This is a genomic window from Streptomyces sp. NPDC086519 (genome assembly GCF_040686075.1).
In the GTDB taxonomy this organism is placed as follows: domain Bacteria; phylum Actinomycetota; class Actinomycetes; order Streptomycetales; family Streptomycetaceae; genus Streptomyces; species Streptomyces shenzhenensis.
Genome location: NZ_JBFBJL010000064.1, coordinates 1 through 51,630, shown reverse-complemented (window position 1 = coordinate 51,630; position 51,630 = coordinate 1). Strand labels below are relative to the sequence as shown.

50 protein-coding genes and 7 pseudogenes are annotated in these 51,630 nt (G+C 69.9%); 27 read left to right on the top strand and 30 right to left on the bottom strand.

The genetic code is table 11. The annotated features are described in order from the left end of the window. Nucleotides 1-178 precede the first annotated feature (178 nt). From AB0P24_RS38915 to AB0P24_RS38880, 8 genes and pseudogenes are all read left to right on the top strand, one after another. Nucleotides 179-904, top strand: a complete 726-nt coding sequence (locus AB0P24_RS38915) for a GNAT family N-acetyltransferase (protein ID WP_365802543.1) — start codon at nucleotides 179-181, stop codon at nucleotides 902-904. A gap of 2 nt (nucleotides 905-906) precedes the next feature. After that, complete coding sequence (locus tag AB0P24_RS38910) at nucleotides 907-1,050, top strand: putative leader peptide (protein ID WP_365802541.1); 144 nt, start codon at nucleotides 907-909, stop codon at nucleotides 1,048-1,050. Between the two features lie 189 nt (nucleotides 1,051-1,239). Continuing rightward, nucleotides 1,240-1,494: pseudogene (locus AB0P24_RS38905) on the top strand (F420-dependent methylene-tetrahydromethanopterin reductase); the annotation flags it as partial. Beyond that, nucleotides 1,491-2,582 (top strand): LLM class flavin-dependent oxidoreductase, encoded by a 1,092-nt coding sequence (locus tag AB0P24_RS38900; RefSeq protein ID WP_365802539.1) that lies wholly within the window; start codon nucleotides 1,491-1,493, stop codon nucleotides 2,580-2,582. The pseudogene AB0P24_RS38905 and the gene AB0P24_RS38900, both read left to right, overlap by 4 nt. Continuing rightward, entirely contained in the window at nucleotides 2,575-3,720 is a 1,146-nt protein-coding gene (locus AB0P24_RS38895; protein WP_365802537.1) for an LLM class flavin-dependent oxidoreductase, read from the top strand. Before AB0P24_RS38900 ends, AB0P24_RS38895 begins: the two co-directional genes overlap by 8 nt. A 153-nt stretch (nucleotides 3,721-3,873) precedes the next feature. Beyond that, a complete protein-coding gene (ssuE, locus tag AB0P24_RS38890) occupies nucleotides 3,874-4,428 on the top strand; it encodes an NADPH-dependent FMN reductase (protein ID WP_365802535.1) in 555 nt (184 codons plus the stop codon). Continuing rightward, nucleotides 4,379-4,573: pseudogene (locus AB0P24_RS38885) on the top strand (hypothetical protein); the annotation flags it as partial. The gene ssuE and the pseudogene AB0P24_RS38885, both read left to right, overlap by 50 nt. A 45-nt stretch (nucleotides 4,574-4,618) precedes the next feature. Continuing rightward, a complete protein-coding gene (locus AB0P24_RS38880) occupies nucleotides 4,619-5,803 on the top strand; it encodes an LLM class flavin-dependent oxidoreductase (RefSeq protein ID WP_365802533.1) in 1,185 nt (394 codons plus the stop codon). Here AB0P24_RS38880 and AB0P24_RS38875 read toward each other — a convergent pair. The 8 genes and pseudogenes from AB0P24_RS38875 to AB0P24_RS38840 all read right to left on the bottom strand — a co-directional run. Then, a pseudogene (locus AB0P24_RS38875) lies at nucleotides 5,778-5,888 on the bottom strand (IS5/IS1182 family transposase); the annotation flags it as partial. The gene AB0P24_RS38880 and the pseudogene AB0P24_RS38875 sit on opposite strands and share 26 nt — an antisense overlap. A gap of 182 nt (nucleotides 5,889-6,070) precedes the next feature. Next, nucleotides 6,071-6,544: an aminoglycoside 6'-N-acetyltransferase gene (aac(6'), locus tag AB0P24_RS38870; RefSeq protein WP_365802531.1), complete on the bottom strand. Its 474-nt coding sequence runs from the start codon at nucleotides 6,542-6,544 to the stop codon at nucleotides 6,071-6,073. Beyond that, the gene (locus tag AB0P24_RS38865; RefSeq protein WP_365802549.1) at nucleotides 6,480-6,944 is read right to left on the bottom strand and encodes a transposase; all 465 of its coding nucleotides are present in this window, start codon (nucleotides 6,942-6,944) and stop codon (nucleotides 6,480-6,482) included. The genes aac(6') and AB0P24_RS38865 overlap by 65 nt, the downstream gene beginning before the upstream one ends. A gap of 487 nt (nucleotides 6,945-7,431) precedes the next feature. After that, nucleotides 7,432-7,662 (bottom strand): transposase, encoded by a 231-nt coding sequence (locus AB0P24_RS38860; RefSeq protein WP_365802529.1) that lies wholly within the window; start codon nucleotides 7,660-7,662, stop codon nucleotides 7,432-7,434. Between the two features lie 454 nt (nucleotides 7,663-8,116). Beyond that, the gene (locus tag AB0P24_RS38855) at nucleotides 8,117-9,172 is read right to left on the bottom strand and encodes a hypothetical protein (protein ID WP_365802527.1); all 1,056 of its coding nucleotides are present in this window, start codon (nucleotides 9,170-9,172) and stop codon (nucleotides 8,117-8,119) included. Next, nucleotides 9,169-12,693 carry a hypothetical protein gene (locus tag AB0P24_RS38850; protein ID WP_365802525.1) on the bottom strand — a complete coding sequence of 1,175 codons (3,525 nt, stop codon included), beginning with the start codon at nucleotides 12,691-12,693 and terminating at the stop codon, nucleotides 9,169-9,171. Before AB0P24_RS38850 ends, AB0P24_RS38855 begins: the two co-directional genes overlap by 4 nt. Beyond that, nucleotides 12,690-13,472 (bottom strand): hypothetical protein, encoded by a 783-nt coding sequence (locus tag AB0P24_RS38845; RefSeq protein WP_365802523.1) that lies wholly within the window; start codon nucleotides 13,470-13,472, stop codon nucleotides 12,690-12,692. Before AB0P24_RS38845 ends, AB0P24_RS38850 begins: the two co-directional genes overlap by 4 nt. After that, nucleotides 13,472-13,876 (bottom strand): hypothetical protein, encoded by a 405-nt coding sequence (locus tag AB0P24_RS38840; RefSeq protein WP_365802521.1) that lies wholly within the window; start codon nucleotides 13,874-13,876, stop codon nucleotides 13,472-13,474. Before AB0P24_RS38840 ends, AB0P24_RS38845 begins: the two co-directional genes overlap by 1 nt. A 502-nt stretch (nucleotides 13,877-14,378) precedes the next feature. Between AB0P24_RS38840 and AB0P24_RS38835 the strand changes: the two are divergent. Together AB0P24_RS38835 and AB0P24_RS38830 are read left to right on the top strand one after the other, a co-directional pair. Further along, nucleotides 14,379-15,055 (top strand): annotated as a pseudogene (locus AB0P24_RS38835) (IS5 family transposase); the annotation flags it as partial. A 59-nt stretch (nucleotides 15,056-15,114) separates the two neighbouring features. Next, entirely contained in the window at nucleotides 15,115-15,441 is a 327-nt protein-coding gene (locus AB0P24_RS38830) for a hypothetical protein (RefSeq protein WP_365802519.1), read from the top strand. A gap of 50 nt (nucleotides 15,442-15,491) precedes the next feature. Here AB0P24_RS38830 and AB0P24_RS38825 read toward each other — a convergent pair whose 3' ends face one another. Further along, nucleotides 15,492-15,665 carry a hypothetical protein gene (locus tag AB0P24_RS38825; RefSeq protein WP_365802517.1) on the bottom strand — a complete coding sequence of 58 codons (174 nt, stop codon included), beginning with the start codon at nucleotides 15,663-15,665 and terminating at the stop codon, nucleotides 15,492-15,494. A 609-nt stretch (nucleotides 15,666-16,274) separates the two neighbouring features. Next, nucleotides 16,275-16,403, bottom strand: a complete 129-nt coding sequence (locus AB0P24_RS38820; RefSeq protein ID WP_365802515.1) for a hypothetical protein — start codon at nucleotides 16,401-16,403, stop codon at nucleotides 16,275-16,277. Nucleotides 16,404-16,487: 84 nt separating this feature from the next. On the opposite strand from AB0P24_RS38820, the gene AB0P24_RS38815 reads away from it, so the two are divergent. Then, entirely contained in the window at nucleotides 16,488-17,012 is a 525-nt protein-coding gene (locus AB0P24_RS38815; protein WP_365802513.1) for a hypothetical protein, read from the top strand. Between the two features lie 264 nt (nucleotides 17,013-17,276). Beyond that, complete coding sequence (locus AB0P24_RS38810; protein WP_365802511.1) at nucleotides 17,277-17,837, top strand: hypothetical protein; 561 nt, start codon at nucleotides 17,277-17,279, stop codon at nucleotides 17,835-17,837. Nucleotides 17,838-18,006: 169 nt separating this feature from the next. Here the strand turns inward: AB0P24_RS38810 and AB0P24_RS38805 are convergent, their stop codons facing one another. Further along, complete coding sequence (locus tag AB0P24_RS38805; RefSeq protein WP_365802509.1) at nucleotides 18,007-18,264, bottom strand: hypothetical protein; 258 nt, start codon at nucleotides 18,262-18,264, stop codon at nucleotides 18,007-18,009. Between the two features lie 237 nt (nucleotides 18,265-18,501). Then, nucleotides 18,502-19,296 carry a transposase gene (locus tag AB0P24_RS38800; protein ID WP_365802507.1) on the bottom strand — a complete coding sequence of 265 codons (795 nt, stop codon included), beginning with the start codon at nucleotides 19,294-19,296 and terminating at the stop codon, nucleotides 18,502-18,504. Nucleotides 19,297-19,441: 145 nt separating this feature from the next. Here AB0P24_RS38800 and AB0P24_RS38795 point away from each other — a divergent pair, with 145 nt between their 5' ends. Continuing rightward, complete coding sequence (locus AB0P24_RS38795) at nucleotides 19,442-20,464, top strand: GNAT family N-acetyltransferase (RefSeq protein WP_365802547.1); 1,023 nt, start codon at nucleotides 19,442-19,444, stop codon at nucleotides 20,462-20,464. Between the two features lie 15 nt (nucleotides 20,465-20,479). On the opposite strand, the gene AB0P24_RS38790 is transcribed toward AB0P24_RS38795, so the two are convergent. The 4 genes from AB0P24_RS38790 to AB0P24_RS38775 all read right to left on the bottom strand — a co-directional run bounded on the left by AB0P24_RS38790 (nucleotide 20,480) and on the right by AB0P24_RS38775 (nucleotide 24,594). Beyond that, entirely contained in the window at nucleotides 20,480-21,463 is a 984-nt protein-coding gene (locus AB0P24_RS38790) for an IS630 family transposase (RefSeq protein ID WP_365802505.1), read from the bottom strand. Between the two features lie 390 nt (nucleotides 21,464-21,853). Continuing rightward, nucleotides 21,854-23,386 (bottom strand): hypothetical protein, encoded by a 1,533-nt coding sequence (locus AB0P24_RS38785; RefSeq protein ID WP_365802503.1) that lies wholly within the window; start codon nucleotides 23,384-23,386, stop codon nucleotides 21,854-21,856. Nucleotides 23,387-23,700: 314 nt separating this feature from the next. Beyond that, nucleotides 23,701-24,024, bottom strand: coding sequence for a hypothetical protein (locus tag AB0P24_RS38780; RefSeq protein WP_365802501.1), 324 nt, complete (start codon nucleotides 24,022-24,024; stop codon nucleotides 23,701-23,703). A 132-nt stretch (nucleotides 24,025-24,156) separates the two neighbouring features. Further along, complete coding sequence (locus AB0P24_RS38775; RefSeq protein WP_365802499.1) at nucleotides 24,157-24,594, bottom strand: hypothetical protein; 438 nt, start codon at nucleotides 24,592-24,594, stop codon at nucleotides 24,157-24,159. A gap of 59 nt (nucleotides 24,595-24,653) precedes the next feature. Here AB0P24_RS38775 and AB0P24_RS38770 point away from each other — a divergent pair. The 4 genes and pseudogenes from AB0P24_RS38770 to AB0P24_RS38755 all read left to right on the top strand — a co-directional run bounded on the left by AB0P24_RS38770 (nucleotide 24,654) and on the right by AB0P24_RS38755 (nucleotide 28,973). Next, nucleotides 24,654-25,220 (top strand): annotated as a pseudogene (locus AB0P24_RS38770) (class I SAM-dependent methyltransferase). A 687-nt stretch (nucleotides 25,221-25,907) separates the two neighbouring features. Beyond that, nucleotides 25,908-26,276, top strand: coding sequence for a hypothetical protein (locus AB0P24_RS38765; protein ID WP_351898477.1), 369 nt, complete (start codon nucleotides 25,908-25,910; stop codon nucleotides 26,274-26,276). Between the two features lie 387 nt (nucleotides 26,277-26,663). Beyond that, nucleotides 26,664-28,007, top strand: coding sequence for an FG-GAP-like repeat-containing protein (locus tag AB0P24_RS38760; protein WP_365802497.1), 1,344 nt, complete (start codon nucleotides 26,664-26,666; stop codon nucleotides 28,005-28,007). 147 nt (nucleotides 28,008-28,154) lie between these two features. Further along, on the top strand, nucleotides 28,155-28,973 hold the full coding sequence (locus AB0P24_RS38755) for a hypothetical protein (protein WP_365802545.1): 819 nt from the start codon (nucleotides 28,155-28,157) through the stop codon (nucleotides 28,971-28,973). A 209-nt stretch (nucleotides 28,974-29,182) separates the two neighbouring features. Here AB0P24_RS38755 and AB0P24_RS38750 read toward each other — a convergent pair whose 3' ends face one another. Then, nucleotides 29,183-29,635, bottom strand: coding sequence for a DUF6069 family protein (locus tag AB0P24_RS38750; protein ID WP_365802495.1), 453 nt, complete (start codon nucleotides 29,633-29,635; stop codon nucleotides 29,183-29,185). A gap of 1,045 nt (nucleotides 29,636-30,680) precedes the next feature. Between AB0P24_RS38750 and AB0P24_RS38745 the strand changes: the two genes are divergently transcribed. From AB0P24_RS38745 to AB0P24_RS38735, 3 genes are read left to right on the top strand one after another with little or no spacing between them, the layout of a single operon-like run. Further along, nucleotides 30,681-30,899, top strand: a complete 219-nt coding sequence (locus tag AB0P24_RS38745) for a hypothetical protein (RefSeq protein ID WP_365802493.1) — start codon at nucleotides 30,681-30,683, stop codon at nucleotides 30,897-30,899. Continuing rightward, on the top strand, nucleotides 30,896-31,810 hold the full coding sequence (locus tag AB0P24_RS38740; RefSeq protein WP_365802491.1) for an XRE family transcriptional regulator: 915 nt from the start codon (nucleotides 30,896-30,898) through the stop codon (nucleotides 31,808-31,810). Before AB0P24_RS38745 ends, AB0P24_RS38740 begins: the two co-directional genes overlap by 4 nt. A 7-nt stretch (nucleotides 31,811-31,817) precedes the next feature. Beyond that, nucleotides 31,818-32,954 carry a hypothetical protein gene (locus tag AB0P24_RS38735; RefSeq protein WP_365802489.1) on the top strand — a complete coding sequence of 379 codons (1,137 nt, stop codon included), beginning with the start codon at nucleotides 31,818-31,820 and terminating at the stop codon, nucleotides 32,952-32,954. A 259-nt stretch (nucleotides 32,955-33,213) separates the two neighbouring features. On the opposite strand, the gene AB0P24_RS38730 is transcribed toward AB0P24_RS38735, so the two are convergent. The 3 genes from AB0P24_RS38730 to AB0P24_RS38720 form a co-directional block, all read right to left on the bottom strand. Further along, nucleotides 33,214-33,360 carry a hypothetical protein gene (locus AB0P24_RS38730; RefSeq protein ID WP_365802487.1) on the bottom strand — a complete coding sequence of 49 codons (147 nt, stop codon included), beginning with the start codon at nucleotides 33,358-33,360 and terminating at the stop codon, nucleotides 33,214-33,216. A gap of 409 nt (nucleotides 33,361-33,769) precedes the next feature. Beyond that, a complete protein-coding gene (locus AB0P24_RS38725) occupies nucleotides 33,770-34,228 on the bottom strand; it encodes a hypothetical protein (protein WP_365802485.1) in 459 nt (152 codons plus the stop codon). Nucleotides 34,229-34,544: 316 nt separating this feature from the next. Then, on the bottom strand, nucleotides 34,545-35,429 hold the full coding sequence (locus AB0P24_RS38720) for a LysR family transcriptional regulator (RefSeq protein ID WP_365802483.1): 885 nt from the start codon (nucleotides 35,427-35,429) through the stop codon (nucleotides 34,545-34,547). Between the two features lie 195 nt (nucleotides 35,430-35,624). Between AB0P24_RS38720 and AB0P24_RS38715 the strand changes: the two genes are divergently transcribed. From AB0P24_RS38715 to AB0P24_RS38690, 6 genes and pseudogenes are all read left to right on the top strand, one after another. Beyond that, nucleotides 35,625-36,449: a maleylpyruvate isomerase N-terminal domain-containing protein gene (locus AB0P24_RS38715; protein ID WP_365802481.1), complete on the top strand. Its 825-nt coding sequence runs from the start codon at nucleotides 35,625-35,627 to the stop codon at nucleotides 36,447-36,449. Nucleotides 36,450-36,603: 154 nt separating this feature from the next. Further along, complete coding sequence (locus AB0P24_RS38710) at nucleotides 36,604-37,368, top strand: enoyl-CoA hydratase/isomerase family protein (RefSeq protein WP_365802479.1); 765 nt, start codon at nucleotides 36,604-36,606, stop codon at nucleotides 37,366-37,368. A gap of 111 nt (nucleotides 37,369-37,479) precedes the next feature. Next, complete coding sequence (locus AB0P24_RS38705; RefSeq protein WP_365802477.1) at nucleotides 37,480-38,202, top strand: SDR family oxidoreductase; 723 nt, start codon at nucleotides 37,480-37,482, stop codon at nucleotides 38,200-38,202. 189 nt (nucleotides 38,203-38,391) lie between these two features. Then, entirely contained in the window at nucleotides 38,392-39,318 is a 927-nt protein-coding gene (locus AB0P24_RS38700; protein ID WP_365802475.1) for a sigma-70 family RNA polymerase sigma factor, read from the top strand. A 123-nt stretch (nucleotides 39,319-39,441) separates the two neighbouring features. Continuing rightward, nucleotides 39,442-40,341 (top strand): alpha/beta hydrolase, encoded by a 900-nt coding sequence (locus AB0P24_RS38695; RefSeq protein ID WP_365802473.1) that lies wholly within the window; start codon nucleotides 39,442-39,444, stop codon nucleotides 40,339-40,341. Nucleotides 40,342-40,830: 489 nt separating this feature from the next. Next, nucleotides 40,831-41,087 (top strand): annotated as a pseudogene (locus tag AB0P24_RS38690) (hypothetical protein). 149 nt (nucleotides 41,088-41,236) lie between these two features. Here the strand turns inward: AB0P24_RS38690 and AB0P24_RS38685 are convergent. Further along, nucleotides 41,237-42,669, bottom strand: a pseudogene (locus tag AB0P24_RS38685) (IS1182 family transposase); the annotation flags it as partial. Between the two features lie 508 nt (nucleotides 42,670-43,177). Between AB0P24_RS38685 and AB0P24_RS38680 the strand changes: the two are divergent. Beyond that, on the top strand, nucleotides 43,178-43,573 hold the full coding sequence (locus tag AB0P24_RS38680; protein WP_365802471.1) for a group 1 truncated hemoglobin: 396 nt from the start codon (nucleotides 43,178-43,180) through the stop codon (nucleotides 43,571-43,573). Between the two features lie 235 nt (nucleotides 43,574-43,808). Here the strand turns inward: AB0P24_RS38680 and AB0P24_RS38675 are convergent, their stop codons facing one another. The 9 genes from AB0P24_RS38675 to AB0P24_RS38635 form a co-directional block, all read right to left on the bottom strand. Continuing rightward, nucleotides 43,809-44,957, bottom strand: a complete 1,149-nt coding sequence (locus AB0P24_RS38675; protein WP_365802469.1) for a hypothetical protein — start codon at nucleotides 44,955-44,957, stop codon at nucleotides 43,809-43,811. Nucleotides 44,958-44,994: 37 nt separating this feature from the next. Further along, complete coding sequence (locus AB0P24_RS38670; protein ID WP_365802467.1) at nucleotides 44,995-45,216, bottom strand: hypothetical protein; 222 nt, start codon at nucleotides 45,214-45,216, stop codon at nucleotides 44,995-44,997. 21 nt (nucleotides 45,217-45,237) lie between these two features. Further along, a complete protein-coding gene (locus AB0P24_RS38665) occupies nucleotides 45,238-45,510 on the bottom strand; it encodes a hypothetical protein (RefSeq protein ID WP_365802465.1) in 273 nt (90 codons plus the stop codon). Nucleotides 45,511-45,551: 41 nt separating this feature from the next. After that, on the bottom strand, nucleotides 45,552-46,550 hold the full coding sequence (locus AB0P24_RS38660) for a hypothetical protein (protein WP_365802463.1): 999 nt from the start codon (nucleotides 46,548-46,550) through the stop codon (nucleotides 45,552-45,554). A 59-nt stretch (nucleotides 46,551-46,609) separates the two neighbouring features. Next, nucleotides 46,610-47,167, bottom strand: a complete 558-nt coding sequence (locus AB0P24_RS38655) for an XRE family transcriptional regulator (protein WP_365802461.1) — start codon at nucleotides 47,165-47,167, stop codon at nucleotides 46,610-46,612. 12 nt (nucleotides 47,168-47,179) lie between these two features. After that, on the bottom strand, nucleotides 47,180-49,408 hold the full coding sequence (locus tag AB0P24_RS38650; protein ID WP_365802459.1) for a helix-turn-helix transcriptional regulator: 2,229 nt from the start codon (nucleotides 49,406-49,408) through the stop codon (nucleotides 47,180-47,182). A 228-nt stretch (nucleotides 49,409-49,636) separates the two neighbouring features. Then, on the bottom strand, nucleotides 49,637-50,185 hold the full coding sequence (locus tag AB0P24_RS38645) for a hypothetical protein (protein ID WP_365802457.1): 549 nt from the start codon (nucleotides 50,183-50,185) through the stop codon (nucleotides 49,637-49,639). 125 nt (nucleotides 50,186-50,310) lie between these two features. Further along, on the bottom strand, nucleotides 50,311-50,595 hold the full coding sequence (locus tag AB0P24_RS38640) for a hypothetical protein (RefSeq protein ID WP_365802455.1): 285 nt from the start codon (nucleotides 50,593-50,595) through the stop codon (nucleotides 50,311-50,313). Between the two features lie 159 nt (nucleotides 50,596-50,754). Beyond that, the coding region (locus AB0P24_RS38635) for a hypothetical protein (RefSeq protein WP_365802453.1) at nucleotides 50,755-51,630 on the bottom strand (876 nt) is incomplete at its 5' end.

Below are 51,630 nucleotides of genomic sequence, written 5' to 3'. Positions count from 1 at the left end.
GCCGAGTGGCTCAAGGCCTACGACCTCTCCGACGAAGCCGTCGCCAAGTCCGAGGTCAACCCGCCCGGACTGCCCCTCGACAACTCCTGACCACCGCGTGCCGAGGACCCGCCGCCGCCCCGCGGCGCAGTCCCCGCGCGCCGGACATCCCGAGCCGCACACCGGAGACCGCCACACCATGTCCGTCATCGCCCTCGACGCCAGCTCCCCGCACATCCTGGACAACCCCGCCTGGGCCGCGCTCACCGGCCCGCACGCCTCCTTCGCCGAACGCGTCGGCCACGCCGTCCGATACCAGCAGGACGTGGCCCCCTTCCATGCCGTCTCCGACGAGGAGGACCCGCGCGCCTGGGCCGACCTCGCCGCACTCGTCGGCCCCGGCGGCACCGCCTCCGTACGGGGCGTGACCGAGGCACCGGTCGGCTGGGAGGTCGTGCGTACCGGACACGGAGTCCAGCTCGTGGACACCGCCCTGCGCGCGGAGCCCGACCCCGAGGCCGTACGGCTCGGCCCCGACGACGTGCCCGAGATCCTGGACCTGGTCGCCCGCACCGAGCCGGGTCCCTATCTGCCCCGCACCGTCGAGCTGGGCACCTACCTCGGCATCCGCCACCAGGGCCGGCTGATCGCCCTGGCAGGGGAGCGGCTGCACCCGCCCGGCTGGACGGAGATCAGCGCCGTGTGCACCGACCCCGCCCACCGCGGACGGGGCCTGGCCACCCGCCTGGTCCGCGCTGTCGCCGCCGGCATCAAGGAGCGCGGCGAACGCCCCTTCCTGCACGCCGCGGCCACCAACACGAACGCGATACGGCTGTACGAGTCGATCGGGTTCACCCTGCGCCGCCGTACCGTCTTCTCGCTCGTCCGGCACACCGGGGCCGCCGCGCTGGAAGAAACGGCATAGCCGTGCCGTTGTCCTTGTCGAAGGCGCCTGCTTGGACCACTCGGACGGAGGTGCGACACGTGACACGTGTATTCCGCGCCGCCCGCCTCCACTTCCGGCCGCACATCGACCTCCAGCGCGTGGCCGGCGCGCTCTGTTGTTCCTGATCTGCTGTCCCCGCCGCGCCCTTCTCTCCGGCGCGCCCTCGTACGGACCTTCAGGAAGGCACCCTCGTGTCCTCATCTCCCGCTTCCCCCCTGCACCTCGCCGCCGCCCTGGACGGGACCGGCCGGCAACCGGCCTCCTGGCGCGAGCCGGTCGCCCGCCCCCGGGACCTGTTCACCGCCGGGTACTGGAACCGGCACACCTTCGTAGGCGCCCCGGCGACCATCGCCAGGACCATCGACGACTACGTCCAGGCCGACGCCGGCGACGGCTTCATCCTCGTCCCGCACATCACCCCCACCGGCCTCGACGACTTCGCCCACAAGGTCGTCCCGCTTCTTCAGGAACAGGGCGTCTTCCGCACGGAGTACGAGGGCACGACCCTGCGCGACCACCTCGGCCTCGCCCACCCAGACGAGGCGTCCGACGAGCGGGCGGCCTCATGAAGTTCCTCGCCATCACGCTCATTGTGCACCGCCCGGACCCCATCACCGGGGTGCAGAAGTCCACCCAGGACCGGTTCCGCGAGGTCCTCGACAACGCCCTGCTGGCGGAGGAGTTGGGCTTCGACGGCTTCGGCGTGGGGGAGCGCCACGAGCGGCCGTTCATCTCCTCGTCCCCGACCGTCGTACTCAGTCACGTGGCCGCCCTGACCAAGCGGATCCGCCTGTTCACAGCCGTGACCACGCTCAGCCTGCTGGACCCGGTCCGCGCGTACGAGGACTACGCCACCCTCGACCACCTCTCGGGCGGCCGCCTCGACCTGATCATCGGCAAGGGCAACGGCGCCGCCCAGCGCGACCTGTTCCACGTCACGCCCGAGGACCAGTGGGACCGCAACGCCGAGAGCTACGAGGTCTTCCGGAAGGTCTGGCGCCAGGACAAGGTCACCGCCGACACCCGCTTCCGCCCACCGCTGACCGACGCCGAGGTGTGGCCGCGGCCGTACCAGCAGCCGGTCCGGGTCTGGCACGGCAGCGCCACCAGCAAGGAGTCGGTCGACCTCGCCGCCCGCTACGGCGACCCGCTGTTCTCCGCGAACGTCACCAACCCCGTTGAGCCGTATGCCGAGTTGATCCGCTACTACCGTGAGCGCTGGGAGTTCTACGGCCACGACCCGGCCGACATCGCGGTCGGCGCCGGGACGGCTGGCATCTTCGTGGCCCCCACTTCCCAGGAGGCGCTGGCCGCGTACCGGCCGATCTTCGAGTCCAACCTGGCGTTCTTCAAGAAGGCCGGCCTGCCGGTCGTGTTCGAGACCCTGGAGGACTTCGTCGAACGCAGCTCCGCCCTGATCGGCAGCCCGCAACAGGTCATCGACAAGGTGCACCGCTACCACGAACAGTTCGGCCACACGGTGGTGCACCTGCATGCCGACGCGAGCGGGCTGACGGAGTCCCAGCACCGTGACTCCCTCGAACTGTTCCAGTCCGAGGCCGCCCCCGCGCTGCGTCGGGAGATCCCGGATCCGCCTTTCGCCTGGGGCCCTGTGCTTCCGGCAGCATTGATCAACGAGGAGTCCGCCCGTGTCTGACATCGCCCTCGGCGTCCTCGACCTGGCCCCGATCCCGTCCGGCTCGACGGCAGCTGATGCCCTGCGCAATTCCATCGACCTCGCCCAGCAGGCAGAGCGCTTCGGGTATGCCCGCTACTGGTTCGCCGAGCACCATCTCAATCCCGGTGTGGCCGGCACGTCACCGGCCGTCGTCCTGGCGCTGACCGCATCCGCCACCTCCACCATCCGGCTCGGCTCCGGGGCCGTGCAACTCGGGCACCGCACGGCGCTGTCCACCGTGGAGGAGTTCGGCCTGCTCGACGCGCTGCACCCGGGCCGCTTCGATCTGGGCCTGGGCCGCTCGGGCGGCCGCCCGCCGGGACAGCCGGCTGCACCCTTGCCGACGGCGACCCCCGTCGTCGACGGCCGCACCCCGAACGGCCTGCTGATCCCACCCCGCTTCTCCTTCGAGCATCTGCTCGGCTCACCCCGCATCGCGCTGCAACGCAGGCTGCTCTTGCTACCGGGGGCCGAGTCGCAGGACTACGCCGAGCAGATCGACGACATCCTCGCCCTGCTGGCCGGCACCTACCGTTCACCGGAGGGTGTCGAGGCGCACGTCGTGCCGGGGGAGGGCGCCGACGTGGAGGTGTGGATCCTGGGCAGCAGCGGTGGTCAGAGCGCCGAGGTGGCAGGCGGCAACGGTCTGCGGTTCGCGGCCAACTACCACGTCAGCCCGGCCACGGTCCTGGAGGCGGTGGAGGGCTACCGGTCCTTCTTCCAGCCCTCCGAGTTCCTCGACAAGCCGTACGTCAGCGTCTCGGCGGACGTCGTCGTCGCAGAGGACGACGTAACGGCCCGTGAACTCGCCACCGGCTACGGGCCGTGGGTGCGCAGCATCCGTACCGCCGAGGGCGCCATCGAGTTCCCGACGCCGGAGGAAGCGCGCGCCCACACATGGACCGACGAGGACCGGGCCCTCGTCCAGGACCGCCTCGACACCCAGTTCGTCGGCTCGCCGGGCCGGGTCGCCGACCAGTTGGAACAACTGCAGGAGGCCACGGGCGCGGACGAGTTGCTCATCACGACGATCGCTCACGACCACACGGACCGGGTCCGGTCGTACGAACTGCTCGCGGAGGAATGGCGCCGACGGGGGCACTCCTTCCAGCAGTGAAGGCTCGCGCCACCGACGTCGCCCTGGAGATCGGCAACCAGATCTTCGAAGTGACCGGCGCCCGGGCGAACTGCCCGAACCCACCTGGTACTCCTGACCGCCTTCAGAGCGTCTCCCCGGCGGAGGCGCCCTCTTCTCCCCGAAAGAGGACCCATGGCCACTGTCCTGTCCGTCTCCGGCAGCCCTTCCGCCTCCTCCCGCACCAACCGCCTGCTGCGCCAGCTGGACCAGCGACTGACCGCTCAGGGGCACGACGTCGTCCCGCTCGACGTTCGCACCATCGCCGCCGAGGCCCTGCTCGGCGCGGACTTGCGGCATCCGGCGATCGTCGAGGCCACCGAACTGTTCGAGAGGGCCGACGGCGTCGTCGTAGGAACACCCGTCTACAAAGCGGCGTACTCCGGAGTCCTCAAGGCGCTCCTCGACCTGCTCCCGCAGTTCGCACTCACCGGAAAGACGGTCCTCCCTCTCGCCACCGGCGGCTCCACCGCGCATGTCCTCGCCATCGACTACGCCCTGCGTCCAGTCCTCAACTCGATGGGCGCCGCGCACATCGTGCAGGGCTGGTTCACCCTCGACAAGGACATCACCGCCCACGACGACGGCTCGATCACTGTCGCACCGGCCGCCGCCGAGGCCCTCAACCAGGTCGTCGACCATTTCTCGCTGGCGCTGGGCCGTAGTCCGCTCCTGGCCGCGGCGAGCTGAGGCCAGGACCGCACACGTCATCACCGGCGACGCCGAGGCCGTCGCTGTCGCGTCCGCCCTGGCCGACGAGTTCCGGGCGGGTGCCTCGGCCCGCGACGCCGAACGCCGGCTTCCCGGCGAGGAGCTGGACCGGCTCTCCGCCTCGGCGCCGACGAATGTCCCCTGATCACACCCCTGATCGGAGCCCCGCGTGTCCCTCACCTTCCACTGGTTCCTGCCGACCAACGGAGACAGCCGCCACGTCGTCGGCGGCGGCCACGGCACCCCCGCCACCGAGTCCGGGCGCGACCGGCCGCCGACGGTCGCCTACCTCAGCCAGATCGCCCGCGCCGCCGAGGACCTGGGCTTCGTCGGCGCACTCACGCCGACGGGAGCCTGGTGCGAGGACGCGTGGCTGACCACCGCGATGGTCAGCCAGAACACCGAGCGCCTGAAGTTCCTCGTCGCCTTCAGGCCCGGCTTCGTCTCACCGACGCTCGCCGCGCAGATGGCCTCCACCTTCCAGCGGCAGACCGGCGGACGGCTTCTGCTCAACGTCGTCACCGGCGGCGAAAGCCGCGAGCAGCGGGCCTACGGAGACTTCCTCGACAAGGACGCGCGTTACCGCCGTACCGGCGAATTCCTCCAGATCGTACGAGGGTTGTGGGAGGGCAAGACCGTCGATGTGCGCGGCGAGCACCTCCACGTTGAGGACGCGAAGCTCGCACGGGTGCCCGACCCGGTCCCCGAGGTGTACTTCGGGGGCTCCTCGCCGATCGCGGGAGAAGTCGCCGCCAAGCATGTCGACGTCTATCTCACCTGGGGCGAGCCGCCCGCCGCCGTCGCGGAGAAGATCGCCTGGATCCGGGCGCTGGCCGACAAGGAGGGCCGTAGCGTCCGCTTCGGCATCCGCCTGCATGTCATCACCCGCGACACCTCCGAGCAGGCCTGGGCCGAGGCGAACCGGCTCCTGGACGGCTTCGACCCGGAGGCGGTCAAGACCATCCAGGCGGGCCTGGCCCGCAGCGAGTCCGAGGGCCAGCAGCGCATGCTCGCCCTGCACGACGGCGGCAGCCGTGACCGCCTGGAGATCCACCCCAACCTGTGGGCGGGCATCGGCCTGGTGCGCGGTGGCGCGGGCACCGCCCTGGTCGGCAGCCACGATGAGGTCGCCGAGCGGATCAAGGAATACCACGCTCTCGGCATCGAGGAGTTCGTGCTCTCCGGCTATCCCCACCTGGAGGAGGCCTACTGGTTCGGCGAGGGTGTCCTGCCGAAACTTCAGGCGCGGGGCCTGTGGCAGCACCCGTACGGACAGCCGAGTTGGAACGGCCTACGTCGTACAGCTCGGCGAGCGCGGCGTGCGGGAGCTGGGTGCGCAGGTGGACCAGTGTGACCAGCATCCGGTCGGTGAAGACCAGCTCGTGCTTGCGTCCAGCCCCGGCGGCACGCCGACGGTCTCCGCCGCGTCGCTCCCGCATCGCAGACTCCCGTCGCGTCTGCCATGCCGGGGCCAACTCCTCGATCAAACCGTCGAGATGGGCACGTGAGATGCCGGTGAAGGCAGTATGGGACAAGGCCGCACGGGCCCACTTCGTCTGCACGCCCGAAGAACGTGTGCTGCCCGCATCACGTCACGCCCGGTGTACTTGGCGCCGACCGGTCAGATCAACTCCTCGGCAAGCAGATCCATAAGCACTCCGTCCTGCCAGGTGCCAGTCCGGTGGTCGCGCCAGTAGGCCCGCATGATCCCCACAGGCTTGAACCCGACCTTGCCGTAGCTGCGTATCGCCGCGGTGTTGGCCGCGGCGGGATCAATGGTCAGCCGATGATGGCCGCGTTCGTGCACCAGCCACCGGGCCAGAGTGCGTACGGCGTCGGTGCCGAGTCCCTTCCCGTGGTGCCGCGCCGTCAGGAAGATATCGATGCCGGCGTGCCGGAACTCGGGGTCGGCTTCCTCCTCGAACTGGATCGCCCCGATGACCTCGCCCTCGAAGACAACGGCGAGCATGCCCTCGAAGTCGTCCGGGGGCGACCACCACGCCGCGACTTCCGGCTCCCGCAGGATCCTGTCAAGGACCTCCCCATCGCCGACGGCCATCGGCCGCAGTACGACCTTGTCCCCACGTAGCTCCATGCCCCTGAGTATCCCCGGGTGATGGAAGCACGCTCAATAGCCGCCCACGTCGTAAGCTTGACTCTGCCGGGGATCTTGGAGGTGTCGGGGTCAGCTGCCCAGGGCCCGCCAGGACCGCGGCCCGGGGTATCTCGCGCTGGTCGAGGTAGTTCTGGAAGGCAGTCGGCCGACGTGGCGTGGGTGCTTCCTCGGTCGGTGGCAGTCCGCTGAGGCGCTCGATGTTGACGGCGATAGCCGTCAGGACGTGCTGGATATGGGCCTTTCCCTGTCCTCGATGGCGGCAGCGCCGCATGCCGTGCCGGTGGGCGAACTCGTTGACCGTGCCCTCCACTCCGGAGCGGACCGCATAGCGTGCCTTCCACTCGGGTGTCTGCTGCTCGGTGCGGAGGCGGAGTTGCAGGTCGCGGAGTTCTCGTGGGGAAAGCCCACGACGCGGGTGCCTTCACGGGAGGTGGTGCACTGGGCGCGGGCCGGGCAGGGCCGGCACTGGCTCTTGGCGAACCTGGCCGCGATCAGCGGGGTCGCGGTGGGTGAGGAGGCCGGGTAGGGGCCGTGCCAGCCCTGGCTGACCTGACCCTGGGCACAGGTGACCTGCCGACGGTCGTAGTCGATGTGGAAGTCGTCCCGGGCGAAGCCCATGCCTCGGCGGTGTCGGCGGGTGGGGTTGCCCCGGAGTGGCCCAGAGACGGTGACCTGGTGTTCGCGTGCGGCTTGTTCCAGGTGGGGCGGGGAGGTGTGGCCGGCGTCGACCAGGTGCTCGGCGGGCAGCAGACCACGGCGCGGCATGCGGGTGTGGATGCCGGGCAGGACCTGGCTGTCGTGGGTGGTGGCCGCGGTGGTGGCCACATCTGTGATCACGTTGGAGCCGTCGGGAGTACGGGTCTCGGTCAGGTGAGCGGAGAACCCCTTCCAGGGGCGTCCAGTTCCATGGCCATCGCGTACTTGAAGTCGATGCGGCAGCGGACCGCCTCGGCGGCCTGCCGGTCCGACAGGCCGAGCAGGAACTGCAGCACACAGAAGGTGGCCAGGTGGGCGGGCGAGAGGCCCGGACACTCGTCGCGCGGGTACCGGTCGGCGAAGTCCTCGTCGCACCACAGCCCATCGAGGCGGTCGCCCATCAGCGTTCTGCCAGCTCAGCACTTCCCTGAAGAAGAGCTGCACCCCCGCCGATCCGGAGGGGGAGGCCGGGATCGCCGCCGTCTGCTCGGCCCGGCTCCGCCTGATCAGCGCCCACCTCGTCGCCGCGACCAACGAGGAGGGCGCCCCGACGCCGTGCGCAGCGCCCGGACCTTGGCCGTCGGCGCCGCCCCGGCCCCCCAGTCCGCAGTGCAGACGCCGGCCACCGCGTCGGATGCTCCACCAGCCCAGCCGGTGAGGTTCGGGATGCCAGGGAGTGGGGCGGGATCCGGTGGGCCAGCCAGACGCGGGTACGGGCATTGAACCGGTAGAACCTCGCGTGCCGACCGGGTCAGTCGCGGGATGGTGGACGACGATGCCCGGGGGACCGGCTGGTGCGTGCGGCCCGGGAGACACGGGAAGCAGGCCGCCCGCCCCGAGGATCCGTGGTGCGCCTCAGGATGGCAAGGGGACCCAGCGCAGCACGGCTGCCTCGGCGTCGGCGACCCAGAAGCCGTGACGGTGCGCGTCGTACACGAGGTCGGTGAGTTCGCGGGCGCCGGGAACCGGCCAGAGCGTGATCGTGCCGGCCATGGTGATCCGGCCCACGGAGGTGGAGGTGGTGAACCACAGGGCATCGCCGGGGCCGGAGACGAGGCCTCCCAGGTACTTCATTCTCGGGGCCCGGTGGTAGGAAATGGAGCCGCTGGGCGTGATCCGTCCGATGGCGACCCTTTCGCCGAACCAGAGCGCCCCGTCGGGGCCGGGAACGATCCGTCCGACGAAGGGGTCGTCGGTCGGCCAGATCCTGGTGTGCCCGTGGGCGTCCGCGTAGCCGACCTTGCCGCGTTCGTTGCCGATGGGGGAGGAGGTGAACCACAGCCGTTCGCCGGGCCCGAAGGCGAGGCCGGTGATGTGCGGTCCGAACTGGTGCAGCGGGAGGGAAATGTGGGAGGCCGAGAGCTTCGCCGTGATGTGGACCAGCTGCCATCCGTCGGCGGTGGTGGCGCCGTACCAGACCGATCCGTCACTGCCCGCGGTGATGGCGTCGGGCGAGCCGTACACCATGGGGAGATCGTGGAAGAGACTGACCTTCCCGTCCGGGGTGATGCGGCCGATGTCGAGCGGGCAGCTGAACCAGACGGAGCCGTCGGAGGCGATCGTGAGGTGACTGGGGTCGAGGGAAGGAGCGTGCAAGGGGTCGGTGAGGCGGTGCTGGGTGACGCGGCCGCTCGGGCTGATCGAGGCGAGGAAGCCGAGGGAGCTTTCCGCGACCCAGAGCGTGCCGTCCGGTGCCATGGCGAGTTGGCCGGGCCAGGAGTTCCCGGGCAGTTCGATCGTCCGCGGTGGGCGTGCCGTCGAGCTGGTGGCACTGGTCTCGGGGGCGGCCGTGTCATGTGCGCCGGTGCATCCGGCGAGAGTGAGCGTGAGGGCGAGCAGACCTGCGAGGACACGAGTCGCGCAGCGCACGGGCCTCGGCTGGTAGGGGGGCGGGGTGCGGGGTCGGTTCATCCCGGACAACGCAGGTTCGAAGGGGCGTCGGGGTCAACGTATTGCTTCCACAGGCCGGGGGTGAGATCCCAGCCGATCGATGAACAGACGGCACGCGTCAGGGACTTCGCGTCGAGGCTCCAGACGATCAGGGTGCCCACGTCGCCGGTGACGTCTCCGTAGGACTCGGTCGCGGTGACCAGTTCGGTGCCGTCGGCCGAGAAGGCCAGGGCGGTCGACTCGGACTTGCTGCCGGGCGGCAGTGCGAGGGTGCCCAGGGTGTGCCCGGAAGAGAGGTCGATCAGATGGACGCTGTCGTCGTCCGCCTTCTCGGCGACGAGGTCTTTGCCGACGATCGGTCCCACGCTCGTGTGGGGGGCGCCTTCGAGCCGGTCCAGGCGCCGGTCTCCGGACGCGGTCCACACCTCCAGGTCACCGTTGTCCCGCTGGACGAGCAGGTGCTGACCCGAGAAGGCGACGCCCGCGGGTGTGTTGCCCGGAAGCCGCCGGGAGCGGCCCGTGGCGGTATCGGTCACGATCACCCTTCCGTCCGGGCTGCCGATGGTGCCCGGGTCGATCAAGGCCGCGTGGGCGCCCTGTGCGTCCAGGGCCGCCCACCCTTGCGCGGGCTGGATGGAGATCCCCCCATCGGGGGCCATGTCCCGGGGGCCGTCCACCTGGCGCAGTACCTTGCCGGTCGTCGCGTCCCGGAAGCGGATGGTGCCGGAGTCATCGATCTCGGCCACCTGCCGACCGTCCGGCAGGTACTGCAACAGTGCGGCGGGATCGGAGCGTCGGAGTGGGTCCGGCACCGGCTGCCAGGTGCCGCCGACCCGGAAGTTCCGCGCGGGGGAGAGGATCGCGGCGCCTCCGTTCTCGGCGGACACCACGATGACCCCTCTGCCCTCGCGCTGCCACAGCGTGGCGGCGTAGCCCTGGTCGCCGAGCGGCGATCCGTTTCCGGAGGAATACGTCCGGCCGGGGCCGGGCGGGTCGAGCCCCGGCAGCGTGAGCGTCGTCCCGAAGCCGTCGATGAGCGCCCCGGAGCGGCCGTCGGGGGAGAGGGTGAGCTGTGGCCCGCCGCAGGCGTTGCACGACAGGGGGAGGGTGACGGGTGTCGCCTTGGCGATCCGGGAGTACTGCGTTAGGTCCCACAGGCTCAGCATGTCGCCGGAGGCCGAGAGCAGCTGTGTGCTGTCGTCGCCGAGGAAGGCGAGCGCACCGCGCGTCACCGTCCCCGCCCCGGGAAGCTCGAGGGGTGCGGCGGGCTGGCCGGACGCGGCGGTCCGCGACACGTAGATGCTGCTGCCCACGGCCTCGGCGGCCCAGGTTCCCCCGCTGCTCAGCGCCAGCTCGGTCGCCGGGTGACCGATCTGGGTCTGCGCAGACAGCGGGGGCTTGTCGATGTCCGGTGTGCCCTTGGACGGCCAGACGGGGAGGGTCGCGGAGCCGTTGGTGTAAGTGAAGTGGCTGCCGTCCGGGGCGAGCGCGGACGCCTGGTTGTGGACTCCGAAGCCGAGAGTGCTGCCTGCGGTGCGGGCGAGAGCTGGCAGGGAGACCCGTTCCCAGGAGCCGTAGCCACTCTCGAAGGAGACCAGGCTCGTGTCGGTGGAGAAGGCGAGGGCACTGGGGTCCGCTGCCAGGCGGAGGGCGAGGTGGCGGGTGCTCCCGGTGGTCGTGTCCAGCACCCAGAGGGTGGGCGGGGCGCCGAACATGTCCGTCGTGGTGGTGACGGCGGTGAAGCGTCCCGACGGCGACACCGCCACCGTCGTCGGACGCTGCCCGGCGGGGATGCGTAAGGCAGTGACCGGCCGGGCGCCCGACCAGATCCGGAGCGTGTCGTGGTCGATCGCGGCGACCGTGCGACCACTGTCGTCGGCCGCGACGGAGACGACGGATCTGGGTAGCCGGCCCAGCCGCTTCGCCCGGTCGGCCCTCGACCCGGTCAGCGTCCATTGCTGTACGTCGCCCTGTTTGGTTCCGGCGAGTGCGACATGCCCGTCCCCCGAACTCGCCAGCGCGGAGACCGGCCCGCTTGCCTGCACGCTGCCCGCCAGATGCGGGCTGGCGGTGACGGCCTGGAAGAGCGCGGTCCCGGTCAGCGAGTCGGGGTGGTAGCGGTACGCCTGCACCGCGAACAGCTCGGCGAGTCCGACATCGCTGCCCAGCAGACTCTGGGACACCTCGGCGAGCCGGTGCGCGGTGGTCAACCGCCGTGTGGCCGCCGCGCCCTGCTGCTCCACCACCGCACCGGTCGTCGCGGCCGAGACCACCAGGGCGAGGACGACGGCCAGCCTGCCGGTGCGATATCTGCGGGCGTACCGGTCGGCCTGCCGCAAGGTCGCCGCGAAACGCACGTCGCCGGGTTCGGGAGCTTTGACGACATCGAGCCGGTTCGCCTCGGGTGCCACCAGCCGCAGCCTCATGCGGCGCGCGGCCAGCAACTTGGCGTCCATGTCGCTGACCTGGAGGAGGCGCTCACCGTCGAGTGCGCCGGTCACCGCGGTCCGCGGCCGCAGCCCGTGGAAGACATCGCGCAGCCAGGTCCGGCCGGGCCGGCCCGACGGCGGACGCCGCAGGAGATCACGCAGGCCGAGCGCAAACGCCGCGCCCAGGGAGGGGCCCTCCACCTGTACGGGAGGCAGTGGCCCGTCGGACAGCATCAGGCGCCACAGCACACACCGCCCCTCACGCCGGGCGCCGGCCGCCCGCCACGCCTGCCCCAGCGAGGCCGCGAACTGCCCGTTCGGGCTGCGCACGCCCGCCATCGCCCGGGGATCGGGGTACAACCCGGCGGGACCGGGCGGGAATTCTCTCAGTTCCAGCACCCCTGTGACGCCGTCCGTCCCGGCCGCCCCACCTGCCGCCGATCGCCCGAACACCACCGGCACACTGACCACGCCCCGCCTGCGCGGCCCCACCCCGGCCATCAGTAGCGCACCGATCACCAGCACGCCCGCCGGTCCGGCCCGTCGGCCCTCCCCGGCCGTCGGCTCGGCAGCGGACCAGGCCTGGATCCGCTCGACGACGGCTTGCAGCTTGCCCGCGACGCCAGCCGACAGATGCGCAAGCCCCTTTCCGGAAAGCTGTGCCGGCCCGCGAGCGGCTTCCGCCGAGATCAGCCCGCTGCGCTCCCACGCCTCGGCCAGCCGCCTGAGCGCCCCGCTCCCGTCGCCGCTGTCGGGCGCGGCCAAGGCCTCAGCGAGCAACCAGGCATGGTCGGCCGCCGTCACGTCGTCCGTCCCACGGTCGGGCACGGTGGAGTCGAGCCAGGCCAGCAGCTCCGTACCGCGCGGGCCGGACAGCCAGGACGGATCGTTGCGGGCCGCTTCGCCGCAGCACTGCCACCACAACTGCCGTGCACCGAGCAGCTCCTGAACGGCGGCCTGAGGGCTTGCGGCGCCTTCGAGTACGTCGTCGAGCGCCGTCCGCCACGCGAGCAGGCCCGGCCCGGCGTCCGGCCGGCGCAGCCGGAACCGCGAGGGCCGCGACGGCGCGCGGTCATCGGGTTCCCGGACCGGGTCCTGCGGGCCGGGCCTCATGACAGCTCGCCGTCGATGATCGCGCGCAGATCGTCCCCGACGAGCTCCCTCACCTGCCGCCAGGCGTCGCGGGTCGCCTGGTTGAGCGCTGCCCGGACCGACGCGGCCACCGTCGCGGCGTCCCAGGCGGTCGTGAGCGTCACCGGAGCCGGTGCCCGCGCCGACCACTGCGGCGACGCCGAGCCGAAGGTGAAGCCCGGCAGCCGGACCAGCGAGGCGGCGGGCCCGACCCGCCCCCGGACCACGGGCACCAGCAGCGTCTGCTCGCCGCCCGCTGCCACGTACCGGACACCGGCCACGAGCGGACCGGCGGTTTCGCCGCCGCGCAGGACCACCTCCAGGCGGTACTCGGGCGTGACGCCTGCCTCGGCGCGCAGGAAAAAGACGGCCCCGCCATCCGGCGACGAAGCCTCCAGGAGCACCGCGTCACCGCCCGCGGCGGTCAGACCACCGGCCTCCCCGAGTGCAGGCAGTTCGAACCATCCGTCGTCGAGCCGCCCCAGCCCGAACGGACCGCCCCCGCGCCCCTCGACGTGCACCTTGGGGTCCCATTTCACCCGGGCCTGCCCCACGATCGGGAGTAGACGGTAGACCGGCGCCTTGGACCCCCGCCGCAGCCGGTGGGACGCGGGAGGCAGGTCGACGCCGATGAACGACGCCCACAACCGCTGCCCCACGGTGTATCCGCGGCGTGCGCGTCCCACGGCACCCGCGCGGGCCGGCTGCGGCCGGCCGACGAACGAGCTCCAGCTGCGCCGGGCGAGCGAACCCGTGCTCATCAAGCCCTCCCCCCGCGGGCCGGCATGCCTTCCGGAGGAGAGGGCGTCGCGGCGCCCGGGCCCCCGTCGGGGCCGCCCTGCAAAGCCTCGGCCGTCGTGGTCGCCCTGCCCATCTGAGCAAGGAGGGCCGGCGCGGAGGCTCCCACGGTCACGGCCGCGTACACACCGGTGATCTCGTCATGAAGCAGCCAGGCGGCCGCGCCACCCAGAGCCAACCGGAAGAGCGCGGCGAGCGAGTCCGCGAGAGGATCGATGAATTCCTCGATCCGAGGTAATCGCCGCACCGCCGATCTCGCCCTATGCCGCGCCTGCTGCCAGGCATGCAGCCGCCCGAACGTGACCACCGCTTCGACGATCAGGCCGCCTCCCGCGCCGCACGCGGTGGCCTCGACCCACGTCAGCATGGACCCCCCGTTCCTCGCGGAAACCGACCCTCATCGGTTTCTACCCACTGACTCGCGAGGACGACACCGTAGCGTCACGGCGCACGGGAAAGTACGGAACTCACCGGATCCACACGCCCTTCGCGGAAGGGGAAGAAGTGGCCGGGCCAGCCACCGACGGCGTCGAACGCATCGCGAGCGCCGACGCCGTTTGGGTCTCCATGCGCGGCAGCTGCCTGACGAGCCCAGGTAGGCCGAGGACGCCACCGACGGCAGAGCCACAGAGCCAAGCTCGGGCTCCCAGTGCCGTCATTTCTCGCATTTCAGGGTCCCCGGCCCGCGGTGTCATCCCCGCGTCGTCCGGCGGCAGTTGGGCCGCGACCGCCCCGAACAACGCGCCGAAAAAAAGTCCCCGAATCCGTGAGGGGTTTCCGTCAATTCCTGCCCTAAGAACGCCTAACACAATGAGGTGGATCGGTCCTGGTGGCCGTGTCCGGTCCACGGGTTCGGAGTTGTCCGGGCCATGGGGGCTTCGCCGTGGATCGTGCCGGATGACCTGTGGGAGCGGATCGAGCCGCTCCTGCCGAAGAAGGAGCGGAGGTTCAGGTACCCAGGTCGCAAGCCGGTCCCTGACCGGCAGGTGCTGTGCGGAATCCCGTTCGTGCTGCACACCGGCATCCAGTGGGAACACCTACCCCAGGAGCTCGGCTTCGGGTCCGGCATGACGTGCTGGCGCCGGTTGCGGGACTGGAATGAGGCCGGGGCCTGACGACAGCTGCACGAGGTGCTGCTGGCCGAACTGAACGCCGCCGCCCGCCTCGACTGGTCGAGAGCGGTCGTCGACTCCAGCCACGTCAGAGCGTTAAAAGGGGGCTCCAGACAGGCCCCTCGCCAGTCGACCGGGGACGGGCCGGCTCCAAGCACCACCTGATCACCGACGGACATGACACCCCGCTCGCGGTCATCCTCACCGACGGCAACCGCAACGATGTCACCCAGCTCATGCCCCTGCTCGACGCCATCCCACCCGTCCGAGGCAGACCCGGACGGCCCCGTCGCAAGCCCGAATCGGTCTTCGCGGACCGCGGCTACGACCACGACGTCTACCGGGACCAGGTCCGGGCCCGCCGAATCCTCCCCGTCATCGCCCGACGCGGCACGCCCCACGGCAGCGGCCTGGGCACCTACCGCCAAGTGCTGTCCTTGACCTGACCGGCACTCGCCCCCATGCCGATCGGCCGACCCGGCAAACTGATCGCATGAACCGAGACGCCCTGCAATCCACACTGTCCCAGGACGGCAGCATCTCAGCGCGCGCAGCTCTGGCCGAGCTGGAGGCAGGCGCGGACTTCCAGGTCTTCCTGAACCAAACGGCTTCTGCACGACAGCTCTGGGACACCTGGTCCTGGCGGCACGAAGTCATGCTCGACACGGGCGTCACACCCCGGCCCGGACTTGCCGAGGCCATCGCCGGGCTCCAAGCCGCAGGAGCAGCCCGGGTCTACATGGCAACCGTCACCGGATCACAGAGACGTTTCACGATCTTCCTGTCGGAAGACCTCACTCAGTGCGTTGCCTGCTGGTGACACGACCTCATTGTGTTAGGCGTTCTCAGGCGGGCGGGAAGTTTGACCCGTCAGAGGCCGTTCAGGGTGCTGCTGTCACGGCAGCACCCTGAACGGCCCCACACCACCACAAGGTCCAGACAATCAACAGGTGAAAATTGAGAACCAGGCAGTTCGGATTCATCCTCGCACTTGCTGTCACCCTTCTCGCCGCGTTCATTGGCTACCAGCGCAACGGCGGTCACCCAAGCATTCCCTGGGCGCTCTCAGGAGCCGTCGCGGGAACGGTGATAGCCGTCGCGATTCGCCTGATTCGAGGCAAATGAAAGGAGCGCCGCAGAGTTACTCGGGTTGAACGCGTAGCCCTGGGCACGACCGGCCATGGCGCCGCATCGGCTTGCCCATAGCCAGGATCCTCTGATGCGCTCGGGGTGCTGCCATCACGGCAGCGCCCCCCTCTCTGTCAGCCTTGGGTGAGACGCCCCGCTTCGTAGCGGTTGGTCATGAGAGGGCACGACAGGAGAATCACCCCCTCATGACCAGCACCACCCTCGCCGAGTCCGATCCGGCTCCCCGGCCCAAGCGCCGTTCCTTCAGTCCCGAGTACAAGCTGCGGATCGTGGCCGAGTACGACGCCGCGCCCAAGAACGAGAAAGGCACGCGGTCCTGCGCCGCGAGCGCCTGTACCACTCGCACGTCAAGGAATGGCGGGCCGCGCGGGATGCTGGGGCCCTGGAGAAGCTGGTCGACAAGCGCGCCAGCCCGGCCCGGCCGAAGAAGTCCGACGCCGAGGTCGAGAACGAGAAGCTGCGCCGCCAGGTGGAACGGTCCGCCCCGGCGGGCGCTGCCGAGCGTCACAGCATCTGGGCGCGCGGGGGTTTCGGCACGGGACGGGTGAACAGGGCGCGTTCCGCCCGCCCGAGGCCGTCGAGGATCTTGTCCCGGAGCCGGGCCGACTGCTGTGTGGTGTGCTGGTCATCCATAGGGAGCAGGATCGGGCGGGTCCCTTGTGGACAGAGGACTCCGAGCGGCGGGGATCATGGGCATCGATCACAGGAGGAGCACGGGTGCGGCTGACGATCGACACCGAGACGGACACCTACGAGCAGGCGATAGCCGCCGTCCAAGCCGCGTACGGGCTGCGGCCGGCTGTCCCGGACGCCTGGCGGGACGCCCCGGCTGCGGATCCCCGTCCCGGCCCGCAGGACCTCGCCGACGACGCCCTCACCGGCGGCTGGACGGATCAGCTGCTGTTCCGCCTGATCGCCTCACTGGCGCCCGGGGCACGGGCGGTGCTGCGCCGGGTCACCGAGCTGGGCGGCACCGCCTCCTACGACGACGTCCAGCGGTACTTCGCCGAACATCCGTCGACGCCGATCCTGCCGTCGACGATCGGCGGCACGCTGACCAGTGTCAAAGCGGTCCAGCGCCGCGTCGGCCCGGACGGTGGCGCCCCGCTCCTCCAGCGGGACGAACGAGCCCGGCGCTACCAGATCGCCGACGGACTCGTGGCTGGCCTCCAGCGGGCCTTCGCGCTCGCGGACGTCCGTCCCGACCTGCTGCGAGGCGCGCCTGTTGCCAGAGAACCGTGATGGCCGCCATGTGCCGACCGAGCATTCGGTGTCGTACGGCGCAGTGCATCCGGGCGGTCAGTCCTTGCGTCTTTACTTTCCGACGGATGCGAGGGGGACGACGGCATGGTGGGCAGCGACCGACGGCGAGCGGCGACGGTACGACTGGCCGGGCGGCGGCCGGGACCTCGCCGGGTCCGGATCCGGGCGGCGCCCGGTAGGCCGACAGGAATTCGGCGGCGGTGGCGCCGCATCGACTGGGGCAGGGCCGGCACGATCACCGCGGTGGTTGCCGCTCTCGCGGGACTGCTCCTCACGGGCGTCTCCACGCTCTACGACGCGCTCGTCTCCCAAGGCGAACTGGAGCAGGCGCGCCAGGCAGCCGATCAGGAAACCCGCGCCCAGGCGTTGCGTGTGTCCTACTGGACGGAATTCCCGACTCCCTTCGTCAAGCGCATCCATGTCATCAACAGCTCGTCCGATCCGGTCTCGGAGGCCGATCTGCTCCTGTCGCCTGCTGACGCGGGGCCGGATCACGTACTCCAACTCCCAGTCCTGGCACCGTGCTCGGAAACGGTCGTCAAGGAAGAGGTATGGGCCAAACGTCCCGGCCAGGGCCCGCCGTACGCGCCGCGCGACCGGCCGCCCGGCGTCGTCCGCTGGATGGCATTTCGCGACCGGGACGGTCTTGTCTGGAAACGGGACCGCAAAGGGATCTCCCGACTGCCGGACGACTGGACGGTGCTGAGCGTAGGCGGCGCCGCCACCTTGGAGATCACGGGTGTTACCGAGGGCACACCCGGTGTGCTGCCAGTGAAGCAGGTCCCGTCCTGCGGAGACGGCTGACGTCCTCGTACCCCCCTCCATGTATCCCCCTCCATGCCGCTTAACAGCGCCCCGGACAGACCAGCCACCTGCCCGGATCTGGCCAACGGGCCCGCGCGGCCCAGCGATGGCCGGCACGTCGGGAGTCCGGCAGCACTCGACTTTCGTCGTTCTGGCAGGTTGGGAGTGATCAGGCCGCGGCGGTGGAGAGGCTGGCCATGGCCCATGCCTGGTGGACGGCGCGGATTTCCTGATCGGTGGGCCGGCCTGAGCGGGTGGGCAGAAATCGGGCGGCGATGATGACCCGGCGGAGCTTGGCGACCATGTCCGAGACGGACAGGTCGGTCCTGGTGGTGTACCAGGGGGCACGCTCGTGGCGGTCGGCGGCGTCGTTCGCCTGCTGGCCGTGCAGCGCGTACCGGACGACGGTGATCGTGTAGCAGTACACGCCGAACGGGACGGTGCGCTCGACCGCTCGGCGGGTGCGACTGTGGGCCTGGCCGGCCCCGAGCAGGTCGCGGGCCTCGGCGAAGGTGACCTCGATGGATCAGCGCCACGCGTACCGGGTGATCAGCGCCGGGGCCGGGGTGGTCAAGCCGGTGGTGACCAGCGCGAGGTCGTAGCCGCTGTCGGTGGCCTCGTCGCGCGGGAGGATCACGCGGACGGCGCGGGTATGGAAGGAGCCTTACCACAGGCAGGTGAGCTCGGCCAGGCGCACGGTCTCGGTGCGCTGGTAGCGGTGGACCCCGAAGGATGTGAAGGCGAGGGCAGCGGCCAGTTTCTTCGCGGTGCCCAGGCGGCCTCCCTTGAGCGCGAGGCGGCCGCGCTTGCCGGTGGGTGGCGGGGCGAGGCCGTAGAGCACCGCGGACGCGGGCAGGCGGGTGGTGAAGGTGCAGGTGGCGGGCAGGTCGCGCAGCGTCTTGCCGTGGTAGGCCGCGTCCGCGACGACGTGGATGTGCCGGCCCTGGTGGCAGGCGGCGAGAAGGCGGAGCACGGACGCGGCGAGGTCGACCTTGGACTGCTCCTGCTTTGGGCGCCACAGCCGGGCCATCACCGGCAGGCACACCGGCCGTGCGAGGCAGGGGAGTCGGACCATGATGCCGATCACGACGAAGCAGGTCCCGCGCCCGACCGGCTTGGGACCCTTGGCAGCGCCGTCGTGCTGCCAGGCCGCCCCGAACACCTTCTTCCCGCGCCGCTTGAACAGGGTGTCGTCCGCCGCGACGGTCAGCACCCCGCTCTCGGGCAGCAGGCGGCGCACGATCAGGTGGGACAGGGACACGCCCAGCAGGTCCGGGCTCCACCGGGCGCGGGAGAAGAACACGTGGGCGCGGTCATGAGACCAGACGCGCGTCAACTCCGCGCCGCTGAGCATCCCGGTCACCGTGCACCGCCCGGTCTGCGCGATCAGCCCCGTGACCAGCGAGGAGAAGGTGGTGAAGGTGGGAGCGGTGAAGCAGCCCCGCAGCAACTCCAACACGGCTAGTGCCGTGACCGGATAGGTTCACCGGCTGCCTCCTGATCGTCCCAAAGAGTCGCCGGGTAGGCTCCTTCGGTCCTTGGCCGAGAGGAGTTGCCGAGTGGCCCGGTTAAGTGGACCCGTTCTGCGTACCCAGAGGCTTGTGATGGAGCCGATCCGCCGCGAGGACAGCGACGATCTCTTCGCGGCTGTGGTCAGTCAGGACAGCGTCATGCGATGGCTGGCGACCGGCCGGGCGGACAGCCGATCCGCAGCCGAGGCCATGTGCGACGGCCACGTCGCCCACTGGACCAGACACGGCTACGGCGACTTCGCGGTCAGGGATGCCGCAACGCACACGTTTCTCGGCCGGGTGGGACTGCGCAATCGGGCCCAGCACGGAGTCGACCTCGGTTTCGCCCTGCACCCGCGGGCGCAGGGCCGCGGGATCGCCCGCGAAGCGGGCCGCGCGTGCCTCGACTTGGCACTTCGCCGTCTCTCGCTCCCTGTTGTTTTCGCGTTCGTCCTGCCCGGCAACATGGCCTCGATCGCGGTACTGCGCCGCCTGGGCGCGCAGGCGGACGGGACTGTCCGGTCCAGTGGCCTGCATTGTCTGCGCTACCGGTTTGACCCCGCCGCCATGGCCGCTGCGGAGCATGGGGTGGACGACGGTGGTGCGGACCTCCAACTGGTCCATGCGCCGGGCCCCGGTTCTCCGGATGACAGAGCCGCACTCCGCGACGACCTGCCGGATCCCTTCGGGGTGAATGGGCTCGGACTGATGTGGGCGGACAAGCAGCACACCCTCACCGCTGTCTCCGAAGGCCGACCGGTGGCATCCGCGGGATGGCTGCTGCGGGACATGGCCTTCGACGGATTGCCGCGCCGTGGCGCGGGGTTGGGCGGTGTGCTGGTGCATCCCGCTTATCGAGGCCGCGGCATCGCCCGGACGGTGATCAGCGTGGCGGTCGAACACGCACGAGCGGCCGGCGCCGAGACGATGATTCTGCTCTGCCGCCCGGACCTGGTCCCGCTCTACACGCAGCTGGGATGGAGCCGGCTCTCCGTGCCCGTCACCGTCCACCAGCCCGACGGCGCGCGGACCTCGCCACTGACCACCATGATCTACAACCTGGCCGGCCTGCCTCATCCAAGCATCAGTGTGGACCTGCGAGGCTTGCCCTTCTGATGTGCTGAGCAGGATTCACCGTGTGGTCAGGCTGTGTCGGCAAAGGGACGTCCGCCCCAGCGGATGCCCGCGCAGCGGGCCGAAGTGGGTCTCGATGAGGTTGGCCCAGGAGGCGTGGGTCGGAGTGAAGCACAGCTCGGCCCTGTTCTTCTTCGCCCACGGGCGGATGTCGGAGCCGGTGTGGGCGGAGAGGTCGTCCAGGATGATGTAGATCGGAGCGCCGTCGGGCCGGGCGGCGCGGATCGACTTCAGCGCGGCCCGGCTGGTGGTTGTGCCCTTGCGGCGCCGGTTGACGCCCCACAGGGTGTCGTCGCCGACGGAGTAGCGGCCGTGGAAGTAGGTGACGCCGTGGGTGCGGTGGTAGGTCGTCGGCAGACGGTTGGGCTCTCCCTGTTCGGCCCAGCAGGAGCCTTGGGCGGTCCGGATCCCGAGGGGCCCGAACTCGTCGAAGGCGAAGGTCCGGTCCGGGAAGCGTTCCAGCACCTGCTCGATCCGGTCGAGCTTGGCGTCGCGTTCGGGGTCGGGTGACTCCTTCCCGGTCTTGGTCCGCTGGAAGGTGATGCCGCGGCGCAGGAGCAGAGGCCGTAAGACTTCACGGCCGATGCGGATGACGCGTCCGTGGACGCGGCGCAGGCAGGCGGCGAGTTTGCGGATCGACCAGCGGGTGAAGGGCTGGCCGAGCTTGGTGGGACGGGTGGTGGCCGTCTGGATGACGAAGTCCTCGTCGTCATCGCCGAGCAGGCGGGGACGGCCTCCCGCCCATCGAGGGGCCGGGCAGGCCAGACCGATCTCGTTGAACCGGTGGATCACCTCCCGCACCGTGTCCTCGTCGGCCTGGACCAGCTGGGCGATCACCGGGACGCGGTTCCCGCCGGCGGACGCCAGCAGCATCATCGCCCGGCGATAGCGCACTGAGCTGGTGCTGCCCCGGCGCACGATCTGCCGCAGTCTCTGCCCTTCCTGGTCGGTCAGTCTGCGCACCCGCACAGGCTCGGCCACCAGGCCTCCAGCGGTCGGAACGGACGTCACCGCCCATCCAACCGCCAACCCGCCGAACGTATGCGGTCACAGCACTGGCAGCGAAGCGGGTACGGCCGGATCCGGCAGCATCGGTGGGTCCGTCCCCGGAGGAGACAGAAGCACCGCCGATGCTTCTCTGCTGTCTCCAGCCTGCGAGGCCGGATGACGTCACATCACCCGTCTGAACTAGTGCCGCGGCAGGCAACGTCTGCCCGTCAAGGAGCGGCGTCCGGTGCGTGCTCTCGGCGTGCCGGACGCAGTCCTCGTACTGGACCTACTTGGGCTTTCGGCCGGTGCGGCGAGTGGGGGTACCCCCTCTGGGGGAGCGTGCCGGGCGTCGCGACGGGGCGAACGTTGCCTGCCGCGGCACTAGCTCCGTCCGACCGGTCGGAGGTGGCTCTCGGCGAAGCTGCGCAGTTCGTCGCGGGTTCGTGCGGGGTCGGTCGCGGCTTCGGTGGCACGGCCTCTGGGGAGGTAGCGGACGCCGTCGATCTCGCAGATCAGCGGTCCCACGCCGGTGTTGCGCACCAGGGCCTCGCCCACCGGAGCGGGGCCGCCGACGGTGCGACGTCCGCTGCCGCGGGATCGGGAGATCGGCTGGAGGAACAGCGGCGTCGCCACATCCCCGCCCTCCGGTCGGAACAGGACCAGCACCATCTCGCCGGGATCCCGGCGCAGCCGGACGTAGCGCGTGGGCTGCCATGCGGCCTCCCCGGCACCTGAACGCGCGGCACGCAGTACCGGACCGCAGAGGGCGGAGCGGTCGGCGGCGAACCAGCCGATCCGGGCGAGGGACGCGATGCCGACCGTGCCGAGCACGAGGAAGCGCCAGTGCCCCAGGTGGAAGTGGTCGTCGAGGATCGCGGCGGCGGAGAGCAGCAGGAAGTACCAGGCGCCGGTGCCGAGGACGGTGGCCAGCACCCAGATGCGCGGCGACACGGACGTGCGGCCGAAGCCGCGGCGCGGCGGGGTCACCCGGGGGCCCGGGCGATGGCGATCGCCGTGCCGGGCTGCGGCGGCGAGGCTCGCGTAGCTCAGGTTGTCATCGAGGGCGGGCCATCTGTCCTCGCCCGCCTCGTCGCCTGCGGCCGGCTGCGGGTGGATCGCCGGCGCTGCCCGGCGCGCCAGCCGGACACGTCGGGCGCAGGCCAGCGGGTTGACCATCAACGCACCGCCCAGGCCGAGCAGGCCGAGGCCGCCTCCGAGCACGGCGACCACACTCAGGACGGTTCGCGTGTTCACGGCCTCACCCAGGAAGGGCCAGGGCAGGGCGGTGATCCGGATGCGGTCGCCGGAGCGGACGTGTGTCGTGTCGCAGTCCACAGCCGCCCGCTGTGCGCCGCCGTCCCAGCCGACGGTGCAGCTGTCGTCGTCCCGGTGCACGCGGACGACCTCGGCGGCGATGTGCTTCCCGAGAAGCGCGACGTCCGCGGTGGCCAGGCCCACGAACAGGGACGCCGCGAGGGCGAGTACCGCCCATGGCGGTGCGGCCGGCAGAAGCAGCCGTCGGGCGGGCGCGGAAACCGGGCGGGTCTGTTCGCCCAGCCAGGCGCCGAGGGTCCGCGCATCGTGCGTGGCCAGGCCCAGCCGCAGCACCTGGCCTTCGGGTGTCCGGTAGCGCAGATTGACCTTCTCGAAGGGGGGCCGGCCGTTGGTGGAGACTGTCGCGTCCAGGGCCTCGCCACCGCGTGGCAGGGCGGTGACGTTCCCGGAACGGTCCAGAAAGACGGGCCCGTCGAGGCGTGGGTCGGCCAGCAGTCGGCCTTTGCGGCCGTCGAGTCGGCAGCGGAAGTGCACGGCCCGGCCCGCTGCCAGGCCGCGTCGCCTCCTTGCCGCCGCCCACCGGGCCAGCCCGGCTATGACCATGGGGATCACCACGAGCCCCACAAAGCTGGCGATCATCGGTTCCGTCGTCTCCTCCGCTGTGAGTGATCGGAGAAGCGTACGAGGGCCGCCAGGGGCCCTGGCCCGGGGGTGCCCTCTGGCCTGCCGGGATGACTCGGCACCGCAGTGGATGGACGAGCTGACCGAGCGCTGGAAGGCCGCCCGCCAGGACGGCGCACCGCCGCCCCCGCCCAGCCCGGCCCCGGCCCGGCTTCGCACAGGAGACGCTCGACTTCGGCCGACCCGACGACAGCGGGTCCGGACAGGATCACCCTGCCCGGACCCGCTGCTCGCTCCCGGCTGCTCGCCGGCTGAGACGGATACGCGGGCCCTCACACGAACTCGAGGTCGCCCAGCAAGACGTCCTCCAGCTCGCCCTCCCACTTGCCGTGCAGGAGGAACGGTCGGGCCTCCGTCCGCTCGTAGATGATCAGGCTCTCGGGCTGACCGACCAGCATGTAGCGGCCGTACTCGGCTGGCCTGCTGCCCGGCCCGTACCCGCGCAGCAACTCCTCCAGGCACTCGCGGTGCTGTGCGGCGAACGCCTCCAGGCGCTCCACATACCCGTCCCGCTCGTCCTCGCCCACAGCGCTGAGCGCCACGGTCAGGATCTCCTCCGACGCTTCGGAGATGAGGAAGTTGCCCGGGTCGGTCAAGGCCCACGTGTGTTGAGCGGCGCTGAAGATGAGCATGAAGGCGACGGGCTGGTTGTGGACGGGACAAAGTGAAACGACCCCGGCGGCCGTCAGGCCGCCGGGGTCGTCGTGAACGAGGTGTCGTTCTCGTCGTCACTCTGTCGCGTGGGTCTCGGTGATGGCGAGGCGGGTTGAGGACCCGTCCACGATGCTCTTCTCGTCGGCGAACGCGGCGAACGCGGCGATCAGGGAGGGCAGGGCGATGTTGTTGACTGATCGGGGCAGGCCGTGGCTGGTGAGGTGGATCAGGCCGACGGCGTCGTCGGAGAACAGGGGGTCGGATCGTCCGGCGATCGTCAGGTGGTGCTTGATGTAGCTGGCGGTTTCGTCCTTCGTCATGGTCGGCATCTGGTAGCTGATCGAGATCCGCTGGTCCAGGGCCGCCAGGACGCCGTGCTTCATCCGTTTGCGCTGAGTGGGCTGCCCGATCAGCAACACCGCGAACGGCGTCGTGGAGTCCATGTCGTAGTTGGTGAGCATGCGGATCGCGTCCAGCTCGTGGTGGTCCAGGAGGTGCGACTCGTCGATCACGACCGCGGGGGTGCGTCCGCGCTCGTCGACTTCGGCGGCGAGCGCGGCGGACGCCTGAGCTGCGAGAGCGGCGGACTGATACTGTCGTCGATGACCTCCCGATTGCCGGAGACGTGCCGGAGTTGGCCTGCGGAACGGGCCAGTGGACCCCGAGGCTCGCGGCGCGGGCGCAGTCGGTGACGGCTGTCGATGCGTCAGCCGAGGTGTTGGCCCTGGCTCGTGCGCGCACAGCATCCCCCACCGTCCAATTCCTCCAGGCCGACCTGTTCCGGTGGCAGCCGCCACGACGCTACGACACCGTGTTCTTCGCCTTCTGGCTCTCTCATGTCCCGCCGGCGAGGCTGTCCCACTTCTGGAACACTGTCGCCGCCGCGCTCGCGCCGGGCGGCAAAGCGATCTTCATTGACGACGGCCCCGCCGCAGCGGCATACGAGGAAGTCCTCGCGAACCAGCCATCCCCGGCGGCGTTGCGTCGGCTCGATGACGGCCGCCAGTAACGCATCGTGAAGGTATTCCACGACGCCGAGACCCTGACGGACGACCTCACAACGCTCGGGTGGTCGGTCCACATCCGGACCACGGCCGGGAACTTCATCGGCATTGCAGAACCGCCGACCACCCCCTGACCAAACCACGTAGGCGAACCACATCACCTGAGACCGCAGGCGAATCGGACCAGATCACCTGAGGCAGAGGCCAGATCGACAGAGACGGGACACCCTCGGGTCGCGCCGCGCTTCTCGTGTGTTCGTGTCCTGTGCCATCGAAATTTGATCTTTGCCGTCGAAGTTTGATGATCAGTAAGTTCGTGCCATCGAAGTTTGATCAGCACGAGATGCTGATGGTCAGGGGTGGCGGTGGGGCAGCTCGTGGATGCCTACGCACATCCGACCTCGGGGACGTTTGACCTGGGATTCTTGGCAGATGGCGTACAGGGTCAGCCTTCGCTGGCGGCCTGCTGGGGTGTCCGTTTCGAGCGGGCAGCGCCGGTGTGCCCGTTCCGCCGGCCCGCCCCGGCTGGCGACCCAGTTGTTCTCGCGGAAGGTGACCATTCCCGCCAGGAACGGCATTCCGATCCGCAGCCGGTCGGCAGCCGAAGGAGTCAGCCGCTCCTCGGGGCACAGCTGGGGGGGCGCCGCCCGGGGGCGCAGGAGCGCAGCGGATAGGCAGGCCGAGCTGCCGCTATCCCCGTTTTGATGGTTTGCCCTAGAAGGTGGCGAAGGGGCGCGATAGCGCCCCTAGCGTGAGTCGCGCCGTGGCCTGCGGCACGGTGCCTTTCGAGGCACCGGAGCAGCGACCGACAAGGAGCACTGATGGCGAACTTCCAGACCGGCGAGATTCCCCCCGGCTTCGCATTCACCGAGAGCGGCGGGCTCATCCACTACAAGTACGGCATCGTCCTGGCCGTCCCGGCAGCCAACCAGGCCGGCTGGTCGGGCGACATGTGGATCAGCTTCGCCTCCGCCTGGGCGGATGCACGGATCAAGGTGAACTGGCACGACGGCTCCAACTGGAGCGCCGCCGTGGACCTGGACGTCACGCAGGCAGGCGGCCGGGTCCACAACGGCGCGAAGCTCCCGACGAGTACGCAGAAGATCGCCATCGGCCGCGTCAAGAAGAGCGCGAGCGACACCGAGGACGACATCCCCGTCAGCTGGCTGCTCCAAGTCGCAGAGGCGTGACCCAGCTACCCCTCCTATATCCGCCGATGCCTGGTCCGGCCCAGCAGGCCGGACCAGGCATCGGCGTGGTGACCGTGGTCTTGCCGGCCGTGCTCTACCTGGCCGCCGCGGTCTGTGCCGGGCGCCCGCGGCGCCGTCACCGGCGGGCGTCACCTGGCGCGAGCAGGCTGGCCACCTCGGCGATGGCATCTGGGCATGATCAACCACCACCGAGATCCACTTCCGCTGTGGAAGTCCCTGAGGTAGGCGGTGCCGGGAGGACGTACAACCAACGGGCGGACCGGTGAGTCTCGTGAGGTGACAACCATGTCGCCGTAACTGGGGGGTTCATCTATGTTTTCCCGGCGTTCGCATGCTCGTTGGGCGGGGCCGCTCGCGGTGGCGCTGATGGCGGCGGGGCTGGGCGCGCTCGGCGCGCCGACGGCTTCCGCCACCAAGGACGCCACCTCGGTCCAGGACGACTTCAACGGCGACGGATACGCGGACCTGGCCGTCGGCGCCAACCATGCCATCGTCGGCGGCAAGAGCAAGGCGGGCTATGTGGCGGTGACGTACGGCGGTCCGCACGGGCTGTCGGCGTCCAACCGGTCCATCATCAGCCGCGCCACCGCCGGTGTCCCGGGAAGCCCCACGGCGAACCAGGCATTCGGTACGCAGCTGTCGCGGGGCGACCTCGACGGCGATGGCTACGGGGACCTCGTCATCGCTTCGGGCACGGCCGGCGACCCGGTCATCGTCTGGGGCGGACCGAGGGGCCTGACCGGCGGCACGTCCGTCCCCGACCACTGGAGCACGCAGACCGGCGACTTCGACGGCGACGGCCACACGGACCTCGCGCTCTTCGAATTCGGCGGGGGCGGCGGCGACGAGCCGGGCCACACCGACGTCACCGTCTGGAAGGGCCCGGTCAGCCGCGCCGGCCTCCCCACCGCCGTGACCCGGCTCGACGCCGGGCAACTGTGCTGCATCGAGGTCTCCGAGAAGGCCACGGGTGACGTCAACGGCGACGGCTACGACGACCTCCTGGTATCCGGATACGTCGGTGAAGGCAGCTACGGCACCCAGCTTTACGTCGGCTCCCCGAACGGCCTGGTGTACGACGACCGAGTCCGGGCTCCCGGCTGGGGTCTGGCCATCGCCATGGGTGATGTCAACGGCGACGGCTACGACGACATCGTCGTCGGGGTGAGTGACGACTCGCGGATCGACATCGCGTACGGCGCGGCCTCCGGTGTCGTGCCGCGAGAGCAGTGGACGAGCATCACCCAGAACACCGCCGGTGTCCCGGGCACCCTCGAGTACGAGGACGCCTTCGGCGCCTCCCTCGCGGTCGGGGACATCAACGGCGACGGCATCGACGACATCGCCGTCGGCGCCCCCGGCGAGGCCCTCGGCACCACCCATGACGCCGGCGTCGTCGACATCCTCCGCGGCAGCCGCTCCGGCGTCACGGGGGCCGGCGCCCAGGCCATCACCCAGAACACCGCCGGCGTCCCCGGCACGGCGGAACTCGGAGACGGCTTCGGAACCACCGTCCGCCTCCTCGACATCAATCGCAACGGCTACGCCGATCTGGTCGCCGCAGCGACCGGTGAGGACGGCGGCAACGGGGCCGTGTGGGCCTTGCGGGGGCGTCCGACGGGGATCGTGCCGGACGCCGCGTTCGTGTTCGGGGGGCGGACGCTGGGGGCGCCTTATGCGAAGGCGCAGTTTGGGTACGAGATCAAGTAGGGCCGTACGGCTTTCCGCAAGGCCTTCTACCTGCATCGACTGCGGCCGGGAGCTGATCGAAGAGGTCGCCAAGGCCGGGGTCATGCTCGACACCGCCGGACTCACCCCGTGAGCGGTCACGGTCGTGCCGGTGAGGTGGCGTCAGTGATGCATGTGCGCTGCCCGCAGGGCGTGCCGGAAGAGACGTACCGGCAGGTCCTCGAGCTGCTCGCGGACCTGTCCGCAGTCGTGCAGGCCCTGCCGCCGTCCGCAGTTCTGGTGGAGCTGAAGGGGGCACTGCGCTATCAGGGGGCCGGCGGGCGCCAGCTGGCGGAGGTGGCCCGGTTGCGGTCGGTGGCGCGACTGGGGGTGGACCTGCAAATTGGGGTCGGGAGCTCCAGTTGGACGGTCGCGGCGACGGCCTCGGCGCAGGCGCCGGCGTCGGGCGGCATCGTGACGGTGGCTCCCGATCACACCGTGCAGTGGCTGGGCACGCTGGAGGTGCAGGCGCTGCACGGGATCGGTCCCCAACATGCGGCGCTCCTGCGCCGTTACGGCATCGACACGGTGGCGCGGCTGGCCGCGCTGCCGACGGGGACGGTGCAGCAGATCCTGGGAGCACGTGCCGGGCGGATCGCCTCGGAGCGGGCCCGCGGCTGGGATCCCCGCCCCGTCATCCCCACCGCCCTGCCGGTGTCCGTGAGTGTCAGGGCCCGCTTCGGGCGGGACCTGCTGGACGGGGCGGAGGTACGGGCCCGGCTGCTGGAGCTGGTCGTACGGCTCGGCGTCACGCTGCGAGGCCGGGGCCAGGCCGCCCGGGCCGTCACGCTCACCCTGCACTTCGCCGGCGGCGCGCGGTGGGACAGATCTCCCCGTGTAGGGAGGGGAGCCCGCCCCAGTGCGTCCGTCAATGTTCTTGGTGTGACGATGGGGATGACCGCGGAGCGAGGGTTCGGCAGACGGGGTGGCTGGCGGGGCCATTGGTGAGCCCGCTCAGGAAGACCAGCGGCGCGGTGTCCGCCAAGGTCCAGGCGGCGGATGCGGCGGGCGAATCGGTCACGCAGACCACGTACGCCGCCTACGGTCTGACCGCAGGCTGACCCCTTGCGTCGATCGGCCCGCATGATGGCGGCCCCCCTCTTTTGGGGGCCTATCCCGACGTCGGGGTGGGCGCAACCACGCCAGCGCAGCGCAGATCACCGTGCGCGCAGGCGTGCCGCGACCGCGGGGACGATGATCGCGCCGGCGATCAGGTGCGCGGCGGCGAGGACGAGCTTGGTGGACGTCGCGGTGTCAGCCGCCGTGAGCGGCGCGGCGAGGGAGAGCGCGAGCAGCGGCAGCGCCGTGCGCAGGTACAGCCGCGCCGGGTTCTTCGCGAACCGGGCGATCAGCACGACGGCGAACGTGAACCAGAACGTGACGACCATCGTCCCCATCGCGAACATGCCGACGGTGATCGTCGTTGCGTGCTGCGAACCCAGACCGGCGGCCCTCATTGGCACACCGGCGGCCCGGGCGGCCAGGCCCCACAGTTCGACGACGACGCTGGCCGCGAGCGCCGCCAGATAGCACACCTGCCAGACCGGGCGGCGCGCCAAGAAGGTGGCGGGCGGCGTCGCGGATGTGCGCGGGGCAGAGGTGACGGACATGGTGTTCCTCCCAGAGAAGACTCGAATCCTGCGCCTGCACAGAGGCGTCGAATGAGCCGGGCGGAATTCGACACCAGCCGCCGGTGGGTCCGGGAGAAAGTTCCTTGCGGGTCGCACCGCCGTGGTTGCTTCAGCCGGCGGGCCCGGGGGCACTCACTGGGAGCGGTTGGTTGCGTGCTCGGGAGTGTGTTGCCGGGTTCGTGTGCGAGGTGAGGCACGGGGCGCTCGGAGAGCGCGAAGGCGCACGCCCGGTGGACCGGAAGGCTCACAGTGTGACGCGCGTTACTCCACGTGGTCGGATGGTCATCTTCCGTATCTGATCGGCCATGTCTGCTCAGCTCCGGACGCCAGCCTGTCGGCCCTGTAACAAATCTGACGGACCGAAAGTTGAGCAGCGGCTCCCGGGGCGCCGGCGAGGCGCGGTGCGAGTGCCGGTACGGAGGCGGCGGCAGGCGGCATTATGGATCAGTCGACATTCGGAAATATGGTCGCCCGTGCGGCGGACCGGTCGCAGGGGCGATGGGTGGGCGGCCGGGGCTCCCGTCGGGGGCTGTACGCCGCTCTCTGCCAAGGCGTGGGCAGGACGCAGGCCGCCGGGGTCCGTGGCTGCTGAGGGGCGCAGCTGGGTGCGGGGCCGCTTCCGTCCAGCGTGTAGGGGGCTGGACGGAAGCGGTGCGGTTCCCCCTTCGATCGTTCTTCAGCACAAGGGGGGCCGCGCGGCCTTCCGGACGGGAAGGTGTGACGCCGGGGCAGGCGCCCGTCTTCCATGGTGCGCCATCCCGGCGGTACCGCAACGACGGGTACGGTTTCGCCCTCAAAAGCGTTCAGTGGGACATGATTTGGCCCTGTATGCGGCCGTGATGAAGTAACGGGCCGTCCGGGCTGTGTGAGGGCCGGGGTGCCATTGTTCCGTAATCATATGATCGCATTGAGTGTCTGGTGTCGGTCGCACCATGCTGTCCTCTAGTTCCTCCGCGGCGCGTCAGCACCGCTGCGGAGGGGCGTTTCTTTCCGGATCCCTCGTTCCCCTTCAGGGAAGGTGCGAATGAACAGCAGGCAGGTGATGACCGTGGCCGTCCTGGCCGTGGTCCTCGCGTGGAGCGCGGTGCTGGTCGCGCTCGGGCAACTGGCGGCAGTAGCCGCGCTGCTGCCCTCACTCGGACTTCTTATCCAGCAGATCGTCACCGCCCTGGGCAGTTCTGCCCGTCCGGGTGCCCGCCCCGACGGACCGGCTGCGGCCGGGAGCGAGGAGCCGTCGCGGTGAAGGAACCCGAAGAGCCCGGGACGCCGGAGCAGGACGACAGCGACCCTCCCGGTGCAGAGCCGCCTTCTCGTCGCGGGCGCCCGCCGGAGCCGATCGGCGACGGTGTCGGGGCGGCCCACCGGACATGGCTGGAACCCGTCCGCTCCCGGCTGGTCGCCAGCGGACTGACCCTGGACGAACTGGTCGGCCTGTCCGGGTACTCCAAGACCCGCCTGTCGGAACTCCTGCGCGGCAAGGGCTACTACCCCGGCTGGGAGATCACCTACAGCGTCGTCAAGGCGCTTGACTTACCGCCGTGGCCGCTGCGCCGGCTGTGGACGGCGGCCGCCCGGGAAGCGGCCAAGAACCAGGGCTGGATCGAGAACCGCATACAGGCGGTGCAGCCGCTGGGCCCGGAGCAGCCGCCGGTGGCACACCTGGCATTCACACAGGCCCTGCGCGACCCCTACAACGCCTATGCGCGGGCCTTCCTGCAGGCCGACGGACGTGCCCAGCGGGCCGTACGGGAGACCTTCGACATCCTGTGGCTGACCTGGGACGAAGCACTGGCCAGCGCAGACGTGCAGCGGCACGCCTGGCAGATGCTGCGCTCACGGGTCATGGCACGCGCCCTGCAGCGCGACGGCCACCCCGACCTCAGACAGGCCGCCTTCTACACCGTCGCACAGGCCGGTATCGCCGACATCGCCGCACGCAAGGCCCACATCGACACGATGGCCGACTTCTTCGACGCCGTCGCCCGGCTGCCCCAGGACCAGATGGACGTCATCGTCCTGAGCCACCTGTGCGGGATCCAACCCGCCGCGGTACCCGGGATCGTCGGCCTGAGCCCGGCCATGACCCACACCCTGGACCACCACGCCCGAGGGGCCCTCAACGACCTCTACCTCCGCACCGACACCCGGGAGTGACCACCCCATGAGCATCATCGACGACCTCCTCAGGCAGTCCCGGCTGCTGCCTGATCCCCAGGTCCCCGCTGACGTCATCCCCTACGACGACATCGCCTACCCCGCCTTCACCGACGACGGCCGGCTGCTGTGGGACGGCGACGGAGGCGACGTCGCCGACGACGTCGCCGCCCAGAGCCTGGCCGCCCTGTGCGAAGCGGTCCTCGCCCACTGCACCCCCGACCAACTCGCCGACTTCCTCACCGACCAGCTGCCCCAGCCGCGCGCCGCCTGGCTCCTGGGCTGCGCCCTGCAACTCGCCGGCGCCGACGACGGCGCCCGCTTCTGGTGGCAGTACGCCGCCGGCGCCGGCGACGAGGCCCCCTCCTACTGCCTCTACCTCCTGCACCTGGCCCGCGGCGACATCCACGCCGCCGCACTGTGGCAGGCCCAGGCCGGCGCCCATTCCCCCGACGCGGACCTGGACCTGGACCTGGACCTGGACCTGGACCTGGACGCACCGTCGTACCGGATGATGACCGCCGACACCAGCATGTCCACCGTCCTGCGCATCCTCAGCCGGCTCACCCGCACCCGCCCCCGCCACCCCACCCCGACCGCGAGCGCGGTCATCGACTTCGTCGCCACCGCCGTAGCCATCGGCTACGACATCCATCCCGACCTCGAAATCCCCGTCCCCGGACCCCACTTCGCCGAACACCTCGAAATCATCATCGCCGTCACCTCCCCTGCCCCGGCCCGCACGCAGACCGCGTGCATCCCCGCCCCACGCCGTGCCCTTCCCGGCACCCCGGCCAGAGGACCGGAACTGCCCAACCGGCCCGCCCCGGAACACAGCGTCCCGCCTCCGCCGACCGCCGCCGGGGAACCCGAGCGGCTCCTGGTCGAAGTGACCGCCGCCGGCCACGAACCCGAAAGCGCGTCCACGTTCTTCAAACAAGCCGTCGCCGTGTGCGGCAGGACCGCCACCGCAGCCCGGACACCCGCCGACCCCGACACCCACGCCACCCGCAGCTACTACCTGGACCGCTACCGCCCCCGCCCGCACCGCACCCGTACCTCGCCGTTCTCACCCGTCCCTTCGGGATTCGGCACCCGGCCGCCAGCCGGCGCCGGAACGCCCCGCCCCTCGGGCCACAACTGATCCTGAGCCGCTCGCCGAACTCCGGTCGGCTGCTGTTGCGTTGGTGGTCCAAGGAAGGACGCCCCGCTTCCTGCGGGGAGAAACGCAGGTGCACGGACTGCCCGGCGCTCGATCACACGGCCCGTCCCCACACTGCGGACGGGCCGTGTGCGTTGTGGCCGGGGCCCGAGGAACCGGACCGTGCGATAGGGGGTCAGCTGAAGAAGATCTCGAGCAGGGGTGACGCCCCGGGTGGCGGCCCGCCGTCCGGTAGCAGTTCCTACTCCTGCGAGGCCGTGTGGTCCCGGATCGCCGCGGCGACCTCCGGCAGCGCGTAGGCGATGGCCGCCAGGCCCTCCCCCGGCAGCAGCGGTCCGCTCCTCTGGGTCCGTTCTGGTCTTCGCTCCTTTTGCGCCGTCGCGGTCACCGCGCGGGCTCCGCGACCCGAACTTCCGCGCCACCGCTCAACAGGTCCTGGACCTGTACGCGCGCATCTTCGATGGCACCCCGCTCGAAAGAGGATGAATACGTCATCTCCGCGGACGAGAAGACCTCCATCCAGGCCCGCTGCCACCCCGCCCTCGCCCCGGCCAGGCCCGCACGATGCGGGGTGAACCACACCTACGGGCGCGGCGGCGCGCTGACCTACCTGGCCGCCTACGACGTCCACCGCCCAGGTCGGGGACCGGCTCCGGGCATTCGAAGACCGCTGCAACGCCACAGCACAGCCGTTCCGGTGGAAGTTCACAACCTCCGACCTGGACGATCTGCTGGCCGGACTCGACCGGCACACCGCCGATCACCAGGAAGAATCCTCCGCCGCACCGGCAGCTTGATCAACCCCCGAAGGACTTACGACGCCGACCACTAAAAGCCGCCGTCTCGCCCGACGTGCTTCTGGGGGCCGGGAAGCTCAGGGCGGTGGGCTGCCGTCGCGTGAACCGACCCGACGGCGACGCCATCAGCCAGCCCCGCTCGGTCAGCCGCCTCGCTTTGGACCGCACCCCTTCGATCTTCGCGGGCACCAGCTTCAACTGAAGCCCGGCGGCCAGCTGCTTCGCCGAGATCCCCTCGCCGTCACCCGCACCGTATTCCACCAGCTCGACGATCCACCGGTAGTCCACCGCAAGCGCGTCCGCCGTCGCCGCCTCATGCCAGCGCGGCACGATGGACCCCACAACCGGAGCCGGGGCCTTCGCCGTCACGGCCGACGCCTCCCGCACATCGGGGGCGGGCGCCTGCGTCTGTTCGCCCCCAGCAGCCAGGGCCTCGGCGAGCTCCGTCCGGGCGATCACCCGCCGCTCCAACGCCACCTCTGCGTCGGCGAGTTCAGCCTGATCCGCTCCAACTCCGCGCGAAGCTCCTCCGCCCGCACCCGGGCAGCCGCCTCCCGCTCCTCCAGCAACCCCATCACCGATGGCATCGGTCATCTCCGCATCACCGAGAGCGAACTGATCGCCCGAGCTCTCCCGCAGTAACGTGGAAACTATGCCTGAACAGCGAAAACTCATTGGTCACATCCGGAAGGACAACGGCTTCTGAAGCTCGGCCAGGTATGTGCTTGCGGGTTTGTCCCGGAGGGAAGCGGCCGAGGGGCCGGGCCGGTCGGGTTCATGGCGTGGGTCGCTGTTCGAGGGCGGCGACGAGGTGGCCGAGGTCGCGGCGGTGGGAGTTGGCATGCCAGACAGCCCAGGTGCGCCGTACGAGGGGGTGGCCGATGAGGGGTGACCAGGTGACGGTGTCCGGTAGGGGTTGGGACCAGTGGGGCGGTGCCAGTGTGAAGGCATCTCCGGTGCCGACGGCGGCGAGTTTGACCTCGGCGATCAGTTGCTGTCCCTCAGGGGGGTCGCCGCCGATGTCGATGCCGTGGCTGCGCAGGGTCGCGGTGAGCGCGTCGTACCAGGCGGGGCTGCCGGAGCGGGGGAAGCCGATCCAGTCCAGGCCTGCCAGTGCGTCCAGCCGGATCCCGCCGGGCTCGCCGAGGCGGGCGGCGAGTTCCGTGGCGAGCAGCGCTCCGAGGCGTTCCTCGACGACCAGCATGGCGTCCAGATCCGGCCCGGTGGGGCGTTCGCGCAGCAGGCCTAGCTCAAGGGTGCCGCTGCGAAGGGCCGTGAGCTGGGCGGCGGTGGACAGGTGCAGGGCCTGCACACGGGTGGCCGGGAACGCCTCGCGCAACGTGGCCAGGGCGCGGGAGAGCAGTTCGGTAGGGAGTTCCAGGGGGATGCCGATGCGCAGCAGGCCGCCGCCGGACGCGGTGTGGGCGGCCATCGCGGCCACCGCGCTCTCGTGCCGGGCCAGCACCCCGCGTGCCTCGGCCAGCAGGGTGAGTCCGGCGTCGGTGGGCCGGACTCCCGTGCTGCTGCGCACCAGGAGCTGCACCCCGAACTCCCGCTCCAGACCACTCACCGTGTGTGACAGGGCGGGCTGGCTGATGTGGAGCCTGCGTGCCGCGGCGGACAGCCCGCCCTCCTCGACGACCGCGACGAACGCACGCATTTCCCGAAGGTCCATACGCGCATCGCATCACGACCGTGGTGACCTGCGCCATTGCCGGTGGGTGCCCGGCGATAGATATGCCTTATGGCGGCTGTCGAAGGGCCGTATGGCGTGGGACTGCCGGTCACGCCGCGGATGGGGTTTGGTGAAGGGACGTCCGCAGCCCCCTTGATCACCGATCCGAGGAGCTTCCGCATGCCCGCCGACTCCGCCACCACTCCCACTCCGACCTCCACTTCCGTGTCCCTCGCCCCCTGGCTGGAGGCGCTCCACACGAGTTCCAGCAGGCTGACCGCGCTGGTCGGCGGCCTGTCGGAGGCGGAGCTGTCCCGGCCGTCCTTCGCGGATGGCTGGAGCATCGCCCAGGTGCTGTCCCACCTGGGCAGCGCCGCAGAGATCAGCGCCGGCCTGCTGCAGCGAGGCCTGGCCGGCGACACCACCGGGCCCCGGCGGGAGGAGGTGGCGCCGGTGTGGGAACGCTGGGACGCGCTGTCGGCCCCGGCCCAGCGGGAAGCGTGGACGGCGGCCGACGCCCACCACCTCTCCCTGCTGGACTCGCTCGATGAGCAGGCAAGCGCCGAGGTGCGCGTGCCGTACTTCGCCGGGCTGCTCGGCGTACCCGAGTATGCCGGGTACCGGCTGTCGGAGCAGTCGGTGCACGCCTGGGACATCGAGGTCGCCCTGGACCCGGCCGCCACGGTCCCGCCCGCCGAAGTACGCCTGCTGTGGGAGCGGCTGGATGCCGTGGCAACCCGGTTCCGCGACGCCGAGACCCTGCAGCGTCTGGGCCCGCGGCAACTGTCCGTCCGTCTGACCGACGCGGACCGCACGCTGCTGCTGGACCTGGACAGCGAGCTGCACCTGTACCCCTGCGAGCCGGCCGAGCCCGCCGGTACGCTCGCCGGCCCGGCGGAGGCCGTCCTGCGTCTGTTCTACGGCCGCCTCCGCCAGGGGGAGGGGGTGACCGCAACCGGCCAGGTAACCCTGGCGGACCTGCGGGCTTTGTTCCCCGGCTTCTGACCCCGCCCGTGTTGTCGCCAGAACTGCGCGCAATGGCCGCTATTGCTGCTTGCGATGGCCGCAGTGCAAGAAAGCGACGGGACGTCGGCGTTATCCCTCTCAGACCAACAAGCCCACGCATCACGAACCACACACGGCAAGGAATGAACTGATCATGTCGACCACCAATCCGGCTTACTTCACCGCCTTCGAGAACATCGCCATGAGCCGCACTGAGTCGGGTGTGCTCACCGTCCGCTTCCACACCGGCGACGGACCGGCCACGTTCACCGGCCGGCTGCACACCGACTTCCCCCGGGCCCTGCACGAGATCGGCGAGGACCGCGACAACAAGGTGCTGATCCTGACCGGCACCGGCGATCGCTTCATGACCGACATCGACGGCGCCAGCCTCGGGGACATCACCAAGCCCGTCCAGTGGGACCGCACGCTCGGCGAGGGGCGCCGCGTCATGCAGCGCCTGGCCGACCTGGAGATGCCGATCGTCGCCGCCGTCAACGGCCCGGCGAGCGTGCACAGCGAGTACGTCCTGCTGGCGGACATCGTGGTGGCCGCCGACACCACCGTGTTCTCCGACTTCCCCCACCTGACGTTCGGGATCGTGCCCGGCGACGGCATCCACATCGTCTGGGAGGAGGCCATCGGCCTCAACCGGGCCCGCTACCTCACCCTCACCCACGGATCGTTCACCGCCGAGGAGGCCGAACGCTGGGGCGCGGTCGCCGAGGTCCACCCCCTGGACAAGGTCCTGTCGCGCGCCGAGGAGCACGCCGAGAACCTGGCCGCCAGGCCCCAGCTGCTCACCCGCTACCTCGCAGTGACACTGCGGCAGCGCGTCAGCCGTCGGATGGCCGAAGGCCTCCAGGTCGGCATGGCCCTGGAGGGGCTGACCGCAGCCGACCTCGCCTACCAGAGCTGACCCCTGCCACGCCGGGCCCCCGTCGCCATACCCCCATGGCGACGGGGGCCCGGGCGGCCGCACACCACCCGCCCGTCCCCTCACCCACTCATCCCATTTCGGAGGCGACTCATGCTCCCCAGACGGGTGCTGATCACAGGAGCGTCCAAAGGCATCGGATTCGCCGTCGCCGAACGGCTGTCGGCATCCGGCCACCGGCCCGTCGGCGTCGCCAGATCCGAACCCGCGCACTTCCCCGGCGAGTTCTACGCGGGGGACCTGTCTGATCGCGACGTAACCCACCGCAGTATCCGGGACATCCTGAGCCGGGGCCCCGTCGACGCCGTGGTCAACAATGTCGGACTCGTCCGCCCGGCCCCGCTGGCCGGTGTCGGCCTGGACGACCTCGCCGCCGTCTACGACCTCAACGTGCGCGTCGCCGTACAGCTCACCCAGGCCGTCCTGCCCGGAATGAAGGAGAGGGGCTGGGGCCGGATCGTCAACCTCAGCAGCCTGGTCACCGTCGGCCTGCCCGAGCGCACCGCCTACGGCGCTGCCAAAGCGGCACTCGACTTCTGCACCCGCGCCTGGGCGGGGGAACTCGCCGCCACCGGCATCACAGTAAACTCGGTCGCCCCCGGCCCCACGGAGACCGAACTCTTCCGCGAGAACAACCCGCCCGGTTCCCCCGGCGAGGCCCGCTACCTGGCCGGGATCCCCATCGGCCGCCTGGCCCATCCCAGCGAACTGGCTGCCGCGATCACCTTCCTCCTCTCCGAGGATGCCTCCTTCATCACCGGCCAGACTCTCCGGGTGGACGGCGGAGCGAGCACGGGATCGTCAGTGGCCGACTGAGCAGACCCCAGGCGTCTCAGAGCCGCCGGGCGGCCGTGGTCCCCGCCGCGATCTGGCGGCCGTGCCAAGGCCGCATCGGTGTCTTGTGCACACCGCTCGTTCCTTCGGAAGACTCGCGTCCGGCTGCTGCGCCGCCCCTGCGGCAGGGTGGGTGGGTCTGCCGAATCTCCTGTGCGTACCGTGAAGTGGATGAGAGACGTCATGTCCGAAGCCCCGTCCGATGCGGAACTGGTGCGCGCCGTGCAAGGCGGCGAGGTGGCCGCGGTGGGTGTGCTGATCGAACGGCACCGGGCAGCCATGCACGCGGTCGCACTGAGTGTGCTCGGATACGGGCCGGAGGCGGAGGACGCCGTACAGGATGCGTCGCTGATCGCTCTGCGGCGCATCGGCGATGTGCGGAAGGCGGAGTCTGTCGGAGCGTGGCTACGCATGATCGTGCGCAACGTCTGCCGTGCCCGGCTGCGCTCGGCGGTTTCCACGACACCGCTCCCGGAGCTTGGCGCGGCGGAGGGCCCCGAGGAGATCATCGACCGGCACGCGATGCGGGACTGGCTGTGGCGGGCGATCGACGAACTGTCCCCGCTCCTGCGGATGACGGTGATGCTGCGGTACTTCAGCCCGCGCACCCCCTCCTACGAACACTTGGCCGCCCTGTGCGGGGTGCCGGTGGGCACGGTGCGCAGCAGGCTCAGCGAGGCCGTGGCCAAATTGGCCGGGGCGATGGCGGCAACCGCGGACCTGGTGCACGAGGACACTGCAACGTTGTGCCGGGCGAGTGCCAAGGAGGCAGTGGAGACGCTGGCCGCGGCCGGTCAGGGGCGGTTCGCGGAGCTGACAGCCGAGCGGTGGACACCGGATGCCGGCTTCTACGTGGGACGGCATCGGGCGGGAGACCGGAACTTCCTCGTCCGCGGCATGGCCGACGACCTGGAAGCGGGTGTGCGCCAGCGTTTCCGCAGTGCCGTCGCCGGCCGGGACATGGCCATCTGGGAGATGGATCTGGTGAACCCGCCGGACAGGCCGGCCCACTGTCCGCCGGCCGTCGCTTGGGTCATGTCCATGAGACACGGCCGGATGCACCAACTGCGGCTCTTTCACGCCCCGTCGGCTGAGTAGCGGCACTTTCCGCTCCCGACGGCTCGGCGCATCGTTGTGATGCGGATCACGGCCGTACGGTCGAACTTCTCCGCAGTCGCCGCATCTTGTGGGTGTTCGAAGCACACTCACGCGGAGAAGACGATGCAGAACGAAACGACGCGCCTGTTGTCCCCCGGCCCCCACGAAGTCGTGGTGGACGGCCTGATCCAGCGCTACCACGTCTACGGTTCGGGCGGCCCGGTCTGCCTGGCAGTACCCGGCGGCCCGGGCGTGACCTGGGAGTCTTTGTGTATGCCGGGCGTGGAGGAGTTTCTGACCATGGTGTACGTCGAGCCGCTGGGCACCGGCGACTCACAGCGCCTCCCGTCGCACCCCCACGGCTACACCCGCGAGCGCTACAGCCGAAGCCTGATCGGCCTGCTCAACCGGCTGTCCCTGCCTCGCGTGTTCCTCCTGGGGCACTCGCACGGCGGTTTCGTCGCCCAGTACGTCGCACTGCACCACCCGGACCGGCTGCGCGGTCTGGTGCTGTACGAGAGCGCTCCTGTCACCGGCCCGGAGCACATGGCCGAGGCCGCCGCCAACGTCGAGGCATTTGTCCGCCGAAACGAGGGCCGGCCGGAACTCGCCACTGTCCTCGGCGGCCTTCAGGCATCCGGGAGGGCAACCGACGACGAGAGCGTCACCGCAGCACTGCGTGACCTCCTGCCCGCGTTCTTCGCGCACTACTGGCAGCGCGAGGAGGACTTCGGTGAGCTGCGTGCCACAGTCACCTGCACCTACATCTCCTCCGCCGACGAGAACCTGCAGCCCGACATTGTCGACGACCGGAAGGTCCTCGCGGAGCTCACGGTGCCCACCCTGGTCGTGGTCGGCCGGTACGACGTCCCCTGCGGACCGCGGTGGGCGCAGGAACTGCATGCCCTGATCCCCGACTCCCGGCTGGCCGTGCTTGAGGACAGCGGGCACTTTGGCCACCTGGAAGAACCCGAGACCTTCGCGGCCGCCGTGCGCGCCTTCGTCCACTCCACACCCGTGTAGGCCCGAGCCGGCCCCGGCCCTGCCGCATCCGGTGCCTTCGTCCCTGCCGTCGTACACGGGCGCGCCGCTTATGGCGGCCGTCAGCAACGCCGATGGCCGCCACCACGGACAACACCGAGCCCATCGCCTGGCTGATCAGTGAGCGAGAACTGAGGGAACTTGAAGACGCGCTCGCGATTGCGGAATGCGAGCGTCGGAAGGCCTGCTCCACATCCTGCATGCCGCACGGCGAAGCGGTCGCGAAGAGACCGGCCGACGACGGGGCTCGGGCGGGTGAAGTTTCTGAAGCATCTCCATGAATCGTGCAGACCTTCCGATATTCCTGAAGCACCTGCACTCCTGGTGAACTGGAGCGGTCATGACGCTGGCGACCGTGCGGAATCTGGCCTCGCTGAGAACGGACTGCCCGGTAGAGGACTGCACTCCCTGGGAAGACCTGCGCGAAATGCACCTCGCCCGCCCTACCGCGCAACGCCCGGCCGTCGCCTGATGCCCCCCGGACACGGGTCCCGTCGCGCCCGGGTCGCCTTCTCCGACTCCGCCACCGAGCAGCTAGAGACATCACCAGCGAGGCGGACATCCACGCCTTGGACCGCGTCCTGTTCGTCATCTCCGTCGGCGAACCGATCCCCGGCGACACCGACGGTCCCCAGCTGCGCCAGTGCACCGACGACGTCGAAGCCGTCCGCGTCCTGTACTTCGTCACCGCCCTGCGCACCGTGGTCGTCGCCTACGTCGAAGTCTGACCTGCCCTTGACTGCCGCTTGCTAGGAGCGTGTCCTGGTATCGGGCAATCAGCTGGTGATTGTGACGGTGAGATCAGTGGTGGTTGCTCGCTGCGTGCCTGCCGGTGCGGGTGGCCTGGTCCTGTCGGCTTGGAGATCGGTCTGAAGGGGAAGATCTTGCGGAGGTTGTGGCAGGCGGCCAGCAGTCGCCACTCGCCACGGGCTCCGTCCTCGCCGCGCAGGAGGAGCTGGCGACCGTTCTGGCAGGTCATGATCTGGCCGAAGACGGGTTCGACGATGGCTTTGCGGCGGCTGTAGGCGGCCTTGCCGGGCTTGGTCCGCAGTTTGCGGGCCATGCGCTCCTTGAGGGTGGCGCTGGCGGGGATGCGTCCGCGGGGTGCGGGCGGGACCTTCTCGTCGTGGCCGAGTCGCCCGGTGGCCATGAACGTGTCGGTGCCGCAGACGAGTTGGCGCTCTTGGGCGGCTTCCAGGTTGGTTTCGGAGCAGTAGCCGGCGTCGACGAGGGCCTGCTTGGGGTGCACGCCGGTGTTCTGCGCGGACTGGTCGAGCATGCTGGTGTAGTTCAGCGCGTCCGAGGCGTTGGCGGTGATGTCGGCGGCCGTGATGACGTGGTGCTTTTCATCGACGACGGCCTGGGCGTTGTAGGCCTGGATGTAGGCGCCGTCGCTGTTCTTCATGATCCGCGAGTCGGGGTCGGTGAAGTTGGCTTGGGCCTTGGGCCGGGCCTTGGCCTTGTCTGCTCGCCCGCGTCGGTGAAGGCCCGCTCGTCGCTGGTCCCAGCGCGCTCCTGACGGCGGCGTTCCTTGTCCTCGGCGTGAGCGCGGGCCTTGTCGGCGGCCTCGGCCTCGATCTGCGCGCGGGCGGCCTGCAGCCTGGCCAGGCGCTTCTCACGCCGGTCCAGCTCGGCGGGCAGGTCGGCCTCTTTGCCGTCCACGCCGAACCGGGCGTCTTCGGCGGCATCGACTGCTTCGGCGTCGTCCAGCAGGGACCGGGCCGTGACCTCCAGGGCAGCGATCTCGGCTTCGATCCGCTCTTCCTTGCCGATCAGGCGGCCGTAACTCATCGCCTTGTGCTTGGAGGCGCTGGCCTCCAGCTTGGTGCCGTCCAGCGCGACGCGGCCCATCTTGACCATGTCCAGCTTCCGCGCCAGGTGCAGCGACTGCAGGAACAGGCCAGCGAGCGCGTCCAGGTGGCGGCGGCGGAACCGGGCGATCGAGCGGAAGTCCGGCGCCTGGTCGGAGGCCAGGAACCGGAACGCGACGTCATCGACACACTTACGCGTGATTGCCCGCGAGGAGCGCACCCCGGTGGTGTAGCCGTAGATCAGCAGCCGCAACATCAGCCGCGGGTCGTAGGGCAGGTAGCCGCGTTTTTCGGTGTAGTCGGCCAGGATCGGCGACAGGTCGAGCACCTCGTCGACCAGGTCGGCGACGAACCGGGCGAGGTGGTCCTCGGGCAGCCAGTCGTCCAGTGATGGCGGCAGCAGAAGGACCTGGTGCGGGTCGAACGTCCGGAACGTCTTGTCCACCGCCGCCGGACGACCCTGCGGCTGCTTCTTCTCACCCGGCTCAATCTCGAACAGCCCATCCCGATCACGCATACTGTGATCATCTCGCACGAATGATCACGGAGCTTAAGCGGGTTGCCGGTTACTGGCGGGCGGAGGAGGTGCGCGTGAAAGGCCGCCACCTCGTGGCAGAACGTGACGCTCGAATACGGTGAGTGTGCCTACACTCCGTGATCTGGCCCTGGCCCCCTACCGGGATCGTCGCTGTTTATGTTGGCCGCTGGCAGCCGGTCCGGCGGGGGCGGTTGGTGTGGCATGAGGTCGGCGACGGCCGTGCGGATGGTGCCGCGGCTGACGCCGTGTTCGCGGAGTCCGTGAGCGCCAACACCGGATGGCCCGCCGGCCAGTTCAGCGAGGTGGAGGCGTACCTGAACAACTGACCCGGTGTTTCCGGCGTCCACCCGGCGCGTGAGGATCCAGTTGCGAAGAGTTCACCGCGGTCCCGGGCGGGTCGGAGGGTCTTCTGACAGCCCGGAAACTGTCTCCTCACGTTCCGGCAAGACGGCGGCGCGACGCTGACACCATGACCGACACCATCTCCGGCACGCCGTCCGGGGCCCCTTCCCCGACCCTCTTCGAGCAGCTCGGAGGAGACGACGCCGTAGGGTCCGTTGTCGACATCTTCTACGACAAAGTCCTCGGCGACCCCGATCTCCAGCCGTACTTCACCGGAGTGGACCTGGACCGTCTCAAGCAGCACCAGCGGCGCTTCATCGGCCAGGCCCTCGGCGCCACCCGCCCCTACTCCGGCCGTTCCATGCGCAAGGCCCACGAACACCTGGCCATCACGGACGACGCCTTCGGCAAGGTCGTCGACCACCTGGCCGGCGCGCTCACGGAGGCCGGGGTGGACGAGGCGACCATCGGCACGATCGCCCAGGCCCTGCTGCCGCTCAAGGCGGACATCGTCACCGCCTGACGCTCATCCCCGGTCGGCGGGCGCGGTCACCGGGCGCCGCGGCCCATGGCACGGGTGCCGTCCGCGTACAGCACGTACCTGGTCTTTGGAGGAGATACGCCCGAAGGGCGTATCTCCTCCAAAGACCTTACTGGGACACGCTCCTAGGCACTCGGCAGGTTGAGGCCTTCGCCATTTGGTGCGGCGGTGCCGTCACTTGACGTCTCTCCCTTGATCGTCGGATCCGCCGTTAGATTTACACCCCCGCGGCCCGCGCCACGATCAGCCGGTCGGTCAGCTCGACTGTGGCGAGGTACCACCAGAAGATCCAGTCGAGGAACGCTTCGTCGTACTCGCCGCGCTGATCGGCTCGGCGGTGACGCAGGTCAAAGCGGTTGGCGATCTCGAACAGTGCGCCTTCGTCCTTCCCGAGGTGCTCCTTGATCAGAGCACGGCGCTCCTCAAGGATGCGGGCAAGATTGAAGATCGCCGATCTCTTGCTTTCGGCCGACGTGTCACGTCCTCGGAAGAGCGCGATGGCGTGGCGTACCCCGGCGGTGGTATCGGGCGGGCTGTCACTCAGAGCACGGTGCACCAGCTGGCTTCGGGCATCGTCAGTGACGGCGACCAAGCGCCCGAGGTCCTCGCCTTCGGCGGCCAGTTCGTACTCGATGCCGGCCTCGCGCAGCAACTGGTTGACCTTCCACCGGTACAGGACGCGCGCCGGTCCGTTGTGGAACTCCGAGTGGTGCCATCCACAGCCGCTGTACGAGTGATAGCGCCGCATACGGGGGCGGCTCACCAGGTCGTGGAGCACCTCGATCAGCCCGTAGAAGGTGTCTTCGTCCCACGTCTCCGGCACCAGGGGCCACAGGTGAGGGATGCCGAGACGCCGGTCGATCACCGCGGAGGCATCGGGCAGGTCGTTCGGGTCGTCGACGCATTCCTCGCCGAACACTTCCACCAGGTAGCCGTTGTCGGCGAACTCGCCGATGAGCCGCGCGAAGTCACGCCGGGTGTCCCGCGCGGTACTGCCGTCACGGGCGAGTCCGTTCCCGCGGCGCTGCGGCCAGTATGGTCGGGGCGCGGCCGCGTGCCTGAGCTCAGGCGCCCGTTGAATGAGCTCCGTGAACCAGCCGTGCTGGGTGATCACAGGCCGCTTGGTCCCCCAGCCGGTGCCGGTGGTCGCCCAGGGATCATCTGTCGGCGCGGGGTGGTTGGGCAGGTCCTCGAAGTCGGCGATTGCGGTCGTGCCGGCCAGGGCCTCCGCCATGAGCCATATCGCCCGGTCCTGCCAGGAGCCCGTGGACCGGAGGACGCGCTCGCCCTCGGACACGAACAGCGACGCGGGCCAGAGGAGTTCGTAATTACTCAGGTCCAGACTCACCGCAACATCATCACCCATCGGGGGTGTGGCCAGCCCTGAGTGATGAATTCCTGCCTCAGTCCCGGATCAGCTCCTGGAACTGCGGACATCCGACGGCATGCCACTCCCTAACGAGGACTTCCCCGGCAACGACCACGACCTCTGCGTGCCAGGGCAGACAGTCGTGGCACGCATGAATCTCGTAAGAGTTGCCGTCGTCGTCGAACGCCTTGAGGTCGACAGAGCCGACCGGCGCTCGGTAGGTCACGTCCTGCTGTGCATCGGAGCCGTCTGCCATGTCGGCCAGTATCTACGCGGCCTAGCGTGCGGACTGCCCTTCGGGACCAGGATCCCGTGCAGGGATCTCGCTGCGGCAGTCCTTGCACTCGACGGTCTGGGGCAGCGTTGTGAAGCGGATCCCGGAGATACCGTAGGAGCCCTCGATACGGTGGCTGCCGCAGACCGGGCAGGGTGTGGCCTGGAAGTCCTTGTCACACCGCAGGCATCGGCCCCGCTTCACGTCGCCGTCTCCCGGCTCGATCAGAGTGTCGTTGCTTCCGCACCTTGCGCAGTGCACCTCGATCTCGGCCATGCTCCTCCTCCAGACGCCGTTGCCGATGGACATGGAACTACCTACGGAGTGCGGCGGATCAGGCCTGCGGCGAACCACTGCACAAGGGTGGCTGCCAGATGGACTGCCATCTCCGCTTCCCGCTGCGTTTCGTGTCGCGTGGGGTTCTGCGAACCGTGCCGGGACGTCTGCCCCTGCCACAGACGCCGCATCATGTCCGCGACCAGCGCGATATCGTCCCCGCCGCCAGCCGCCGGGATCGCCGTAGCGAACCGCTGAGGCGAGTTGCGTATCACCCCCAGCATCGTCCCAAGCGTTGCCTTGGCGTTGTTCGGCTCGACCAGGGACTGAGCGGCCGCCTCCACCGCCTTGATCGCTTCGCTGTATGCCTTGGTGGGGTCCGGGTCGCGCCCGTATGCGCACTTCCAGGCCGTTGCCATGTGGTCGGCAGCAGACCCTCTCTGCGGGTTGCGAGAGGCGGCCAGAGCGCTGGCGACAGCCCGCTGTGCTGTCGCATCGACTCGAAGCTCGAGCCCGGTCCGGGCATCATTCACACGGTAGGCGGAGCCTCCGAGCGTCAGCATGTCCTGCAGAGCCATGATGGCCGTCTCCCGGTCAGGGGCCCCATAGATGACCCCCATGTCCAACCTGTAGGTGTGCGGACCGCGGCCCCCGTTGGACAGCCGCTCGGGCGGCGCGCTCAAGTGCAGCATCGTGTTGATGACATCGAACAACTGCTCTTTGGTGGTGCCACCCGCCAGGAACTTCGCAGGTGAGTACTCCTGCCGGCCGGTGTCCACGCGCAGCCGCAGATGTAGAGCGACCCTCTCCGCGTTGACCTCGTCATCCTGGAGGACATTCATCACCCACCGCCGCAGGGGAATTTCCAGATGCTCGGGAACGCCTTTGATGAGGGACTCATCAACTGATCGTTGAGGATCCGCCGCCTGCGGATCATGCCGCTTACGGCCGCGCATGAACATAGACGAACCGTAGCCCCACCCGCTGACATGCAGGCCACGGATTTCCTCCCCCTGATCTTGCTTGGCGGAAGAAGACATACAGGTGAGGCCTCGAACCGTGCCGGTTCGAGGCCTCACGCTGTTCGGGGACGCCCCTACTAGAGCTCGAACTCCAGGTGCTCGATGTCGGTGAAACGCACCTCTTCCAGCTGGCCGGCGCGGCGGCCGTTGTCCTGGAAGTACACGTCCTTGAGTGCTTCGGCGGCGATCTCCCTGAGCTGCTGCTCGGTGGCGCCGGCCTCCTGGGCGTCGAAGAGTCGGGCCGCGTAGCGGGGCGGCAGGGCGACGGTCAGGTGCCGGATGCGGTCTTGGTCCGTCGACCCGATCGGCGCGGTGTAGCCCATGCGGGCGCGGGTGTCGATGACGATGCCGCCGGTGGTAGCCGCCTTCTGCCGGGCCTTGGCCCTGATCTGCGGCTGCCAGCGCTTCTTCACCTCGCGTTCCAGGCGTGCGGCGAGGTCCGGGCGGGGCTTTTTGATCTGGTCCTTCACGTACCGCTCGACGGTGCGCTGGGAGACCCGCAGCATCTGGGCGACTGCCTTGGTGCTCTTGAGCTGCTTGACCAGGTACCGCATCTGCGCACCCGCGCTCTTGGGTGCCGGGCGCGTGAACGCATTCTGCACGGCGGCGTCCAGGCCGTCCCCGAACAGGCTCATCGTGGCCTACTCCTACTCTCCGTTGTCGACGTCGGTGACGGTGCCGTCCTTGATGTACCGGGCGAGGTTGAGCTCCGGGGCGTTGAACCGCTCGCGGACCTCCTCGCCCCACAGGACGGTCTGGGTGCCCTCGTGCTTGACCAGGCCGGGGTTGATGCCGAGCTTGAAGCCGCCGGGCAGGGGCTTGCCCTCCCGGTAGGGCAGGAAGTCCAGCGGGCTGGTGCCGTTGACGGCGTAGACGACGCAGTCGGACAGGATCGCGATGGGGTACTGCCCGGTGAACGCCGCGTGCTTGATGATCTTGCGGTGCAGGTTGATCCGGGTGCGGGAGATGACCGCTGCCCGGATGTCCGGCCGCCACGTCGGCCGGGACAGCGCGCGCCACGGCTCGCCCGGCCGCCATCCCTCGCCGCGCGGGCGCTCGCGCAGCTTGCCCAGGCCGCCCTTCACCGTCGCCTTGATCGCGGAGACGACGATCGCCAGCTCCGGGTCACGGCTCTTGTAGCCGTCCATCGCGGCGAGGAAGTCGGCCGGGGCGAGGTCGGCGTCGACGCCGAGGTCGGCCATTGTGGCGAGGTAGGCGTCGCGCAGTCGGTTGTACCAACCGTCCAGGTAGCGGCCGTTCTCACGCCGCACCCACGCCTCCAGCGGGCGCACCTCGTAGCCGAGCTCCACCGCGTACGCCACAGTCGGCGTCGCGTACCAGGCCGGCCCCTCGGGACGCTCGCCCTTCGGCGTGAACGGAGAGGGCAGCAGCGAGCCGTCCAGCTCCACCCACTCCTTGCCGACCTTCACCTTCGACAGGTCGACGTGGGAGAGGTCCACCAGCCAGCTGCCGGGCAGCTTCGGGTCGAACACCGGGTTCGTGACGCGCGTCGGTACTCCGAGGCCGACGACCAGGCCGTTGGCGCCGGCGGCGAAGGCCATGTTGACGTCGATGCCAACCAGGTGGCGCAGGGTGCACTCGGCATCGGTCATCGGACGCGCCCAGTCGTACGCCTCCTCGAACAGCTTCTCCGCCGGGCCGCGCACGTGGAACCGCGGCAGGTCCTTGAGCAGCGGGTGCCCGTCCGGGGCCTCGCACGGCGCGCAGTCCACCGGGTCCTTGCCGAGCGAGCCGGGGTTGTGCTCGGAGTGCCGCTTACCCGTCGCGTCCGGCTCGGAGGCCCGGGTCGCCGGGTGCAGCGAGGTCATCAGCTCCAGGCCGGTCACGGCGGTCGATCCGCGCGGCGTCATCACCCTCGAGGCGTACACGCCCAGGAGCCGGGCGAGTTCCGCCGGCGGAAGCTGCCCGGCCTCGCCCCAGTGCCGGGTGTCCAGCGCGTTCCACGACGGGATGCACAGCTGGACGCACTGGCGGTCCGAGCCCTTGGCGGGCCGGTAGATCCGCGCCCACGGCCCGAACCCGCGCTTGGTGAGCTGCCAGTCGGCGCGGGTCAGCTGCTTGATGACCTTGTGGCCCTCCGGGATGCGCCCGGCGAGCCGCTCCTCCTGCGTGAGCGTGGCCGGGAGGCCGTAGCGCTCCAGCGCGGCCTCGGTGAGCACGAGCAGCGGGTCGGCGTCCTTGCCGGGCCCGGACAGCTTCGGCTGCCCGAGCTTCGCCTCCTTGAGCGTCCAGTCCACCAGGGACGGAAGGGACTTGGCGGGCACTTCCAGGACCAGGCCGCCGGTGCAGTACGCCAGTACCTTCCCGTCGTCGTCGACGTCCAGGACCGCCAGCGGGCCGTTCTCGAACCGCGGGTCGGCGCCGCCCGCCGGGGTCCCGGCCGGGGCCGCCTTCCGCGCACCGGGACGACGCGACGTCGACGTGCTCCTGGTGGTGCTCGCCGGGCGGGGTGCAGCGGCCGGAGCAGCAGCGACGGGAGCCGGGACGGGGGTCTGGGTGTTCTTGGTTGCAGTCATGACCGCAGCCTCGGGAGCCGCGGGAGCCGAACCTGTGGACAGTGTCCCGGCTTCCGCCGGGTCGGTCTCGCCGGTGAACGTGGCGGGTACCGGGGCGGGGTAGAGCTCCGCGAGCTGCTTGAGCAGTCGCGCGTACGCCTCACGCTCGGGGCCGCGCGGCTCGGTCGGCTTCTTGGTCGACTCCCAGGCGGACACCGTGGCCCGGCGCACCTTCAGCGCGCTGGCGACGTCGTCCAGCGTCAGGCCGTGCGCGGTGCGCAGTCGCTTTCGCTCCTCCGCCGGCGGCAGAGGAGCGCGGGACGCGACCAGCGCGTCGACCGCGTCGAACAACTCGGACATGGGACACCTCCTGAACTGCAGACTACCCCATGAACCGTAATGTTCGCGTGCTTTCACCGTACGAATACCGTACGCGGCGTGTTCGAGTGTCGGGGCGGGTGTTCTGGCCGGATCGGTGGCTGGTTCTCACGAATGCGCACCGACCCGAGACGCTGATCACTGCCGCCGCGACCATGGAGTAGGGGAAGACCGGCCTGGCCGACTGGGACGGCGACCAGGCCGCGTGCATCAGCTGACAGTGTCCCTGTCGAGCGCAGGACGGAGCACACCCACGGTGGTGATGACGGCGGGGCCGGTCAGGGACATGGCACCGTCGGCGGCGACGGATACGTGCAGGATTCCGCCGGGGAGGTCGACACGGTAGTCGGCGACGTCGGTCTGGCCGGTGTGGCGTCGGTGGGCGGCGACGGCCGCGCAGGCGCCGGTGCCGCAGGCCCGGGTCTCGCCGACGCCCCGTTCGTGGACGCGCAGCTCGAGGTGATGGGCACCGCGTACGGCGGCGACCTCGGTGGTGACCCCGAGGGGAAAGGCGCCGGCCGCTTCGACGGCGGGCGGGATGCTCAGGTCTCCGGCGTCGGCGAGGTCGTCGACGAACACCACGGCGTGAGGGTTCCCCACGTCGACGTGGGTGGCGGACCATGGGCTCTTCCCGCCGCTGGTGGTGAGGGTGATCCGGTCGGGGCCGGGAAACGCGGCGATGCCCATGGCTACAGTGACCGGGGCGGCGTTCGGCGTGATGAACCTCTGGACCAAGGTGATCCTGACGGCCGTGATCACCCCGAGAAACTGTCACCGACCAGCCGCCTCCTGGCCCGCGCCGCGGGAATCGCCTCGGTCTCAGCGGTGGCGGCATGGCCGGGATGTGACGCGCACCGAGGGACACCCCACGGCCGTCTGGCGCGTCACCGAATCAGATGGTAAATAGCAAAAGCGAGGATCGCCGCTCCAACGATGAAGAAAACCACACCGAATGCGCGGATGAATCCCCGCCCGGGGAAACCCTCTTCGGCTGCGGGGCCGTAGGAGACTCGGGGTGTCCTGGCCTGCAGAGCGGCTGATATCCCGTTCGACGCGGCAAGGAAAGATACACCCACAACAAAGAAGACCAGGCCAACAAACCCGCCAACGAAGGCTGAGGGCGTTGAAATGTTTTGACCTTCACTTGCCGCAACAACAAGGGTTTCCATTTTCCGCTTTCATGTTGGTGATGCTAATTCCGGGCGACCGTACCGCACGGCTAAAATAACGTCAACGAGGCCATACGTTACGTGACCGATAGTTTACGACTACGCTGCGGGCTGCGAGCTTCCTGACAAGCAGTCCGCAGCCCGCGTCACATCCGACCTCTAGTTGAATTGATGGAGTACGAAAGTGTCGGACACGCCACCAGTGACATTGACCGGAATGCCGGGAGGAATGAGATCCACGCCCGCACCGAGTCCGATTTGCCCCATGTATACCAGCGATCCGTGACTGTTCCTGGAACCACCGGTACCGACTGCGGCATGGCCAAGGAGCCCTTCACCTGCGGTCCCCTCCATTGACGCTCCCCAACCCGTCAGCTGGCTCACATCATCGGCGTTGGTGTACACCGTGTCGCCAGCGGCGGAAAACCCGAAGAAGCCGAGACCGACACCCCAGGATCCGGTCAGCGTCGAGTGCCTCTTACCGTCAGGTCCTTTAATGGAGACCAGGCAGACACTCCCACTAACGGACAAGGCCGCGGAGAACCCGAAACTCCCGCAGAGCCCTTCCCCGTGCGGCAGGAATCCGTGTGCGAGCTTGGAGAGACCGCACACGAATCCGCAACTCTTCTGCTGGTCGGACGCCATCGCCGCCAGGCGGTCCGCCCGGGCAGTGGCAGCCTTTCCACGAGCGGCGGCCTGCGCGTCCTGTGCCTGCTTCGTGTCGTCCCCGCTGCCGCGGTGTGCGGTACCCGTGGAACTCTTGCTGTTCATGCCGGCGTAGCCGGGGGCAACTCCGCCGCCAGTGGGGTTGCCGTTCTTGGACAGGCTGCCGTCACCATGGGTGACGACGCCGTTGCCACAGCTGACACCAAAGTCCGGCCCGCAGGCAAGGCCCTTGCCGCTGGGATCAGAGAAGGAAATGGGGTTGCCACCGCCGTAGGGGTGTGTCAATTTAACGGCTGATCTTGGTTGTTGAGTGGTCAGTTGTTGCTCGGGGTCAGGCGGCCCTCGAAGGCGATCTGGAACGCGTTCAGG

Excerpts from the sequence above, each read along its gene's own strand:
- AB0P24_RS38915 (WP_365802543.1), top strand. The coding sequence starts at position 179 with ATGTCCGTCATCGCCCTCGACGCCAGCTCCCCGCACATCCTGGACAAC.
- AB0P24_RS38900 (WP_365802539.1), top strand. The coding sequence starts at position 1,491 with ATGAAGTTCCTCGCCATCACGCTCATTGTGCACCGCCCGGACCCCATC.
- ssuE (WP_365802535.1), top strand. The coding sequence starts at position 3,874 with ATGGCCACTGTCCTGTCCGTCTCCGGCAGCCCTTCCGCCTCCTCCCGC.
- AB0P24_RS38860 (WP_365802529.1), bottom strand. The coding sequence starts at position 7,662 with ATGGGCGACCGCCTCGATGGGCTGTGGTGCGACGAGGACTTCGCCGAC.
- AB0P24_RS38855 (WP_365802527.1), bottom strand. The coding sequence starts at position 9,172 with ATGAACCGACCCCGCACCCCGCCCCCCTACCAGCCGAGGCCCGTGCGC.
- AB0P24_RS38850 (WP_365802525.1), bottom strand. The coding sequence starts at position 12,693 with ATGAGGCCCGGCCCGCAGGACCCGGTCCGGGAACCCGATGACCGCGCG.
- AB0P24_RS38845 (WP_365802523.1), bottom strand. The coding sequence starts at position 13,472 with ATGAGCACGGGTTCGCTCGCCCGGCGCAGCTGGAGCTCGTTCGTCGGC.
- AB0P24_RS38840 (WP_365802521.1), bottom strand. The coding sequence starts at position 13,876 with ATGCTGACGTGGGTCGAGGCCACCGCGTGCGGCGCGGGAGGCGGCCTG.
- AB0P24_RS38830 (WP_365802519.1), top strand. The coding sequence starts at position 15,115 with ATGAACCGAGACGCCCTGCAATCCACACTGTCCCAGGACGGCAGCATC.
- AB0P24_RS38820 (WP_365802515.1), bottom strand. The coding sequence starts at position 16,403 with ATGGATGACCAGCACACCACACAGCAGTCGGCCCGGCTCCGGGACAAG.
- AB0P24_RS38795 (WP_365802547.1), top strand. The coding sequence starts at position 19,442 with ATGGAGCCGATCCGCCGCGAGGACAGCGACGATCTCTTCGCGGCTGTG.
- AB0P24_RS38785 (WP_365802503.1), bottom strand. The coding sequence starts at position 23,386 with ATGATCGCCAGCTTTGTGGGGCTCGTGGTGATCCCCATGGTCATAGCC.
- AB0P24_RS38765 (WP_351898477.1), top strand. The coding sequence starts at position 25,908 with ATGGCGAACTTCCAGACCGGCGAGATTCCCCCCGGCTTCGCATTCACC.
- AB0P24_RS38760 (WP_365802497.1), top strand. The coding sequence starts at position 26,664 with ATGGCGGCGGGGCTGGGCGCGCTCGGCGCGCCGACGGCTTCCGCCACC.
- AB0P24_RS38755 (WP_365802545.1), top strand. The coding sequence starts at position 28,155 with ATGCATGTGCGCTGCCCGCAGGGCGTGCCGGAAGAGACGTACCGGCAG.
- AB0P24_RS38750 (WP_365802495.1), bottom strand. The coding sequence starts at position 29,635 with ATGTCCGTCACCTCTGCCCCGCGCACATCCGCGACGCCGCCCGCCACC.
- AB0P24_RS38745 (WP_365802493.1), top strand. The coding sequence starts at position 30,681 with ATGAACAGCAGGCAGGTGATGACCGTGGCCGTCCTGGCCGTGGTCCTC.
- AB0P24_RS38735 (WP_365802489.1), top strand. The coding sequence starts at position 31,818 with ATGAGCATCATCGACGACCTCCTCAGGCAGTCCCGGCTGCTGCCTGAT.
- AB0P24_RS38720 (WP_365802483.1), bottom strand. The coding sequence starts at position 35,429 with ATGCGTGCGTTCGTCGCGGTCGTCGAGGAGGGCGGGCTGTCCGCCGCG.
- AB0P24_RS38715 (WP_365802481.1), top strand. The coding sequence starts at position 35,625 with ATGCCCGCCGACTCCGCCACCACTCCCACTCCGACCTCCACTTCCGTG.
- AB0P24_RS38710 (WP_365802479.1), top strand. The coding sequence starts at position 36,604 with ATGTCGACCACCAATCCGGCTTACTTCACCGCCTTCGAGAACATCGCC.
- AB0P24_RS38705 (WP_365802477.1), top strand. The coding sequence starts at position 37,480 with ATGCTCCCCAGACGGGTGCTGATCACAGGAGCGTCCAAAGGCATCGGA.
- AB0P24_RS38700 (WP_365802475.1), top strand. The coding sequence starts at position 38,392 with ATGAGAGACGTCATGTCCGAAGCCCCGTCCGATGCGGAACTGGTGCGC.
- AB0P24_RS38695 (WP_365802473.1), top strand. The coding sequence starts at position 39,442 with ATGCAGAACGAAACGACGCGCCTGTTGTCCCCCGGCCCCCACGAAGTC.
- AB0P24_RS38680 (WP_365802471.1), top strand. The coding sequence starts at position 43,178 with ATGACCGACACCATCTCCGGCACGCCGTCCGGGGCCCCTTCCCCGACC.
- AB0P24_RS38675 (WP_365802469.1), bottom strand. The coding sequence starts at position 44,957 with ATGGGTGATGATGTTGCGGTGAGTCTGGACCTGAGTAATTACGAACTC.
- AB0P24_RS38670 (WP_365802467.1), bottom strand. The coding sequence starts at position 45,216 with ATGGCAGACGGCTCCGATGCACAGCAGGACGTGACCTACCGAGCGCCG.
- AB0P24_RS38665 (WP_365802465.1), bottom strand. The coding sequence starts at position 45,510 with ATGGCCGAGATCGAGGTGCACTGCGCAAGGTGCGGAAGCAACGACACT.
- AB0P24_RS38660 (WP_365802463.1), bottom strand. The coding sequence starts at position 46,550 with ATGTCTTCTTCCGCCAAGCAAGATCAGGGGGAGGAAATCCGTGGCCTG.
- AB0P24_RS38655 (WP_365802461.1), bottom strand. The coding sequence starts at position 47,167 with ATGAGCCTGTTCGGGGACGGCCTGGACGCCGCCGTGCAGAATGCGTTC.
- AB0P24_RS38650 (WP_365802459.1), bottom strand. The coding sequence starts at position 49,408 with ATGTCCGAGTTGTTCGACGCGGTCGACGCGCTGGTCGCGTCCCGCGCT.
- AB0P24_RS38640 (WP_365802455.1), bottom strand. The coding sequence starts at position 50,595 with ATGGAAACCCTTGTTGTTGCGGCAAGTGAAGGTCAAAACATTTCAACG.